Source organism: Afipia clevelandensis ATCC 49720 (assembly GCF_000336555.1).
GTDB classification, from domain to species: domain Bacteria; phylum Pseudomonadota; class Alphaproteobacteria; order Rhizobiales; family Xanthobacteraceae; genus Afipia; species Afipia clevelandensis.
Window position 1 is genome coordinate 1,653,770 of the sequence record NZ_KB375281.1, and the last position, 54,823, is coordinate 1,708,592.

The 54,823-nt window shown below is 62.7% G+C and carries 58 protein-coding genes (2 of these 58 cut by a window edge); 28 read left to right on the plus strand and 30 right to left on the minus strand.

Annotated elements, in window-relative coordinates; translation table 11 throughout:
* From HMPREF9696_RS07765 to HMPREF9696_RS07780, 4 genes are all read left to right on the plus strand, one after another.
* Window positions 1-12, plus strand: partial view of a DUF72 domain-containing protein gene (locus tag HMPREF9696_RS07765; protein ID WP_002712422.1) — the end only. 792 nt of this gene lie to the left of the window's left edge; 12 of the gene's 804 nt are visible here — the last part of the coding sequence; its start codon lies off the left edge, out of view; the stop codon is at window positions 10-12.
* Between the two features lie 37 nt (window positions 13-49).
* Window positions 50-511 (plus strand): DUF488 domain-containing protein, encoded by a 462-nt coding sequence (locus HMPREF9696_RS07770; protein ID WP_002712423.1) that lies wholly within the window; start codon window positions 50-52, stop codon window positions 509-511.
* A 141-nt stretch (window positions 512-652) separates the two neighbouring features.
* Window positions 653-1,411, plus strand: coding sequence for a cellulose biosynthesis protein BcsS (gene bcsS / locus HMPREF9696_RS07775; protein ID WP_002712424.1), 759 nt, complete (start codon window positions 653-655; stop codon window positions 1,409-1,411).
* Window positions 1,412-1,516: 105 nt separating this feature from the next.
* A complete protein-coding gene (locus tag HMPREF9696_RS07780; RefSeq protein ID WP_002712425.1) occupies window positions 1,517-2,797 on the plus strand; it encodes an MFS transporter in 1,281 nt (426 codons plus the stop codon).
* Between the two features lie 5 nt (window positions 2,798-2,802).
* Here the strand turns inward: HMPREF9696_RS07780 and HMPREF9696_RS07785 are convergent, their stop codons facing one another.
* From HMPREF9696_RS07785 to HMPREF9696_RS07850, 14 genes are all read right to left on the minus strand, one after another.
* The gene (locus tag HMPREF9696_RS07785) at window positions 2,803-4,104 is read right to left on the minus strand and encodes an adenylate/guanylate cyclase domain-containing protein (RefSeq protein ID WP_002712426.1); all 1,302 of its coding nucleotides are present in this window, start codon (window positions 4,102-4,104) and stop codon (window positions 2,803-2,805) included.
* A 55-nt stretch (window positions 4,105-4,159) separates the two neighbouring features.
* Window positions 4,160-5,308 (minus strand): ABC transporter permease, encoded by a 1,149-nt coding sequence (locus tag HMPREF9696_RS07790; RefSeq protein ID WP_002712427.1) that lies wholly within the window; start codon window positions 5,306-5,308, stop codon window positions 4,160-4,162.
* Window positions 5,305-6,246, minus strand: coding sequence for an ABC transporter ATP-binding protein (locus HMPREF9696_RS07795; RefSeq protein ID WP_002712428.1), 942 nt, complete (start codon window positions 6,244-6,246; stop codon window positions 5,305-5,307). Before HMPREF9696_RS07795 ends, HMPREF9696_RS07790 begins: the two co-directional genes overlap by 4 nt.
* Window positions 6,243-7,019, minus strand: a complete 777-nt coding sequence (locus HMPREF9696_RS07800) for an HlyD family secretion protein (RefSeq protein WP_002712429.1) — start codon at window positions 7,017-7,019, stop codon at window positions 6,243-6,245. Before HMPREF9696_RS07800 ends, HMPREF9696_RS07795 begins: the two co-directional genes overlap by 4 nt.
* Complete coding sequence (locus HMPREF9696_RS07805) at window positions 7,016-7,756, minus strand: TetR/AcrR family transcriptional regulator (RefSeq protein ID WP_002712430.1); 741 nt, start codon at window positions 7,754-7,756, stop codon at window positions 7,016-7,018. Before HMPREF9696_RS07805 ends, HMPREF9696_RS07800 begins: the two co-directional genes overlap by 4 nt.
* A gap of 121 nt (window positions 7,757-7,877) precedes the next feature.
* The gene (locus HMPREF9696_RS07810) at window positions 7,878-8,264 is read right to left on the minus strand and encodes a DUF4189 domain-containing protein (protein ID WP_002712431.1); all 387 of its coding nucleotides are present in this window, start codon (window positions 8,262-8,264) and stop codon (window positions 7,878-7,880) included.
* 92 nt (window positions 8,265-8,356) lie between these two features.
* A complete protein-coding gene (locus HMPREF9696_RS07815; protein ID WP_002712432.1) occupies window positions 8,357-9,961 on the minus strand; it encodes an NTP transferase domain-containing protein in 1,605 nt (534 codons plus the stop codon).
* Window positions 9,958-10,668, minus strand: coding sequence for an XdhC family protein (locus tag HMPREF9696_RS07820; protein ID WP_002712433.1), 711 nt, complete (start codon window positions 10,666-10,668; stop codon window positions 9,958-9,960). The genes HMPREF9696_RS07815 and HMPREF9696_RS07820 overlap by 4 nt, the downstream gene beginning before the upstream one ends.
* Window positions 10,665-10,994, minus strand: coding sequence for an XdhC family protein (locus tag HMPREF9696_RS07825; protein ID WP_002712434.1), 330 nt, complete (start codon window positions 10,992-10,994; stop codon window positions 10,665-10,667). Before HMPREF9696_RS07825 ends, HMPREF9696_RS07820 begins: the two co-directional genes overlap by 4 nt.
* Before the next feature lie 10 nt (window positions 10,995-11,004).
* On the minus strand, window positions 11,005-12,198 hold the full coding sequence (locus HMPREF9696_RS07830) for a vWA domain-containing protein (protein ID WP_002712435.1): 1,194 nt from the start codon (window positions 12,196-12,198) through the stop codon (window positions 11,005-11,007).
* A 19-nt stretch (window positions 12,199-12,217) separates the two neighbouring features.
* Window positions 12,218-13,126 carry an AAA family ATPase gene (locus HMPREF9696_RS07835; RefSeq protein ID WP_002712436.1) on the minus strand — a complete coding sequence of 303 codons (909 nt, stop codon included), beginning with the start codon at window positions 13,124-13,126 and terminating at the stop codon, window positions 12,218-12,220.
* Between the two features lie 22 nt (window positions 13,127-13,148).
* Window positions 13,149-13,952 (minus strand): FAD binding domain-containing protein, encoded by an 804-nt coding sequence (locus HMPREF9696_RS07840; RefSeq protein WP_002712437.1) that lies wholly within the window; start codon window positions 13,950-13,952, stop codon window positions 13,149-13,151.
* A 24-nt stretch (window positions 13,953-13,976) separates the two neighbouring features.
* Window positions 13,977-14,462 (minus strand): (2Fe-2S)-binding protein, encoded by a 486-nt coding sequence (locus tag HMPREF9696_RS07845; RefSeq protein ID WP_002712438.1) that lies wholly within the window; start codon window positions 14,460-14,462, stop codon window positions 13,977-13,979.
* A gap of 193 nt (window positions 14,463-14,655) precedes the next feature.
* On the minus strand, window positions 14,656-15,105 hold the full coding sequence (locus tag HMPREF9696_RS07850) for an SRPBCC family protein (protein ID WP_002712439.1): 450 nt from the start codon (window positions 15,103-15,105) through the stop codon (window positions 14,656-14,658).
* Between the two features lie 187 nt (window positions 15,106-15,292).
* Between HMPREF9696_RS07850 and HMPREF9696_RS07855 the strand changes: the two genes are divergently transcribed.
* Genes HMPREF9696_RS07855 through HMPREF9696_RS07865 form a run of 3 tightly spaced genes read left to right on the plus strand, consistent with a single transcriptional unit; the run spans window position 15,293 to window position 17,857 of the window.
* Window positions 15,293-16,666, plus strand: coding sequence for a 3-carboxy-cis,cis-muconate cycloisomerase (locus HMPREF9696_RS07855; RefSeq protein WP_002712440.1), 1,374 nt, complete (start codon window positions 15,293-15,295; stop codon window positions 16,664-16,666).
* 1 nt (window position 16,667) lies between these two features.
* Window positions 16,668-17,450 carry a 3-oxoadipate enol-lactonase gene (gene pcaD / locus HMPREF9696_RS07860; RefSeq protein WP_002712441.1) on the plus strand — a complete coding sequence of 261 codons (783 nt, stop codon included), beginning with the start codon at window positions 16,668-16,670 and terminating at the stop codon, window positions 17,448-17,450.
* 8 nt (window positions 17,451-17,458) lie between these two features.
* Window positions 17,459-17,857 (plus strand): carboxymuconolactone decarboxylase family protein, encoded by a 399-nt coding sequence (locus HMPREF9696_RS07865; protein ID WP_002712442.1) that lies wholly within the window; start codon window positions 17,459-17,461, stop codon window positions 17,855-17,857.
* On the opposite strand, the gene HMPREF9696_RS07870 is transcribed toward HMPREF9696_RS07865, so the two are convergent.
* A complete protein-coding gene (locus HMPREF9696_RS07870) occupies window positions 17,824-18,354 on the minus strand; it encodes a hypothetical protein (protein WP_002712443.1) in 531 nt (176 codons plus the stop codon). The two genes, HMPREF9696_RS07865 and HMPREF9696_RS07870, sit on opposite strands and share 34 nt — an antisense overlap.
* Window positions 18,355-18,752: 398 nt before the next feature.
* On the opposite strand from HMPREF9696_RS07870, the gene HMPREF9696_RS07875 reads away from it, so the two are divergent.
* The 6 genes from HMPREF9696_RS07875 to HMPREF9696_RS07900 all read left to right on the plus strand — a co-directional run bounded on the left by HMPREF9696_RS07875 (window position 18,753) and on the right by HMPREF9696_RS07900 (window position 24,166).
* Window positions 18,753-19,667: an ABC transporter permease subunit gene (locus HMPREF9696_RS07875; protein ID WP_002712444.1), complete on the plus strand. Its 915-nt coding sequence runs from the start codon at window positions 18,753-18,755 to the stop codon at window positions 19,665-19,667.
* An 8-nt stretch (window positions 19,668-19,675) separates the two neighbouring features.
* Window positions 19,676-21,013, plus strand: a complete 1,338-nt coding sequence (gene livM / locus HMPREF9696_RS07880) for a high-affinity branched-chain amino acid ABC transporter permease LivM (protein WP_002712445.1) — start codon at window positions 19,676-19,678, stop codon at window positions 21,011-21,013.
* Complete coding sequence (locus HMPREF9696_RS07885; RefSeq protein ID WP_002712446.1) at window positions 21,010-21,849, plus strand: ABC transporter ATP-binding protein; 840 nt, start codon at window positions 21,010-21,012, stop codon at window positions 21,847-21,849. Before livM ends, HMPREF9696_RS07885 begins: the two co-directional genes overlap by 4 nt.
* A complete protein-coding gene (locus tag HMPREF9696_RS07890) occupies window positions 21,846-22,577 on the plus strand; it encodes an ABC transporter ATP-binding protein (RefSeq protein ID WP_002712447.1) in 732 nt (243 codons plus the stop codon). Before HMPREF9696_RS07885 ends, HMPREF9696_RS07890 begins: the two co-directional genes overlap by 4 nt.
* Complete coding sequence (locus HMPREF9696_RS07895) at window positions 22,577-22,936, plus strand: DUF6867 family protein (RefSeq protein ID WP_002712448.1); 360 nt, start codon at window positions 22,577-22,579, stop codon at window positions 22,934-22,936. Before HMPREF9696_RS07890 ends, HMPREF9696_RS07895 begins: the two co-directional genes overlap by 1 nt.
* 114 nt (window positions 22,937-23,050) lie before the next feature.
* The gene (locus tag HMPREF9696_RS07900; protein ID WP_002712449.1) at window positions 23,051-24,166 is read left to right on the plus strand and encodes a branched-chain amino acid ABC transporter substrate-binding protein; all 1,116 of its coding nucleotides are present in this window, start codon (window positions 23,051-23,053) and stop codon (window positions 24,164-24,166) included.
* Window positions 24,167-24,279: 113 nt separating this feature from the next.
* Here HMPREF9696_RS07900 and HMPREF9696_RS07905 read toward each other — a convergent pair whose 3' ends face one another.
* Window positions 24,280-25,014, minus strand: a complete 735-nt coding sequence (locus HMPREF9696_RS07905) for a cytochrome c biogenesis CcdA family protein (RefSeq protein WP_002712450.1) — start codon at window positions 25,012-25,014, stop codon at window positions 24,280-24,282.
* Between the two features lie 93 nt (window positions 25,015-25,107).
* Between HMPREF9696_RS07905 and HMPREF9696_RS07910 the strand changes: the two genes are divergently transcribed.
* Window positions 25,108-26,112, plus strand: a complete 1,005-nt coding sequence (locus HMPREF9696_RS07910; RefSeq protein ID WP_002712451.1) for a P1 family peptidase — start codon at window positions 25,108-25,110, stop codon at window positions 26,110-26,112.
* 181 nt (window positions 26,113-26,293) lie between these two features.
* The gene (locus tag HMPREF9696_RS07915; protein ID WP_002712452.1) at window positions 26,294-26,554 is read left to right on the plus strand and encodes a hypothetical protein; all 261 of its coding nucleotides are present in this window, start codon (window positions 26,294-26,296) and stop codon (window positions 26,552-26,554) included.
* A 106-nt stretch (window positions 26,555-26,660) separates the two neighbouring features.
* Here HMPREF9696_RS07915 and HMPREF9696_RS07920 read toward each other — a convergent pair whose 3' ends face one another.
* A complete protein-coding gene (locus HMPREF9696_RS07920) occupies window positions 26,661-27,839 on the minus strand; it encodes an outer membrane beta-barrel protein (protein ID WP_002712453.1) in 1,179 nt (392 codons plus the stop codon).
* A gap of 115 nt (window positions 27,840-27,954) precedes the next feature.
* Entirely contained in the window at window positions 27,955-28,686 is a 732-nt protein-coding gene (locus HMPREF9696_RS07925) for an EF-hand domain-containing protein (protein WP_002712454.1), read from the minus strand.
* A 272-nt stretch (window positions 28,687-28,958) separates the two neighbouring features.
* Here HMPREF9696_RS07925 and rpe point away from each other — a divergent pair, with 272 nt between their 5' ends.
* The 6 genes from rpe (at window position 28,959) to rpsD (ending at window position 33,754) form a co-directional block, all read left to right on the plus strand.
* Entirely contained in the window at window positions 28,959-29,660 is a 702-nt protein-coding gene (gene rpe, locus HMPREF9696_RS07930; RefSeq protein ID WP_002712455.1) for a ribulose-phosphate 3-epimerase, read from the plus strand.
* Window positions 29,661-29,763: 103 nt separating this feature from the next.
* Window positions 29,764-31,071 (plus strand): adenylosuccinate lyase, encoded by a 1,308-nt coding sequence (gene purB / locus HMPREF9696_RS07935; RefSeq protein ID WP_002712456.1) that lies wholly within the window; start codon window positions 29,764-29,766, stop codon window positions 31,069-31,071.
* A gap of 4 nt (window positions 31,072-31,075) precedes the next feature.
* Window positions 31,076-31,615 carry an MOSC domain-containing protein gene (locus HMPREF9696_RS07940; RefSeq protein ID WP_002712457.1) on the plus strand — a complete coding sequence of 180 codons (540 nt, stop codon included), beginning with the start codon at window positions 31,076-31,078 and terminating at the stop codon, window positions 31,613-31,615.
* 51 nt (window positions 31,616-31,666) lie between these two features.
* Window positions 31,667-32,458, plus strand: a complete 792-nt coding sequence (gene murI / locus HMPREF9696_RS07945) for a glutamate racemase (protein ID WP_040301888.1) — start codon at window positions 31,667-31,669, stop codon at window positions 32,456-32,458.
* 81 nt (window positions 32,459-32,539) lie between these two features.
* Window positions 32,540-32,938, plus strand: a complete 399-nt coding sequence (locus tag HMPREF9696_RS07950) for a cupin domain-containing protein (protein WP_002712459.1) — start codon at window positions 32,540-32,542, stop codon at window positions 32,936-32,938.
* A gap of 198 nt (window positions 32,939-33,136) precedes the next feature.
* Window positions 33,137-33,754 carry a 30S ribosomal protein S4 gene (gene rpsD, locus HMPREF9696_RS07955; protein ID WP_002712460.1) on the plus strand — a complete coding sequence of 206 codons (618 nt, stop codon included), beginning with the start codon at window positions 33,137-33,139 and terminating at the stop codon, window positions 33,752-33,754.
* Between the two features lie 70 nt (window positions 33,755-33,824).
* On the opposite strand, the gene HMPREF9696_RS07960 is transcribed toward rpsD, so the two are convergent.
* Window positions 33,825-34,973 carry a helix-turn-helix transcriptional regulator gene (locus tag HMPREF9696_RS07960; protein ID WP_002712461.1) on the minus strand — a complete coding sequence of 383 codons (1,149 nt, stop codon included), beginning with the start codon at window positions 34,971-34,973 and terminating at the stop codon, window positions 33,825-33,827.
* A gap of 220 nt (window positions 34,974-35,193) precedes the next feature.
* Between HMPREF9696_RS07960 and HMPREF9696_RS07965 the strand changes: the two genes are divergently transcribed.
* Window positions 35,194-39,123 carry an autotransporter outer membrane beta-barrel domain-containing protein gene (locus HMPREF9696_RS07965; protein ID WP_002712462.1) on the plus strand — a complete coding sequence of 1,310 codons (3,930 nt, stop codon included), beginning with the start codon at window positions 35,194-35,196 and terminating at the stop codon, window positions 39,121-39,123.
* Window position 39,124: 1 nt separating this feature from the next.
* Here the strand turns inward: HMPREF9696_RS07965 and HMPREF9696_RS07970 are convergent, their stop codons facing one another.
* On the minus strand, window positions 39,125-40,366 hold the full coding sequence (locus HMPREF9696_RS07970) for a serine hydrolase domain-containing protein (RefSeq protein WP_002712463.1): 1,242 nt from the start codon (window positions 40,364-40,366) through the stop codon (window positions 39,125-39,127).
* A 221-nt stretch (window positions 40,367-40,587) separates the two neighbouring features.
* On the opposite strand from HMPREF9696_RS07970, the gene HMPREF9696_RS07975 reads away from it, so the two are divergent.
* On the plus strand, window positions 40,588-41,655 hold the full coding sequence (locus HMPREF9696_RS07975; protein ID WP_002712464.1) for a threonine aldolase family protein: 1,068 nt from the start codon (window positions 40,588-40,590) through the stop codon (window positions 41,653-41,655).
* Between the two features lies 1 nt (window position 41,656).
* Here the strand turns inward: HMPREF9696_RS07975 and HMPREF9696_RS07980 are convergent, their stop codons facing one another.
* The gene (locus tag HMPREF9696_RS07980) at window positions 41,657-42,946 is read right to left on the minus strand and encodes a serine hydrolase domain-containing protein (RefSeq protein ID WP_002712465.1); all 1,290 of its coding nucleotides are present in this window, start codon (window positions 42,944-42,946) and stop codon (window positions 41,657-41,659) included.
* Window positions 42,947-43,114: 168 nt separating this feature from the next.
* Window positions 43,115-43,450: a Grx4 family monothiol glutaredoxin gene (gene grxD / locus HMPREF9696_RS07985; RefSeq protein ID WP_002712466.1), complete on the minus strand. Its 336-nt coding sequence runs from the start codon at window positions 43,448-43,450 to the stop codon at window positions 43,115-43,117.
* Between the two features lie 309 nt (window positions 43,451-43,759).
* On the opposite strand from grxD, the gene egtB reads away from it, so the two are divergent.
* Both egtB and egtD read left to right on the plus strand, forming a co-directional pair.
* On the plus strand, window positions 43,760-45,019 hold the full coding sequence (egtB, locus tag HMPREF9696_RS07990) for an ergothioneine biosynthesis protein EgtB (protein WP_002712467.1): 1,260 nt from the start codon (window positions 43,760-43,762) through the stop codon (window positions 45,017-45,019).
* A 22-nt stretch (window positions 45,020-45,041) separates the two neighbouring features.
* Window positions 45,042-46,013 carry an L-histidine N(alpha)-methyltransferase gene (gene egtD, locus HMPREF9696_RS07995; RefSeq protein WP_002712468.1) on the plus strand — a complete coding sequence of 324 codons (972 nt, stop codon included), beginning with the start codon at window positions 45,042-45,044 and terminating at the stop codon, window positions 46,011-46,013.
* Here the strand turns inward: egtD and HMPREF9696_RS08000 are convergent.
* Both HMPREF9696_RS08000 and HMPREF9696_RS08005 read right to left on the minus strand, forming a co-directional pair.
* Window positions 46,010-47,182 carry a low temperature requirement protein A gene (locus HMPREF9696_RS08000; protein WP_002712469.1) on the minus strand — a complete coding sequence of 391 codons (1,173 nt, stop codon included), beginning with the start codon at window positions 47,180-47,182 and terminating at the stop codon, window positions 46,010-46,012. The genes egtD and HMPREF9696_RS08000 overlap by 4 nt on opposite strands.
* A 20-nt stretch (window positions 47,183-47,202) precedes the next feature.
* Window positions 47,203-47,439: a BolA family protein gene (locus tag HMPREF9696_RS08005; RefSeq protein WP_002712470.1), complete on the minus strand. Its 237-nt coding sequence runs from the start codon at window positions 47,437-47,439 to the stop codon at window positions 47,203-47,205.
* A gap of 154 nt (window positions 47,440-47,593) precedes the next feature.
* On the opposite strand from HMPREF9696_RS08005, the gene HMPREF9696_RS08010 reads away from it, so the two are divergent.
* The gene (locus HMPREF9696_RS08010; RefSeq protein WP_040301891.1) at window positions 47,594-47,950 is read left to right on the plus strand and encodes a DUF427 domain-containing protein; all 357 of its coding nucleotides are present in this window, start codon (window positions 47,594-47,596) and stop codon (window positions 47,948-47,950) included.
* A gap of 82 nt (window positions 47,951-48,032) precedes the next feature.
* On the opposite strand, the gene purL is transcribed toward HMPREF9696_RS08010, so the two are convergent.
* The gene (gene purL / locus HMPREF9696_RS08015; protein ID WP_002712472.1) at window positions 48,033-50,246 is read right to left on the minus strand and encodes a phosphoribosylformylglycinamidine synthase subunit PurL; all 2,214 of its coding nucleotides are present in this window, start codon (window positions 50,244-50,246) and stop codon (window positions 48,033-48,035) included.
* A gap of 247 nt (window positions 50,247-50,493) precedes the next feature.
* Between purL and HMPREF9696_RS08020 the strand changes: the two genes are divergently transcribed.
* Window positions 50,494-50,946, plus strand: coding sequence for a PaaI family thioesterase (locus HMPREF9696_RS08020; RefSeq protein WP_430642317.1), 453 nt, complete (start codon window positions 50,494-50,496; stop codon window positions 50,944-50,946).
* Window positions 50,947-50,964: 18 nt separating this feature from the next.
* Here the strand turns inward: HMPREF9696_RS08020 and purQ are convergent, their stop codons facing one another.
* The 3 genes from purQ to purC form a co-directional block, all read right to left on the minus strand.
* Window positions 50,965-51,666 (minus strand): phosphoribosylformylglycinamidine synthase subunit PurQ, encoded by a 702-nt coding sequence (gene purQ, locus HMPREF9696_RS08025; RefSeq protein WP_002712474.1) that lies wholly within the window; start codon window positions 51,664-51,666, stop codon window positions 50,965-50,967.
* 12 nt (window positions 51,667-51,678) lie between these two features.
* Complete coding sequence (gene purS, locus HMPREF9696_RS08030; protein ID WP_002712475.1) at window positions 51,679-51,921, minus strand: phosphoribosylformylglycinamidine synthase subunit PurS; 243 nt, start codon at window positions 51,919-51,921, stop codon at window positions 51,679-51,681.
* Between the two features lie 64 nt (window positions 51,922-51,985).
* Window positions 51,986-52,753, minus strand: coding sequence for a phosphoribosylaminoimidazolesuccinocarboxamide synthase (purC, locus tag HMPREF9696_RS08035; RefSeq protein ID WP_009736902.1), 768 nt, complete (start codon window positions 52,751-52,753; stop codon window positions 51,986-51,988).
* A 350-nt stretch (window positions 52,754-53,103) separates the two neighbouring features.
* Here purC and HMPREF9696_RS08040 point away from each other — a divergent pair, with 350 nt between their 5' ends.
* The gene (locus tag HMPREF9696_RS08040) at window positions 53,104-53,421 is read left to right on the plus strand and encodes a DUF1476 domain-containing protein (protein WP_002712477.1); all 318 of its coding nucleotides are present in this window, start codon (window positions 53,104-53,106) and stop codon (window positions 53,419-53,421) included.
* 63 nt (window positions 53,422-53,484) lie between these two features.
* Here HMPREF9696_RS08040 and HMPREF9696_RS08045 read toward each other — a convergent pair whose 3' ends face one another.
* Both HMPREF9696_RS08045 and HMPREF9696_RS08050 read right to left on the minus strand, forming a co-directional pair.
* A complete protein-coding gene (locus HMPREF9696_RS08045) occupies window positions 53,485-53,976 on the minus strand; it encodes a GlcG/HbpS family heme-binding protein (protein WP_002712478.1) in 492 nt (163 codons plus the stop codon).
* 109 nt (window positions 53,977-54,085) lie between these two features.
* Window positions 54,086-54,823 carry the 3' portion of a TrmJ/YjtD family RNA methyltransferase gene (locus tag HMPREF9696_RS08050; RefSeq protein WP_002712479.1) on the minus strand. The gene runs 456 nt beyond the window's last position, so 738 of the gene's 1,194 nt are visible here — the last part of the coding sequence; its start codon lies off the right edge, out of view — the gene reads right to left on this strand; its stop codon occupies window positions 54,086-54,088.

Consider the following 54,823-nt stretch of genomic DNA (forward strand, 5'->3'; position numbering starts at 1 on the left):
CGGGTGAAGTGACCAATCGAGCGTGAGGCGCGCAGCGCCGGGAGACCCCATGGCCAAAGCCAGGAAACTTTTCACCATCGGCTATGAGCAGACGCCGGCGAAAGCTGTGCTCGATGAACTGCAGCACGCCGGGGTCAAGCTGCTGGTCGACGTGCGCGCCATCGCGTCGTCACGCCGGCCCGGCTTCTCCAAAAGCCAGCTCGCGGCGGGCCTCGATGAGCGCGGTATTTCCTACATCCATCTTCGCGGTCTCGGCACGCCGAAGGAAGGCCGCCTCGCGGCGCGCAGCGGAGATATGAAAGCGTTGTCGAAAATCTATCACGCCCACCTCAAGACCCCGCAGGCGCGCGGCGAGATGGACGAACTGGCCGCGCTGGTGATGAAGGCCGGACCGGTCTGCATTCTCTGCTATGAGCGCGACCACAACGTCTGCCACCGCAAGTTCATCGCCGAGATCATCGAGGAGCGCGAGGGCGTGAAAATCGAAGACCTCGTTGCCCCGCAGATCTGAGTTATCCACAGGCCCCCCGCCGTATCTTCCGGACCTGTTCCCGGGGTGTTCGCGGCCCGTTCGCTAGACGAACCTCCCCTTCGGCGTTCTAATTCCTAGGTAGTTTTACGTAAGCATTTCAGTGCGGGGCTTGGGGGCTCCATGCGTTGCGTCGGGAAGGTGTACGCGTTTGGCGTCGCCGTTGCCGCACTGCTTGGCGGCAGCTCCCCCACTATTGCCGATCCCCTCACCGGTCTTTTGCCCGCGGCGAGCCAGCTTAGTGGCGGCGCCTATCCGGAAAAATTTCTCTACTTCAGCGGCTTCGATCTGTGGCGCAGCGGCGGTTCGTTCTATGGCGGCGTGCAATGGGCGCCCGGCGGCCTCGACCAGGATGGCTTCACGCTCAAACTGCTGATTGCCGAAGGCACCTATCGCTATCTCTCGGGAGGCACGGATATTCGCGGCACCGGCCTGCTGGCATCAATTCTTCCCGGCTGGCGGGTGAAGCGCGGAAATTTCGAGATCAAGGTGTTTGCTGGTCTCGATCTGCAGAACCATCGCTTCTCACCGGACGATCCCGGCAACGGCCTGCGAGGAAATCACGCGGGTCTGCGCGTCGGCGCGGACCTGTGGTGGGAGCCGACGCCAACCCTGATGATCGCATCGTCGATCTCGGGATCGACGATCGGCACCAATTTCAGCATTCGCGGCGCTGCCGGCTGGCGTGTTGAGGACCGTTTCTGGGCGGGACCGGAAATCGAAACATCCGGCGATCAGGTCTATCGCCAGTACCGGATCGGCGCCCATATCACCTCGCTGAAATGGTCCGCGTTTGAATGGTCGCTCGGCGCGGGCTATGTTGCGGACAACAGTGATCGTTCCGGTCTTTATGCACGTCTCAGCGTACTGACCCGCCGCTAAAGCCGGACCTCAGCGACCACGAAAGTCTAATGCACCACGGGTTGAACGGTATGACCCGCATCATACTGTAAAAGCCTGCTCCCGATTGTCCGCCAGGAATACGAAATGATTTCCGCATGGGTTTCCGCCCGCCTTGCCGCTCGCGGCATCCACTACGGCTGGATCATGGTCGCCGTGACATTTTTCACGGCGCTCATTAGTTCGGCGTCGGTCGGCGCACCGGGCGTCTTCATCCTGCCGCTGGAAAAGGAATTCGGCTGGAGCACCACGCAGATTTCGTCGGCGCTCTCGATCCGCCTGCTGCTGTTTGGCCTGATGGCCCCCTTCGCCGCCGCGCTGATGGTGCGCTTCGGCTTGCGCAATGTCGTGATGTCGGCGCTCACGATCATAGCCGTCGGCCTGCTTGCCTCGCTGGCGATGACGCAAGCCTGGCATCTGATCGCGCTGTGGGGATTCGTGGTCGGGTTCGGCACCGGCATGACGGCGATGGTGCTAGGCGCAACCGTCGCGACGCGCTGGTTCGTCGCGCATCGCGGACTGGTGGTTGGCATCCTGGCGGCCAGCGTTGCCACCGGACAGCTCATCTTTCTTCCCATCATGGCCTATCTCACCGAGGCTTATGGCTGGCGTGTGGCGCTCGGCACGATGTGCGTGATGCTCGCCCTTGCCGCGCTTAATGCGCTGCTGTTCATGACCGACCGGCCATCGGACCTCGGGCTGCGTCCTGTCGGGGATGACGACACGGCCCCGGCCGCTCCGGCGCCCGCCGCCAACTCGATCGTCGCGGCGGCTTTCTCGGCGCTACGCGATGCCTCGAAGACCCGGGTATTCTGGATTCTGTTCGGCACGTTCTTCATCTGCGGCGCGAGCACGAATGGACTGGTGCAGACTCACCTCATTCCGATGTGCGCGGACTACGGCATTCCGGCAACCACCTCCGCGAGCCTGCTGGCAGCGATGGGCATTTTCGATTTCTTCGGAACCATCATCTCCGGCTGGCTGTCGGACCGCTACAGCAACCGCTGGCTGCTGTTCTGGTATTACGGCCTGCGCGGACTGTCGCTGATCTTCCTGCCGTTCACCGATTTCTCGTTCTATGGACTGTCGCTGTTCGCGGTGTTCTATGGACTCGACTGGATCGCGACGGTGCCGCCCACGGTGAAGCTGACGGCCAAGCATTTCGGGCCGGAGCGCGCCGCCATGGTGTTCGGGTGGATCTTCGTCGGCCATCAGCTTGGCTCGGCCAGCGCAGCGTTCGGCGCGGGCCTCACCCGCACACTGTACGAGACCTATCTTCCGGCGTTCTTCGCGGCCGGAATCCTCTGCCTGATCGCAGCGACGGTGCTGATGCTGGTTCGATCCAATCCGAAAGCGGCAGCCGCATAGCAGACTCAGCCGAGACGCCAGACCGCCATCGGCGTCTCGTAGCCCTTCACCGGCACCTCGCCCAGCGAGACCGCGTCCTTGCACGCATCGCCGAGCGTGTCGCGGACGACGGACGAAATCAGCAATCGCGAGTTGAATTCCTTGTTCAGGGATTCAAGGCGCGAGGCGAAATTCACCGTATCGCCGATCACCGTATATTCCTTGCGGCGGGGCGATCCGACGCTACCGGCGACGACATCGCCGAAATGCAGCCCGATGCCGATGCGAAGCGGCCAGCTATTGCGTTCGTTGTCCCGATCCATGGCCGTCAGCATTTCGCGCGCCGCCGCCACGGCATGTTGGGTTGCGTCCGCGGTTTCAAAAGGTGCACCGAACAGCGCGAGAAACCCGTCACCCATGAACTTGTTCACGATGCCGCCATGACGATCGACGATCTCGACAAGCACGGCGAATGCGCCGTCCAGCCGATCGACCACCTCCTGCGGACTGTGAACCCGTGCTGCTGCCGTAAAGCTCCGGAAGTCGACAAACATCACGGCCACGCGGCGAATATCGCTCGCCGTGCTGGTCCCTTCCGCCATCAGCCGCTCGACCACCTGCGGCGAGACGTGCTGGCCGAACAGGTTGGTCACGCGGTCGCGCGCGGTGGCCGCAATGATGCTCTTCTCGAACTGCCGCCGCAATTGAACACCGACAGCGCCAGCGAGGATGCCGCAGATGAATACGACAAGACTTCGGATGACATGATAGTCAACCGCCGGCGGCGCATCCGGATAATAGAACAGCGCCATGCCCAGCAGTTCGATCGCCGCAACGAAACCAGTGAAAGTGGAAAGCCAGAAATCGAGCCGCAGCGTCGAGAGAATAATGAAGATGAAATAGCACAGCGGCCCGACATACCCGAGACCCTGAACCGAGCCCATATTGTTGATATGGAGCGCCAGGGCGATGGTCGGAATGCTGGTCTCGATGAAGACGCTGGCATAGCGCCGGAACACCGGAAGATCGCCCTCGCGCTGAAGCTGCCGCTTGACCATCGCATGAACGAACAGCTCGAACAGAATAAACGGAACCAGAATCGCATAGAGATAGACCGGCTTGAAATTTCCGTGCCAGAGCTGATTCAGTTGATCAGGTGCGACGACGTAAAACAGCCAAAGAACGACGGTGAAAAGCGCGGTCGTTGCGATCAGCGCCTTGATCCGGAGCAATTCAGTCTGGAGAATTTCCCGCGTCAGCGTCCGCCGGAAGTCTTTCGACACCGTTTCGCTTTCGGTCTTCCCCGTCCACGTCCCAAGCCAGCCCATGCCTGCCCCATCGCGTTGCACGTTGCGTCAAAGGATACAGGATTACAGGCCGCGCTCAATCCAGCGTTCGCCTGAATCGCGTCACCGCGATGGTCATGGCGAACAGTACCAGCACGCACAAAGCAATGGCATCATACTGCAGGTTTTCCAGCGATGCGCCCTTGAGCATGATGGCGCGGACGATCCGGATATAATGGGTGAGCGGCAACGCCTCCCCGATCCACTGCGCCCAGACCGGCATGCCGGCGAACGGAAACATGAAGCCGGACAGCAATATGTTCGGCAGGAAGAACATCATCGACATCTGCATGGCCTGAAGCTGGTTCTGCGCGATGGTCGAGAATGTATAACCGATCGAGAGGTTCGCCGCGATGAACAGCGTCGACAGCACCGCAAGCACACCGATGCTGCCGAGGATCGGCACCCCGAACAGCAGCGTTCCGATGCCGATGATGATCGTCGCCTGCAGGAATCCCACCAGCACATAGGGAATGATCTTGCCGAGCATCACCTCGACCGGCGTGATCGGCATCGCCAGCAGGTTTTCCATCGTGCCGCGCTCGATCTCGCGGGTGACGGACAGTGCCGTGAATATCAGCATGGTCATGGTGAGGATGGTGCCGACCAGACCGGGCACGATGTTGAGCCGGGATTCGGCGGCAGGATTGTAGCGGGCGTGGGCACGGATCTCGAACGGCATCTCTGGCGGATCGCCCACCTGCAGATCATGCGCCAGCGCCGTCTGCACGATCTGCCCCAGCGCTCCGAGCGCCGAGCCGGAGGCGACGGGATCGGTGGCATCCGCCGCCACCAGCAGCGCGGGCCTGTCGCCGCGCCGGACGCCGCGCTCGAAGCCGCGCGGAATTTCGACGCCGAACAGCACCTTGCCTGATTCCAGCAGGCTGTCGAATTCGGCGACGGTGTGAACCTGTTGCGTGAACCGGAAATACGCCGTGTTCTGCAGCGCTTTCAGAATCGAACGTCCGAGGTCGCTGTCTTCCTGCAGCAGCACCGCGGTCGGCAGATGGCGCGGCGTGGTATTGATGGCGTAGCCGAACAGCAGAAGCTGCATGATCGGCAGCATCACGATCATGGCGAAGGACACGCGGTCGCGGCGAAGCTGGAGGAATTCCTTCACCAGCATCGCATAAGTGCGCTGCCAGAAACCGCGCATGCCGCCATTGGTGGTTTCAGTTGCACTCATTGGAAGTTATCCTTGGCGCGGCCCATCAACTCGATGAAGACATCTTCGAGCGACGGTTCGGATTTGTGCCAGACGGTGCCGTTGCCCGATTTGTACGGCGCGATCGCGCGCTCCAGCGCGGCTTCATCGCGGCCGGACACATGCAGGCTGGTCCCGAACGGTGCGACCATATCGATGCCCGGCTGATCAACAAGATCGGTCGCCAGCTTGTTCAGGCCTTCCCCGGTCACCGTGTAGGTGGTCAGCGCCGATTTGGCGATGACCTCTTCCACCGTGCCATGCGCAAGCAGATTGCCATAGGCGATATAGGCGATCTCATGACAGCGCTCCGCCTCGTCCATGTAGTGCGTCGAGACAAGCACGGTCAGCCCCTCCGCCGCGAGCGCATGAATCTCGTTCCAGAACTCGCGGCGAGCTTTCGGATCGACGCCAGCCGTCGGCTCGTCGAGCAGAAGCAGTTGCGGGTTCGGCAAGGTGCATGCGCCGAGCGCCAGCCGCTGCTTCCAGCCGCCGGAGAGTTCACCGGCCAGTTGCTCCTCGCGTCCGGTCAAGCCGATGCGCTTGATCATCTCGCGTGCGGCCTCGCGCGGGTCGTCGACTCCGTACAGCCGCGCAACGAACTCCAGATTCTCGCGCACCGATAAATCCTGATACAGGCTGAAGCGCTGGGTCATGTAGCCGACATGCCGCTTGATCTTGTCGGCATCGCGCCGGATGTCGTAGCCAAGACAGGTCCCCTCACCGCTGTCCGGTGTCAGCAGGCCGCACAGCATGCGAATGGTCGTGGTCTTGCCGGAGCCGTTCGGGCCGAGAAAGCCGTAAATCGAGCCGCGCTTCACCTGCATCGACAGGTCATGCACCACCTGCCGCCCGTTGAACGACTTCGACAGGCCGTGAACCTCGATCGCGATATCGGACGGAGCGGCAGCCGTGCTCATGGCGCGGCCTTGCTGCCGGTGAAGACGCTGACCGGCTGTCCGACACGCAGGCTGTCCGGCTTGTTCGGCCGCGCCTGGATCAGATATACCAGCTTCGAGCGTTCACTGAGACTGTAGATCACCGGCGGGGTGTATTCCGCCATGGTGGCGATGAAATAGACTTTGGCCGTGATGTCGTTGGGGCAGCCGTCGCAGGTCACCCGTACCTCCTCGCCGACTTTCATCTTCGGCAGTTCCGGCTCCGGCACATAGAAGCGGACCTTCATGTTGCCGGGCGGCAGGATCGAAATCACCGGACGCTGCGCGGCGACGGTCTCGCCTTCACGGAAATAGATTTGCTGGATGGTGCCGGCGATTGGCGCCTTCATCCGCCGCCGCTCAAGCCGTGTCTGCGACGTATTCACCCGCGCTTCGGCAACACGCAGATTGGCCAGCGCCGTGTCGTAATTCGCCTGCGTGCCCGAACCTGTCTTGCTCAATGCCGCCGCGCGATCAAACGCCTGCTGCGCGTTGGCCAGTGTCGCGTTGCTCTGGTTCAGATCGGCCTGCTGCAGATCGTCATCGACCGCATAGAGCGGCGCACCGACCTCGACGCGGTCGCCTTCGCGGACACTGAGCTTGACCACACGCCCCTGCTCGTCCGGGCTGACAAAGATCATGTCGGCTTCGACCCACCCCTGATAACCGGGGGGCTTCGACTCCCAGCAACCAGCCAGCGACGCGGCGGCCAATATCAGCACGGCAACCCGCGCGGCTTTTCGCGACGCAATCATGCCGCTCTCCCTTCGATAAAAATCAGATCCAGATGAACACGCAGCATCGCCGCGACATCGAGCGGCGCGAGCTTGCCGAACAGCCCCTGCCAGATCACGGAGACAATCATCGGCGCGACCAGAAGTTGCGGAAACTCCGCCAGCTTCGGATCGCGGATTTCACCGCGCGCGATGCCATAGTCGATCAGCTTGCGCATGCCGCCGATGCCATGGGCGATCACTTCGCGATAATAGAACTCGGCGAGTTGCGGAAAGCGCGTGCCTTCGGAAATGATCATGCGAACGATGTCGGCGCGCCGGGTCCCGATCACCTCGCGCGCGAACGTCTCAGCCAGCGCTTCCATCGCCGCGCGCGCCGAGCTCCCGCCAATTCCGATCGGCGGATTGGAAATGCGCACGGTCAGCGGTCCCAGCGCCGTGCGCACCAGTTCCTGAAACAGCGCGTCCTTGTCCTTGAAGTGAAGGTAGATGGTGCCCTTCGCCACACCCGCGCGCTTCGCGACATCGTCGAGGCGGGTTGCGGCAAAACCCTTGGCTGTAAATTCCTCAAGCCCTGCGGCAACGATGGCTGCGCGCCGCTCGGTGGCGCCCATCGCTCGCTTGGATGGGCGCGATGCTGCAGGCTTGCCGGCGGGTGCGCGCGTCTTCGCGCTCCGTCCGGATACTTTCACGGACGCAGGCGCATCCTCGGATGCGTGCTTCGAGGGCCGGATGTCGATCAGGGGGCGTTTTGTCATGGGAAGAATATGACTGACTGGTCAGTCATATTCAAGTGAAAACTGGATCCTCTATCCCTGATTGATACAAGACATTGATATAATTAGCGAGTTTCTACGAAGGGCGACCTTCCCGGCACGATCAGCCGCGGGCGTCGCAGGCCCAGGCGCGGATCACACATTCCTTGCCGCCGAAGGCGTAGCATTTCTTCATTGCCTCGTTGAGCGCGCTGGAAATGCGCGGAGCCACGGCATAGCCGTGCGCGCCGCAAGGTTTGGTCATGTCGAGCGAGAGCGCGACACAGGCGCGCTTCATCGTGACGGCGGAGCATTCGCCTTTGCACTGCTTGAGCGCGGCGACCCGCGCGCTTTGCTCGGCAGGATAGTCGAAGGCCTGTCCGTAAGCCCCGCACTTGCCGATCGCGAGCGCGCCGGCTGCGTCAGCCGGAACGGCGAAATGGGTGGCAAAAGTTGAAACCAAAGCAACAATGAAAAACGCGCGAAGGCGCGCGACGGTACCGTTCGACAAAATCCCCTCCCCCGAGGTCACTCAATGACACTCTAGGGGCCGGGGCGTTTCAACTTGGTGAACAAACCGGAAAGACGACGACGCCTGAACGATCAGGCGCGGCGCGCATCGGCGAGCATTTCAGGCGTGTCGATATCCAGAAAAGCGCTTTTGCCCTCGACTTCGACCTCCGCAACCGCTTCAGCGTGCTGCGCGATCAGATGCCGCGCGCCGATATCACCGTCGAGTGTCATCAGTTCGGGGAAAAATCTGCGCGACCACAACACCGGATTACCGCGCCGACCGCCCGCGACCGGCACCACGATCAGCGAGCCGCGATCCGGCGCAAAAGCCTCCACCAGCCGGTCAATCAATCTGGCGTCGATCAGCGGCATGTCGCCCAGACACACCACTGCGCCATCGGCGCTTTCAGGCACTGCGCTCACACCCGCTTTCACGGAGGTCGCAAGGCCCTCGGCAAAATCCGGATTGCTCACGAATGTCACGTTGAGACCTTTCAGCGCAGCTTCGACATCGCCGGACTGATGGCCGGTGACGACGATCACCGGCGAGGCTCTTGATGCCAGTGCCTGCTCGGCGACGATCCGCACCAGCGTCTTGCCGTTCAGTTCGGCCAGCAGTTTGTTCGGCCCACCCATGCGGGTCGAACGGCCAGCGGCCAGAACAATCGCCGCGACATTCCTGTTGCCATCCAACTCGATCGGCACACGCGGCTGCGGGCGTGTCACGATCTCCATCAGGAGACCACCGACTCCCATGCCGGTCACATCTGCGCGGGTCACCGGAAGCCTGGCCAGGAGGCGCATCAGAATCCAGTCGAACCCGTTTTCTTTCGGCGAACGCGCGCAGCCGGGCGCGCCGAGAACAGGCCGGTTGTTGACATTGCCGATCAGCATGAGATTTCCGGGATCGACCGGCATGCCGAAATGTTCGACTGCGCCGCCGATACGTTCGATCGCAGCGGGGATCACGTCACGCCGGTCAGCGATCGCGGACGCACCGAATACCAGCACAAGTTCGGCGCCGAGGCCGAGCAATTCGTCAATGGCCGGAGCCAGCGCAGCTTCATCATGAGGAACGCGCCGCTCGGCAATGATGCGAGCGCCCGCCGGTGCGAGGCGCTCTTCGGTCACACGCAACGTCTTGTCGATCACTTTCGGCGCAAGCCCGGGAAGCATGGTGGAGACAACACCGACGCGCTTGATTGTGAACGGGGCAACCCGCATCCTCCCGGCGCTGGCCGCCACCACGGCCGCGTCCCGCAACTTTGCTTCCACACCAAAAGGAATGATCTTGACGGTTGCGATCATTTCTCCGGCAACAACCGGCTTGAATGCCGCGAGCGTTGCAAATGTAATGGCCTCATCGACGCGGTTGATGCGATCGACGGCCTCGCGATCCACGACCAGCACGCCTGCTTCCGCAGCAAACAAATTTGCGCGGCCGGTAAAGGCTCGCTCGACACTGACCCCCTCGCCCGCCACCGCAGCGGCGATGCTGGCGGCCGCTTCGTCTTCTGACACATCGCCCTTATCGAGGCGCGCGACCACGATTTCCTTTACACCCGACCGTTTCAACGCGGCGATTTCATCCGCCCCGATCACGGTGCCTTTCTTGAGAACCAGCGATCCCTGACGGATCGCGTGAACCGTGACGCCGCCAAGGGCATCGTCGGGTTTAACAGGACCGAACTTCATGCCGCCGACTTCGTCTTGAGAGGCGTATCGGCGGGAAGCCGCAGCCTTGCGGTGATCTCGGCCATGATTGCCACCGCGATTTCCGACGGCGAGACCGCGCCGATGTTGAGGCCGATGGGCGCATGAATGCGCGCAAGCGCGGCGTCGCTCGCGCCCTGCGCCTTCAGCCGGTCGAGACGCTTGGCATGCGTTTTCCGCGAACCCAACGCGCCGATGTAGAAACAATCGCGCTCCAGCGCATGCAGCAGCGCCGGATCGTCGATCTTCGGATCATGGGTGAGCGCCACAAAGGCGGTATAGCGGTCGATGTTCAATGGTGGCAGCGCGACGTCCGGCCAGTCCGCGAACAGCGGCACATCCGGAAAGCGCTCAGGCGATGCGAAGGCCGTGCGCGGATCGACCACATAGACATCGTAATCCAGCGATTGCGCCAGCGGCGCGAGCGCTTGGCTGATATGGACCGCACCGATGATGACAAGCCGCGCGGTGGGCGCATAGACATTCAGAAACAGCTTCTTGCCGTCGCTCTCGATCATGCCGCTCTTGCCCATGCGCAGATGCCTGTCGAGATCGTCGCGCAGCGGATCGGCGGCGATGTCCGCCGCCTTGATCAGGCGCTGATCGCCGGTAACAACATCCGTCACTACAATCACGGCGCGGCGCGCCGCGCGCTCGGCGTTCAGTTCAGCCAGCGTGTCCTGTTTCAAGAGTTGCCCACCTTTTCCACGAACACCCGGATGGTGCCGCCGCAGGACAGCCCGACATTCCAGGCGGTCTCATCGGCGACGCCGAACTCCAGCAGCTTCGGCTGGCCGCTTGCGATGACGTCCAGCGCCTCGGTGACCACCGCGCCCTCGACGCATCCGCCTGAGACAGAGCCAAGAAAAGTGCCGTCGTCATTGATGACAAGACTGGAGCCTGCGGGGCGCGGCGCCGAGCCCCAGGTCTCGACCACAGTGGCCAGCGCGACGCCGTGACCGGACTTCATCCAGGTCTCGGCGGCCTTCAGAATGTCTTCGTCGCGGTTGAGCATGGTGCGATCCTCAAGCTGCGGAGCGGGTTTCGATGCGGCGGGGCGGCTGGTCCGAGGACAGCGCCGAAATCAGCCCTTCCATGGACTTCAAGTTATGCACGGGACGGAATTCATCAACATGGGGCAGCATCATTTTGATGCCCTGTGCCTTGGCCTCGAAGCCGTCAAATCGCAGCAACGGGTTCAGCCAGATCAGGCGGCGGCAGGACCGATGCAGCCGGTCCATCTCGAATTCCAGCCGGGAATCCGCTTCGCGCTCGAGGCCGTCCGAGATCAACAGCACGGTCGCGCCCTGCCCGAGCACCCGGCGGCCCCATAGATTGTTGAAGTTATGCAGCGAGGTCGCAATGCGCGTGCCTCCCGCCCAATCCTCCACGCTGTTCGAGCAGGCCGCAAGCGCCTCGTCCGGATCGCGCGCGCGCAAGGCCCGCGTCACATTGGTCAGGCGGGTGCCGAATAAAAACACTGATACGCGCTTGCGCGCGTCGGTGATGGCATGAAGGAATTGCAGGAACAGCCGCGTGTAATCCGTCATCGAGCCGGAAATATCGAGGAGCGCCACGATCGGCGCAGGCTTGTCGATGCGCCCGAGCTTATGGAATTTGACGATCTCTCCGCCGGTCCGCAGGCTGCCGCGCAGCGTGCGCCGCAGGTCGAGGCGTGTCCCTCTTGCGTCGGGCTTGAAACGCCGTGTCCGCAATTCGGCCTGCGGAAGTTTCATATTGGCGATGGCGCGCGTCACCTCGGCGATTTCAGCCGCGCTCATTTGCGCAAAGTCCTTGCGCTGAAGCACCTCACGGTCGGACACCGAGAGCTGAACGTCCTTCTCCTCGATCTCGGGCCCTTCGATATTGCGGCTCTGCGAGAATGCCTCCTGCACACGGCGCGACGCGGGCGGCGGCGGCTTCTGCGCCTCGGGCGGGAGCGGCACGGAGTCGAGCATGCTTTCCATGCCCTCGGCGCGGCGGAAGAACAGATCGAACGCCTGCGCGAAAATCAGCGCATGCTCATGACGTTTGACGAAAATGGATTCGAGCGTGGTGAACAGATCGGCGCGGTTGCCGATGTCGATCAGTTGCATCGCCCTCAAGGCGTCGATCACCGCGCCCGGCCCGATTGGCAACCCGGCCACGCGCAGCGCGCGGGCAAAGCCGATGACATTGTCCGCGATCAGTCCGGTCGCTGGTGTGATGTCATTGGTCATGACACTGTCCGGATTGCGTTCAGGCCGCCGGGTCCTTGACGGCTTCCTTGATGACCTTGTCGAGCGCCGGACCCTGCATGCGTCCGATATCGTCCTGATATTTGAGCAATGCGCCGAGCGTATCGCCCACCACCTGCGGGGTCAGCGAGCGCGCATCGAGTTCGGTCAGCGCGGTGGCCCAGTCGATCGTCTCCGCGACGCCCGGCACCTTGAACAGATCCTGCTCGCGCAGCGCCTGCACGAAACCGACCACCTGCTGCGACAGCTTCGCGCCGATGTTCGGCACCCGCGACTTGACGATGGCCAGTTCGCGCTCGGCGGACGGATAATCGACCCAGTGATACAGACAGCGCCGCTTGAGCGCGTCGTGGATCTCGCGGGTGCGGTTCGAGGTGACGATCACGATTGGCGCTTGCGGCGCTTTCACCGTGCCGAATTCGGGGATTGTCACCTGAAAATCGCTGAGGATTTCGAGCAGATAGGCCTCGAAGGCTTCATCGGCACGGTCGAGTTCGTCGATCAGCAACACCGGGGGACCTGCGACATCCGGCTCCAGCGCCTGCAGCAGCGGACGCTTGATCAGATACTTTTCCGCGAACACGTCGGCGGACAGTTGCTCGCGGTCGGTTTCGCCGCTGGCTTCCGCCAGACGGATGGCGATCATCTGCGCCGCGCTGTTCCACTCGTAAACGGCGGACGCAACATCGAGACCTTCATAGCACTGCAGACGGATCAGCTTGCGCCCGAGCGCGGCGCTCAGAACCTTGGCGATCTCGGTCTTGCCGACACCCGCCTCGCCTTCGAGAAACAGCGGGCGGCCCATCCGCAGCGACAGATAGACGACTGTCGCGAGCGAACGCTCCGCCAGATAGCCACGGCTGGTGAGCAGATCGAGCGTTGCATCGACGGACGCCGGAATCTTGCTCATGAGGTGATGAACTCCAGTCGCGTTACTTTGCCGTGGCGGCGTCAACGGCCCGGCGCGCAAGCACGCCGATCAGATGCGCACGATACTCCGCGCTGCCGTGAATGTCGCTGTTGAGACCGTCGGCGGCAACCGTCAGCCCGTCGAGCGATTTGGCCGAGAACCGCTTCTTCAGCGCTTCCTCGAATTCGGTGACACGGAACACGCCATCTCCGCCTGCGCCGGTGACCGCCACGCGGACATCCGACGGACGCCGCGCAACGAACACGCCGACCAGCGCATAACGCGAGGCCTGATTGCGGAATTTCTGATACGCGGCCTTCTTCGGCAGCGGAAACATCACGCGGGTGATGATCTCGTCCGGCTCGAGCGCAGTGGTGAACAGACCCTGGAAGAATTCTTCCGGCTTGAGCTTGCGCTTGTTGGTGACGATGGTGGCGCCGAGCGCCATCACGGCTGCCGGATAATCCGCCGTCGGATCGTTATTGGCGAGGGAGCCGCCGATGGTGCCCTTGTGGCGCACGGCAGGATCGCCGATCAGACCCGCAAGCTCCGCCAACGCCGGGATCGCTTCGCCGACGATAGCCGAGTTCGCAACTTCGTAATGTGTCGCGGTCGCGCCGATCACAAGGCTGCGGCCCTTCATTTCGATGGTGTTGAGGCCTTCGATATGGCTGAGATCGACCAGATGCGGCGGGCTGGCGAGCCGCTGCTTCATCACCGGCACCAGCGTGTGACCGCCGGCGATCAGCTTGGCGTCTTCGTTCTTGACCAGAAGATTGGCGGCCTGCCGCACAGTCCCCGGACGATAATATTTGAAGTCGTACATGAGATGTCCTTCGGGAGCGCCAGGTTACGCGAGATCGGATTTGGCCATCGCTTTGGCGCCGGCCGCAATCGACAGCACGATATTCTGGTAACCGGTGCAGCGGCACAGATTGCCTTCCAGCTCTTCGCGAATGACTTCGTCGCTGAGGTCATGCCCCTTGCGATGGACGAGGTCGACCGCGGTCATGATCATGCCCGGCGTGCAGAAGCCGCACTGCAATCCATGATGTTCGCGGAACGCTTCCTGCATCGGATGCAGCGGTGCGCCATCCGCAGCCAGGCCCTCGATGGTTGTCACATTGTGACCGTCCGCCATCACGGCCAGCGTGGTGCAGGACTTCACCGCCTTGCCATCGAGATGCACGACACAGGCCCCGCACTGGGATGTGTCGCAACCCACGTGGGTCCCGGTCAGATGAAGATGCTCGCGCAGGAACTGGACGAGGAGCGTACGCGAATCGACTTTTCCTGTCACAGGATTACCGTTCACGATCAGTGAGATCTTGGCCATCAAAACTCTCTTGGTTTCGGCTTGGCGCGACGTGAAACCGCGTTCCGGTACACGGAAGGCGCGGCGCAGAACGCGATTTAAAATGGTTCCAAATTCATAATATGGTCCAATGCGGCAATGGGCAACCTCGCCACACCCTGCTTTCGGACAAGAAGGCTTGATTTGCGCGGGACGCTGATATGCCCAAACGGCCTCAGGCCGTTTTCACCGCGTCGGCGAATTTCGCGAAAAACTCGTCGGCCAGCTTCTTTGCCGCGCCATTGATGAGCCGCTGGCCGAGCTGCGCCAGCTTGCCGCCGATCTGGGCTTCCACATTATAACTCAGCAACGTGCCGCCATCCTTCTCAGCCAGCGCCACGGTCGCTCCGCCCTTGGCGAATCCGGCGACACCGCCCTCGCCTTCGCCGGAAATCCTGTAGCTGTTTGGCGGATCGAAATCGCTCAGGGTGACCTTGCCCTTGAAGCGCGCGGACACCGGCCCGACCTTCATCTTGGCGACCGCCTCAAACTGATTCTCGCCGGCGACATTCAACTCCTCGCAGCCCGGAATGCAGGACTTGAGGACCGCCGGATCGTTGAGCTTCGCCCAGACCACCTCGCGCGAAGCAGGAAGCTGCACCTCACCCGTCATCGTCATTGCCATGTGCATGCCTCCTTCAACCGGTACCGACAGTTCAATTAGGATACAGCGATCGCAAAGGAAAGGGTATCGTGCGGAAGGGAGCGTTGCAAAATCATCGGGCTGCAAGCGTTTGTCGTGTTGCAGTGCTTTCAGTCACAGGTATCGCGCTATTGGCAGGCGCCGGAGCCTTGGATAGGGTCCGCGCATCATGAGTTCGTCCCTGCCGCCCCTGCTCGCGCCGCTGCTGTCGAGCGCCGCCATGCGCACCGTGTGCGATGACGAGGTGTATCTGCAGCATATGCTGGATTTCGAGCACGCCCTTGCGCGCGCGGAAGCCGGTGTCGGCATCATACCCGCCAGCGCCGTGGTCAGCATCGCGAAGGCCTGCCACGCGGAAGGATTCGACCGCGCGGCGCTGGCCGAAGCCGCGGTTCAGTCCGGAAATCTTGCGATCCCGCTGGTAAAAATGCTGACCGCGAAAGTCGCCGCCACCGATCCCGCCGGCGCACGCTATGTCCATTGGGGCGCGACCAGCCAGGATGTGATCGACACCGCGACCATGCTTGGCCTGCGCGCCGCGATCAACGCCCTGCTGACGGACCTCGATCGCGCCATCGCCGGCTTCACCAAGCTGGCGATTGAGCATCGCGACACGGCGGTGGTGGCGCGCACCTGGCTGCAGCACGCCCTGCCGATGCCTTTCGGATTGAAGCTGGCGGAATATGCCGCCGCGCTCGGTCGCTCGCGCGAACGCCTCAAGCGATTGCGCAGCGAAACGCTGGCGCTGCAATTCGGCGGTGCCGCCGGAACGCTCGCGGCCCTCGGCGACAAGGGCCTCAAGGTCGCCGAACAGCTTGCACAGGAGCTGTCGCTCCCGTTGCCCGATGCGCCCTGGCACACCCATCGCGACCGGATTGCGGATGTCGCCTCAAGTCTCGCCATTCTCACAGGCACCTGCGGCAAGATCGCCCGCGATGTGTCGCTGATGATGCAGACCGATGTCGGCGAAGCCTTCGAGCCCGCGGGCGAAGGCCGCGGCGGCTCATCGACCATGCCGCACAAGCGCAATCCCGTGGCCGCGGCACGCGCGCTGGCCGCGGCGACCATGGCGCCCAATCTCGCGGCGACGATCATGGCGGCGCAGGTGCAGGATCATGAGCGCAGCGCTGGGCCATGGCACGCCGAATGGCCGACGCTGCCGACCCTTCAGCTGGTGACGTCCGGCGCGCTCGCCGCCATCGCCGAGATCGCCGAAGGCCTTGAGGTCGATGTGGCGCGCATGCGCGCCAATCTCGACATGACGCAGGGCCTGGTCATGGCGGAAGCCGTCTCCATGGCGCTGGCGGAAAAGGTCGGCAAAAGCGAAGCCCATCATCTTGTCGAGACCGCAAGCCGCAGGGCCATTGAGAGCAAGCTCCATCTACGCAACGTCCTTGCTGAAGACACGCGCGTCACGGCTCACATTTCGGCAGATGAACTGGAAGCGCTGTTCAACCCGATGGCCTATCAGGGCGTCGCACAAACACTGATCGATCGCCTGCTGGCGCCGCTCGGCGGCGCGCAAGAACTTACGGAGAAATAACATGCCGATGATCGACGCCGACGGGTGCCTGCTGAATGTTTCTGTCGAAGGGCGCGACGGCGGGCCGACGATCATGCTGTCGAACTCGCTCGGCGCGACCATGCAGATGTGGGAGCCGCAGATGGCGGCACTCACGAAACTCTATCGCGTGGTACGTTACGACCGGCGGGGTCATGGCAAATCCGGCGTGCCCAAGGGCCCGTATTCGATGGAGCGTTTCGGCAAGGACGTGCTGGCGATTCTCGATGACCTGAACATCGAGAAGATTCACTGGTGCGGTTTGTCCATGGGCGGCATGGTCGGCCAGTGGCTCGGCGCCAATGCACCCGAACGTATCGAGAAGCTCATCCTCGCCAACACATCCTGCTACTATCCCGACCCGACGAACTGGCTGAACCGCATTAAGGCGGTGAAAGAAAGTGGCATCGCTTCCATTGCCGACGCCGTGATCGCGGCATGGCTCACGGCCGATTTCCGCGAACGCGAGCCGCAGATCACCCAGCGCATGAAGGCGATGCTGGTCGCATCCCCCGTGGAAGGCTACATCGCCTGTTGCGAAGCCTTGAGCACACTCGACCAGCGAGATCTGCTACCGCGCATCAAGGCGCCGACGCTGGTCATTGCAGGACGCCATGACATCTCTACACCGGTTGAAGCCAGCGTCTTCATCCGCAGCCACATTCCGAATGCGAGCATGACGCTGCTCGATGCGGCCCACATTTCAAATGTGGAGCAGTCCCACAACTTCACCGAAGCCGTGGTCGGCTTCCTCACCCAACGCTGAGACCGCTCATGGATGACGATCAACACCGAGACCAAGGTACCGCGCAACGGCGCAAGGTTCTCGGCAATGCCTGGGTCGACAAGTCCGCCGCCAGCAGGACGCCATTCAATGCGGACTTTCTCGATCTCATCACGCGCTATGCGTGGGGCGAAATCTGGACGCGCCCGCACTTCGATGAGCGCACGCGCCGCGTCCTCGTCATCGGCACGATGATGGCGCTCGGGCAATGGGATGAATTCCGCCTTCATGTCCGCGCGGCCCTGAGCGAAGGCGGTTTCACGCCGGACGACATCAGGGAAATCCTGCTGCAGCAGGCGATCTATTGCGGTGTCCCTGCCGCCAATCACGCGGTCAAGGAAGCCGCGAACGTGATTCAGGAATTGGGGCTGCCCGACAGCAAGCCGTGATGCGGAACGGCGGTGTCCGCCGCCGCCTCCTTCCGTTCAGCGGCGGGATCGGTGTCGATGATCAGCAGGATCGCGGCACCGATCAGGAGCAATGCCTCGCTGGCGTGAAGCCGCAGCACCGCCATTTCCCCGACCTTCGACGCTGCGATCAGGCACGCCATGCTGATGAATGCGCCGAGCCCGAGCGCGAAAGCCAGCGCTTCATCTGCGCCGCCCTTGTTGCGGATCGCTGCGCGAACAGCCAGCACCAGAAAAACCAGAAAGAACGCCGCCACGATCACCTTGGACAGCGCGAGCAACCACGCAACGCGTATCGTCCCCATCGACGAGAGCGTGGTGAAATCGCTGACATACAGCGCGGTGGCGATATTGGTCCGGTCATAAAAGCCGCGGATCGGCGAAATCCAGATTTTCATCGCCGAGATGCTCCATGACGGGATGAAATAGCTCGCCAGAAGCACGCCATTGAACGTGCTGATCCGCCAATCCTTCGACATGCCGAGCCTGCCCCTGCTTTGCGCCAAAGCCGCAGCCTTTCGGGCGCAGCGGTGATGATCGGCGGAGCTAACGCCGCTCAAAGGCGGCCAGCAATTTAAACCCTTTTTTAACCTTAACGGCGCGCCTGCCCTGTGGACAAGGCATCGCCGGCGCACCGGGGATTCTGCCTCCCGGCCAGCCGGGCTCGCGGCCTGGAGCCGCGCTCTTCCGGATTCAAAGGAACCGGGGGTTCCGATGTCGGCCCTTCGCGGCGTCGCAAACGTCGTGGAAGATTGCCCACGCCCCCTCCGGGTACGGTTGCCGCGCTCAAGTCCCACTGTTAGAAAATGGGACGACGCGACGATCCGGCTGCCGGAGCCTTCGACGTGTCACCCGTTTTGCTCGAACACGGCAGCCCATGGATTATTTCGCCCAGCAGCTCATCAACGGATTGGTGCTCGGCTCGATCTATGGCCTGATCGCGATCGGTTACACGATGGTCTACGGGATCGTGGGCATGATCAATTTCGCCCATGGCGACATTTTCATGATCGGCGGCTTTATCGCCCTCATCACCTTTCTGATACTTGTCTCCATCGGGCTGACCACCGTCCCGGTCATCCTGCTGCTGGTGCTGCTGGTCGCCATGGCGGTCACCGCGCTGTACGGCTGGACCGTCGAGCGGATCGCCTACCGTCCGCTGCGGCAGTCGTTTCGTCTGGCCCCCATGCTGTCCGCCATCGGCATGTCGTTCGTTCTGACCAACTACGCGCAGGTCTCGCAGGGCGCGCGCGTCAAGCCGGTGCCGCCCGTCGTGACCGGCGGACACACGCTGTTCGAGCGCGATGGCTTCGTGGTTCAGCTCTCCAACATCCAGATCATCGTGGTCGTCACCACCGTCGTCCTGCTCGCGATCTTCTCGTGGCTGGTGGCGCGCACCCGGCTCGGCCGTGACATGCGCGCCTGCGAGCAGGATCAGACCATGGCCGCGCTGCTCGGCGTCGATGTCGACCGCACCATCTCGATGACCTTTGTCATCGGCGCTGCGCTCGCTGCCGTCGCGGGCATGATGTATCTGCTCTATTACGGCGTGGTCGATTTCTTCATGGGCTTCGTCGCCGGCATCAAGGCGTTCACTGCCGCCGTCCTTGGCGGCATCGGCTCCCTTCCCGGCGCGATGCTCGGAGGTCTGCTGATCGGCCTGATCGAAACCTTCTGGGCTGCCTACTTCACGTCCGAATACAAGGACGTCGCCGCCTTCTCGATTCTGATCGTTGTCCTCATCTTCCTTCCGACCGGCCTGCTCGGCCGTCCGGAAGTCGAAAAAGTCTGAGAGGCACCGTGGCGCGCGCAACCGATCCCGCCATTCGCGCGCCAAAAGCCGCCGCGGCTCCGCACGGCATGGCCTTCATTCTGAAAAAATCCCTCATCAGCGCCCTTGTGGCGCTGGTTCTGTTTTCGCTGATGATTGGCGTGAGAACCGAAGCAGGCCCGGAAGGCCAGTTGATCTACTGGACGCGGTTCGGCGACCTTGCCGCGATTGTCGCGGCGGTGTTCTTCGGCAGCATCGTTGTCGAACTACTGAGGCAATGGATCGGCCCCACCAGGAGCGTGTCGCTCGTTCCAGAAAGCGCCCGCGCCACGCTCGGAAACCTTGGCCGCTTTATCGCGCCGGCGCTTCTCGTGTTCGCGCTGCTGGTGCCGGTGATGTTTTACAATCAACGCTACATTCTCGATCTCGGCATCCTCGTCCTGACCTATGTCATGCTGGGCTGGGGCCTGAACATCGTGGTCGGTCTCGCCGGTCTGCTCGATCTCGGTTATGTCGCGTTCTACGCTGTCGGCGCCTATTCCTATGCGCTGCTGTCGACCACCTTCGATCTGTCGTTCTGGGTCTGCCTCCCGCTCGCCGGCATCCTCGCCGCCTTCTGGGGCGTGCTGCTCGGCTTCCCCGTGCTGCGCCTGCGCGGTGACTATCTCGCCATTGTCACGCTGGCGTTCGGTGAAATCATCCGCCTTGTTCTGCTCAACTGGCAGAACATCACCGGCGGCCCCAACGGCATCACCGGCATTCCCCGCCCGTCGTTCTTCGGCATTCCGCTGACCAACACCGATGACGGACTTGCCGCCCGGCTCGGAATCGAGTTCTCGACCACACATCGCGTGGTCTTCCTGTTTTATCTGATCCTCGCACTCGCTCTGTTGACCAACTGGGTCACCATCCGCCTGCGCCGCCTGCCCATCGGCCGCGCATGGGAAGCGCTGCGCGAAGACGAAGTCGCGTGCCGCTCGCTCGGCATCAACACCACGACGACCAAGCTGACCGCATTCGCCACCGGCGCGATGTTCGGCGGCTTCGCCGGCGCGTTCTTCGCCACGCGGCAAGGCTTCATCAGCCCGGAATCCTTCACCTTCCACGAGTCCGCGCTGGTGCTGGCCATTGTCGTGCTCGGCGGCATGGGCTCGCAACTCGGCGTTGCGCTTGCCGCGCTCACCATGATCGGCGGCTTTGAGTTGTTTCGCGGCCTCGAACAATTCCGCATGCTGGTGTTCGGCTCGGCCATGGTGCTGCTGATGATCTGGCGGCCGCGCGGCCTGATCGGCCATCGCGCGCCTTCGGTTTATCTGGAAAAGCCCACCGAGATTTCATCCGCCATGGTCAAGGAAGGCCACGGATGAACGCGAGCACAAACGACATTCTCGCCGTCGATCATCTGTCGATGCGCTTTGGCGGCATTGTCGCCGTCAACGACCTGTCGTTCACGGCGAAGCGCGGCGACATCACCGCGCTGATCGGCCCCAACGGCGCGGGCAAGACCACGGTCTTCAACTGCATCACCGGTTTCTACAAACCGACCACCGGCATGATGCGGCTCATTCATGACGATGGCCGCGAATTCCTGCTGGAACGGCTGTTCGACTACCGCATATCCAAGGTCGCGAAGGTCGCGCGCACCTTCCAGAACATCCGGCTGTTCGCCGGCATGACTGCGCTCGAAAACCTGATGGTGGCCCAGCACAATTCGCTGATGCAGGCATCGGGCTATACGTTTCTCGGCCTGATCGGCGCGCCGGGTTTCCGGCAAGCTGAAAAAGACGCCATCGACCGCGCGCGCTACTGGCTTGATCGCATCGGCCTCACCGCCCGCGCCGATGACGCTGCGGGAAATTTGCCCTATGGCGATCAGCGCCGGCTCGAGATCGCGCGCGCGATGTGCTCCGAGCCGGTTCTGCTCTGTCTCGACGAGCCTGCCGCCGGGCTCAATGCGCGCGAGAGCGACGAACTGAGCCAGTTGCTGCGCGCGATCCGCACGGATCACAAAACGTCAGTGCTGCTGATCGAACATGACATGTCGGTGGTGATGGAAATTTCCGACTGCATCTTCGTGCTCGATCATGGCGTGAAGATCGCCGCGGGCACGCCGCAGGAGATCCGCAACGATCCGAAAGTCATCGCCGCCTATCTCGGCGCGGACGAACAGGCCGCCGCCGAGGTCATGGAGGGCGGCACATGAGCGCGCTGCTTTCCATCCGCGGCCTCGTCGCGGCCTATGGCAATATCGAAGCGCTGAAGGGCGTCGATCTCGATATCAATCCGGGCGAGATTGTCGCCCTGATCGGCTCCAACGGCGCGGGCAAGTCCACGCTGATGATGTCCGTATTCGGGCGGCCGCGCGCCCGCGCGGGCATCATCACGTTCGATGGCCGCGACATTACCGGCGAGCCGACGCATCTGGTCGCGCGGCTGCGCATCGCGCAATCTCCCGAGGGACGCCGCATTTTCCCGCGCATGACGGTCGCGGAAAATCTTCGCATGGGCGCCGACGCCGCCAGCGAAAGCACCGAGGCCGAACGCAACGAAGACCTTGAGAAGGTGTTTGCACTGTTCCCGCGCCTGAAAGAGCGGATCGCGCAGCGCGGCGGTACGCTGTCCGGCGGCGAACAGCAAATGCTGGCGATCGGCCGCGCGCTGATGAGCCGCCCGCGTCTCTTGATGCTGGACGAGCCGTCCCTCGGCCTCGCGCCACTGATTGCGCGGCAAATCTTCGACGCCGTCCGCACCCTCAACCGCCGCGATGGCCTGACGGTTCTTATTGTCGAGCAGAACGCCAATCACGCGCTGAAGCTGGCGCATCGTGGCTATGTGATGGTGAACGGGAAGATCACGCTCAGCGGAACCGGCGCGGAACTGCTGGCGCGGCCGGAAATCCGCGCGGCTTACCTAGAGGGAGGCCGCCACTGATGTCCCTTTATGAGAACGAATCCCTTTTCCAGATCCTGTTCGTAACCCTGATCCTCGGCGGCGGCTGCGCGATCATGACCGGGCGCGGCATCGCGCTGACATGGCGCAGCATGACCATGGCCGTCATCGCCATGATTCCGCTCGGCCTTGCGGTCCGTTTCATTCATTTTGCACTGTTCAACGAAACTTTGCTCCAACCGCTGACCTACATCCTTGAAACCGCCCTGTTGATCGCCGCTGCCTGCCTCTCGTTTCAGCGGACCCGGGCGCAGCAGATGGTGCGGCAGTATTACTGGCTGTATGAACCCAGCGGCCCTCTCGGCTGGCGGCTGCGGCAAGATGCGCCAGTCAAGGCCTGAGCACGGCGCAAGATTGCCGATGACTTGGCGGTAAAATCAGCCGACAATATCCGTGATTTGTTCGCCCGGCGGGCCGTCCGGCTGCGCCTTCGAGACCTGCATGAGGATTGCTCTATGAAACCCACCCGTATCCTTGGCCTCGCACTCGGCGCGTCGATTGCCATGTCGACTGCTGCGTTTGCGCAAGACATTTCCGTCGCGGTCGCCGGTCCGATGACGGGCAGCGAATCCGCGTTCGGCCGCCAGATGAAGAACGGCGCCGACCTCGCCGTGGCCGACATCAACGCCGCCGGCGGCGTCAACGGCAAAAAGCTGGCGCTGCAGATCGGCGACGATGCCTGCGATCCAAAGCAGGCCCGCTCGGTCGCCGAAAAGCTCGCAAGCTCCAAGGTCCAGTTCGTCGCCGGCCACTTCTGCTCGTCGTCGTCGATCCCGGCGTCGGAAGCTTATGCCGAAGGCAATGTGCTGCAGATCACTCCGGCCTCGACCAATCCGGTCTTCACCGAGCGCAAGCTGTGGAACGTGCTGCGCGTCTGCGGACGCGACGACCAGCAGGGCACCGTCGCCGCGCAGTACATCCTCAAGGCGTTCGCGGGCAAGAATGTCGCGATCCTCAACGACAAGACGACCTATGGCAAAGGCCTCGCCGACGAGACCAAGAAGGCGCTCAACGCCGGCGGCATGAAGGAAAAGCTGTTCGAGTCCTACAACAAGGGCGACAAGGACTTTAACTCCATCGTCTCGCGCCTGAAGCGCGACAACATCGACCTCGTCTATGTCGGTGGCTATCACCAGGAAGCCGGCCTTATCCTGCGCCAGATGCGCGATCAGGGCATGAAGACGCTGTTGATGGCGGGCGACGCCATGAACGACAAGGAATTCGCCTCGATCACCGGCGCGCTCGCGGAAGGCACCCTGTTCACCTTCGGCCCTGATCCGCGCAACAAGCCGACCGCGAAATCCATTGTCGAGAAGTTCAAGGCCAAGGGCATCGACCCGGAAGGCTACACGCTCTACACCTACGCCGCGTTTCAGATCTGGTCGCAGGCGGTCGCGAAGGCCAAGACCACCGATCCGAAGAAGGTGATGGAAACCATCAAGGGCGGTGAATGGGATACCGTTCTCGGCAAGCTGGCATTCGACGCCAAGGGCGACATCAAGGCGATCGACTATGTCGTCTACCGGTGGGACGCCAAGGGCAACTACGCCGAGATCAACAAGGGATCGTGATCCACCCTCATCCTGAGGAGCCGCGCAGCGGCGTCTCGAAGGATGATGTAGCGAAGCAGCCTCATGGTCCGGGACGCGCAACATGCGCTCCTCACCATGAGGTTTCTTTTTGACTACCCAAAATTCTGCAGCGCCGGGAACGTCTCCAGCAGCCAGATGCTGACATCCGAAATCGCGCCGGTCAGAAACCCGATCCCGACCAGAACCATCAGCACACCCATCACCCGCTCCACGGTGGCGAGATGCTTTTTCATGCGCGCCAGCACCGCCGAAAACCGTTCGACCATGAAGGCTGCGATCAGGAACGGAATGCCGAGTCCGGCAGAATAGACGGCGAGCAGGCCCGCGCCTTTTGCCACCGTCGTTTCCGATGCCGCGACCGAAAGAATGGCCGCTAGGATCGGCCCGATGCATGGCGTCCACCCAAACGCGAACGCCAGACCCATCACATAAGCGCCCCACAGCCCGACGGGCTTGGGGATCGGCAGCCGCCCTTCCCGCATCAGGAAGCCGATGCGCGTGAGGCCGAGGAAATGCAGGCCCATCAGAATGATCGCGATGCCCGCGATAATCGAGAGCTGCGCGGACCACGCGCGAATGAAACCGCCGATCAGGCTGGCGCTGGCGCCGAGCGCCACGAACACCGTTGAAAATCCGAGCACGAACACCAGTGCCGACAGCATCACCGCGCGCTTGGACGCCCGCGGCTCCTCGTCATTGGCGACATGCTCGATGGTCGCCCCGGTCAGATAGATCAGATACGGCGGCACCAGCGGCAACACGCATGGCGACAGAAAGCTGATGATACCAGCGGCGAGCGCAGCGGGGATGGAGACGTCCTGAATCATGCCGCTTATTGCCCTGTTGCCCATATGCTATGCAAGCGCCAGCATGATGGTTCCGCGTGTTGTGATCGGGATGTGACCGGAAAGAAAAGAGACATGAAGAACCTTTTGACCGACATTCCCGGCGTCCGCGTCGGCCATGCCCACGACGCGGCGGTCGCCTCCGGTGTCACCGCCGTGATCTTCGACAAGGCGGCGATCGCCTCTGCCGACGTTCGCGGCGGCGGTCCGGGCATCCGCGATGGCGCGTTGCTCGAACCCGTCAATACGGTCGAGCGCGTCGATGCGATCACGTTGTCGGGCGGTTCCGCTTTCGGCCTGGAAGCCGGCGGCGGCGTGCAGGCGTGGCTGACCGAACAGGGGCGCGGCTTCGCGGTCGGCGGCGCGCTGATTCCGATTGTGCCGGGCGCGGTGCAGTTCGACATGCTGAATGGCGGCAACAAAAAGTGGGATCGGTTTCCGCCCTATCGCGACCTCGGTTACGCGGCGGCTGCCGCAGCCACCAGCGGAACATTCGCGCTTGGCACCGTCGGCGCGGGCTTCGGTGCGACGACTGCCAATTTCAAGGGCGGACTTGGTTCGGCATCCGCCGTCACATCGAGCGGCGTGCGTGTCGCTGCCATCGCGTCGGTCAACGCCGTCGGCAGCGTAACCGTCGGCGATGGTCCATGGTTCTGGGCTGCACCTTTCGAGCAGAACAACGAATTTGGCGGGCGTGGACTGCCGCCCTCCTTCACACCCGACATGCTCGCGATGCGGTTGAAGGGCGGTCCCGCCGCCTCGCCAATCGAGAACACGACGCTCGCCATCGTCGTCACCGATGCGATCCTCACCAAGCCGCAGGTCAAGCGCCTCGCGGTGATCGCGCAGACCGGATTCGCACGCGCGATCTATCCGGTGCATGCGCCGCTCGATGGCGACATCGTGTTCGCCGCAGCAACCTGCGAAAAGCAGATTGATCCGTTGTACGGGCTGACCGAGCTTGGCGCCATCGCGGCCAACGTCACCGCGCGCGCGATTGCGCGCGGCGTCCATGAAGCTGCCGCGTTGCCGTTCGCGGGCGCGTTGCCATCGTGGAAAAAGCGCTTCGGCGGCGAGTGAGAAAAATCGCGCCGACGCGGCTTACGTATTTCCTCGTAAGTAGCCACGCATCATGCTGGCGCAAAATGCAGAAAACCCCTGCCGTTTAAGGTTATCTTTGCGTTTCGATTGCCGGTTCGATTTTCGACAATACGGTCCGCTGCGTGCACATTGTCGTGCATGTAACAGTGGAGAAAACGTCATGAAGAAGATGCTGTGTCTGGCAGTTGTTGCAACCGCCTTCATCAGCGCACCGGCCCTTGCAGGCGGCGGCAAGGGTGTGGGTGTCGGAGCGAACGTGCTCACCGGAAAGGGCGGCGTTATCGGCCTGCTCGATGGGCGCGGCGCTCTGGTCGTGAATGCCGCAGTCACCACCGGCAAAGGTGGCGTTCTCGGAGCCGTTCTCGGCAAGGGCGGAGCGCTCGGCGGTCTGCTCGGAGGCGGCTGCGGCTGCGGGCACTGACGTCTAACTCGCTGTGCGATCGCGGATGAGACCCCCAACCTCCCAAGCCTCATTCGCGCGGCAGCCTGGTCCAGCATCTCCCCCCTGCAAGACCAGGCTGCCACCCCTACCCCTTGGTCACGGCTGACTTGTCTTTCGATGCTTCCTTTGCCTTGTCCGGGGCAAACGGCGAAAACTTCTTGGTGAGAGACGTCGATACGATGACCGCGCTGGCCTTCTCGCCCGAGATAAGCGTGCCCTGTGCGCGCGAGAGATCGAGGCCTAAGGCATAGCCATTGCCGAGATCGTGCGATGCGCCGATGCCGTAGGTCCATGTCTGGGCGCTGAATGGCGAATCCAGATAGTCTGTCGTCGCATATCCCACCCCCGCCGTCAGCGTCAGTTTCGGCTCGACTTGCCAGCGCGCCTTCGCAGTATAGGCCGTGTCGATCGTGATCGGCGAAATCGGAAAAGTGGTTTCACTGGCCCGGCGATAAGCCGCAAGGTCCAGTGTGAACGGCGCAACATGCCAGCTCAGACTGGTATCGAACAGGATAGTGTCGACATTGGTGAAATCGACATCGTGAAACGTGGCACGTAAATTCGAGACCGAGCCGAAGAACGTGATGTCCTTGTCCTGATACTTGGCGAACAAGAACGGCTGCACACGTTCGTTGTCGCGCCGATAGCCGAAGTCATCCAGTTCCTTCTCATACCGCCGGACCGAAAGATTGACTGACGCGCCGATCTCGAACTTGTCACGAACGTAGGCAATGCCGGGAATCAGGGTCCCGCGCAGATAGACCTGCGGCGACGGCAGAAAATCCTGGAAAATCGCATTGGTCTGGTTCAGCGATGAACGCGCGCCTTCGACGGTGGTGAACAGCTTGACCGCGCCGAACTTCACCTCGCCCTTGAGCGACTGGATGAGATCGGATGAGCGGAGATTGTAGGTGTTGGTATCGGCGATGGTTGTGGTCGATGCGATGTTGGCCGCCTCACCGCCATAGGTGCCGCGCAGGATCACCTTCCCCGACAATGAAGGAACGGCGAGCGGGTTGCCGTATTGCGTTGTACTCGCTTCGGCGGCGACGCCATAACTGTAATCCTTCTCCTTGGTGCCCGCCGCGAGCGCCATATCGGTGCCGATGAAGGCGCTGCCGCCGATTCCGGCGCCGGTCGAGAATTGCGGGTTGGTGTCGTATCCGCCGCGCAGCCGCAGCGAGGCGATGAAATCGTCATCCGCGCGGACGCCGCTTGCGCTCAATGCAATCACGCCGGCGCAGACCCCTGACAAAATTCGCACTTCGCACCTCGCACAAACTGACTGTGCGATTAGCGATCCGGCATGGTTAGCGACTGATGAAAATCAGGGATTTCTGCGTAGTGCTACCGATACAGGCGGTATCGGTAGTGAAAGCCTACACCTTCACCGAGACCGACTGTTTGGCGGATGCCGCGAGCGCATCGGCCTGCCGCTGCACCAGCCGCTCAACGAGGTTGTACTGCGTTGACGCGCTTGTCGATGTGCTCGACGAGGCCGGCTGGCTGATGGTGACCTTGGAGCCATCGGCATAGGTCAGTGTGGTGGTGATCGAACCGTCGCTGTTGGTGGTCGAGGTGCTTGAAGCGCCCTGCAGGGCTTCCATCAAGGCATCCGCGCCGCCGCCTGCCCGATGCGCATGGTGATGACCGGCGTCCTTCGGCTTCAGCGCGGTCGCCATTTCGTCGAGATTGACGGAGCCATCGCTGTCGGCGTCCATCTTGTCGAAGACATTGTCGGCGGCGGCGATGTTGGTGCCGCCCGCGCCGAGCTTGTCCTCAAACTCGGCCTTGGTGATCTTGCCGTCGCCGTTGGTGTCGATCTGCGCGAACAGATCCTTGAGCGCGTCCGACGGACTCGCCTTTCCATTCGCATCCTGCGCCGAGAGCAGCGCATTGAATGTCGAGGGCGACAGCGTTCCGGCCTGCGCCGAGCCGGTTGACGTGACGGTCGCCGTGCTGCTGGCGCTGGTGGTCGTGCCCAGATCGAACAGCGAATTCGTTTGTTTGACGCCAGTCTTGGCCGCGCCAGACTTGTCCGGCGTCAGCGACGACAGAATATCCAGCGCGCCGACGGCTGCGGCGCCTATGGCCCCTGCGGCAAAGAACATCACGATACTCCCCAAGGCCGGTGGCACGCGGCCGAGATGATCCCGTCAGATATCCAGCAATTGCCGTGCCGTCTCAAAAACCCAGCAAATACGCGGGTTTCCTCGTCCAAAAGAGAGCGTCCGGCAGGGTAATTTCTGCCTCAACGGCAGGATTTGCCGGGTGGTTGGCATGGTTCCTGTGTACGTCCAGCGCCTCGCGTTGCCCGCGCAGGGACGGCATGTTAGGCGAAGCCAGCGCCCCTCAAACGGTTAGGGCAACACCGGAAGCCGCCATGTCCCAACAGTTCGCATCCCGCCCGCTGGTCATCGCGCCGTCGATCCTGGCGTCAGACTTCGCAAAGCTCGGCGAGGAAGTCCGCTCGGTCGATCAGGCGGGCGCCGACTGGATTCATCTGGACGTGATGGACGGCCACTTCGTGCCGAACATTTCCTACGGTCCGGACGTGATCAAGGCGATGCGCCCCTATTCGAAGAAAATCTTCGACACCCATCTGATGATCGCGCCGTGCGATCCGTATCTCGAAGCCTTCGCCAAGGCCGGCTCGGATATCATCACCGTGCATGCCGAAGCCGGGCCGCATTTGCATCGCTCGCTGCAGGCGATCCGTGCGCTCGGCAAGAAGGCGGGCGTGTCACTCAATCCGGCAACGCCTGCGAGCGCCATCGAATACGTGATCGACATGATCGACCTCGTGCTGGTGATGTCGGTCAATCCGGGCTTCGGCGGGCAGTCGTTCATTCCGGCGGTGCTGGAAAAGATTTCGCAGGTCCGCGCGATGTGCGCCGGCCGCCCCATCGACATCGAAGTGGACGGCGGCGTGACGGCTGACAACGCGGCTAAGGTTGCCGCTGCGGGCGCGAACGCGCTGGTCGCGGGCTCCGCCGTGTTCAAGGGCGGTACGATGGACAGCTACAAGGCCAACATTTCAGCGATCCGCGGCGCGGCGGCGTCCGCGCGCGGCGAGGCGATCTAGCGCCAGAAGCCCTGATTTCTCGGGCAGAAGTGCGTTCCAAGGGTGGTTTCGCCAGTCGCGATCTGCTAAAGCGCGGCGTAATCCCCAACCCTATGAGTTCGCGATGATTCCCCGTTATTCCCGCCCCGAAATGGTTTCCATTTGGGAGCCGCAGACGCGCTTCAAGATCTGGTTTGAGATCGAGGCGCATGCCGCTGACGCGCTGGCCGAACTGGGCGTGATCCCGAAGGACGCGGCGAAAACCATCTGGGCCAAGGCCAAGGATGCGGTCTTCAATGTCGAGCGCATCGACGAGATCGAGCGCGAGACCAAGCACGACGTCATCGCGTTCCTGACCCACCTTGCCGAAATCGTCGGACCGGAAGCGCGCTTCGTCCACCAGGGCATGACCTCGTCGGACGTGCTCGACACCTGTCTCAATGTGCAACTCGCGCGTGCCGCCGACATCCTGATCGCGGACACCGACAAGGTGCTTGCGGCGCTGAAGACCCGCGCCTTCGAGCACAAGATGACGCCGACCATCGGCCGCTCGCACGGCATTCACGCCGAGCCGGTGACCTTCGGTCTCAAGCTGGCTTACGCCTATGCCGAATTCACTCGCGCGAAAGAGCGCCTCATCGCCGCGCGCAAGGAAATCGCAACCTGCGCCATCTCCGGCGCTGTCGGCACCTTCGCGCAGATCGACCCGCGGGTCGAAGCGCATGTGGCGAAGGCGATGGGTCTCACCGTCGAGCCGATCTCCACGCAGGTGATCCCGCGCGATCGCCACGCGATGTTCTTCGCAACGCTCGGCGTTGTCGCTTCCTCCGTGGAACGTCTCGCCACAGAGATCCGCCACATGCAACGAACCGAAGTGCTGGAAGCCGAGGAGTTCTTCTCCGAGGGCCAGAAGGGTTCGTCGGCGATGCCGCACAAGCGCAATCCGGTGCTGACGGAAAACCTCACCGGCCTCGCCCGCATCGTGCGTTCCGCCGTGACGCCCGCGCTGGAAAACGTCGTGCTCTGGCATGAGCGCGATATTTCGCACTCCTCGGTCGAGCGCATGATCGGTCCAGACGCCACGGTGACGCTGGATTTCGCGCTCAACCGCCTCGCAGGCGTGGTCGAAAAGCTGCTGGTCTATCCGGCGAACATGCAGAAGAACCTCGACCGCCTCGGCGGCCTCGTCCATTCGCAGCGTCTCCTGATCGCGCTGACCCAGAAAGGCGCATCGCGCGAGGACGCCTACAAGCTGGTCCAGCGCAACGCCATGCCGGTCTGGCGCGGCGAAGGCGACTTCCAGTCTTTGTTGAAGAAGGACGCCGACGTGAAGAAATATCTGTCTGACAAGGAGATCGAGGAGCAATTTGATCTCGCGTATCACTTCAAGCACGTCGACACGATCTTCAAGCGAGTCTTCGGGGCTTCATGAACTGATGCCTGTCGTCACCGCGGTCAGCCTTCGCAGGGGCCATCATTTCAGCAAGACGGCCTCCCTGAGCATTCGCTTGCTGAAGGGACTCGGCGTCGACGGTGACGCGCATATGGGCGAGACGGTGAAACACCGCTCGCGCGTGGCGAAAGACCCGAGCCTGCCGAACCTGCGTCAGGTCCACCTGATCCATGAAGAGTTGTTCGATGAACTCGCGCCGAAGAGCTTCATCGTCCGTCCGGGCGAGATGGGCGAGAACGTCACCACCCGCGGCATCGACCTGCTGGGCCTTCCCACCGGCGCCCGCCTGCATCTGGGCGACAGCGCCGTGGTCGAGGTCACGGGACTGCGCAATCCCTGCATCCAGATCGACCGCTTCCAGAAAGGCCTGATGGCGGCGACGCTGGACCGCGATGCGAACGGCAACCTGATCCGCAAGGCCGGGGTGATGAGCATCGTGCTGGCCGGCGGCGACGTCCGCCCTGGCGATCCGATCCGGGTGGAGTTGCCGGACGGGCCGCATCGCCCCCTGCTCCCTGTGTAATCGCCCTGATTAAAACAAAGTGGTAACCGCAGATCGGCTATCATGGCCCCCGTGTCCCACGCTCCCACGATCCTGGTTTTCGATTCCGGCCTCGGCGGATTGACCGTTTTCCGCGAGATCGTGAAGTTGCGGCCCGGCGCGCGCTACGCCTATGTCGCTGACGACGCCTATTTCCCCTACGGCCAGCACACCGAGGACGAGATTGTCGCCCGGGTGGTGCCGCTGATCGGCGACCTGATCGCCGAGCACAGGCCCGACCTTGTGGTCATCGCCTGCAACACCGCTTCAACGCTGGTCATGACGCATCTGCGCGAGGCCTACAGCGTGCCGTTCGTCGGCACCGTCCCGGCGATCAAGCCTGCCTGTGCCTCCTCGAAAACCAAGCGCGTCTCGGTGCTCGGCACACGCGGCACGGTGAAACGCGAATACACCAAGAAGCTGATCGCGGACTTTGCCCAAGGCTGCGACGTCACGCTGGTCGGCGCGGAAAACCTCGCCAGCCTCGCGGAAGCCGCCTTGCGCGGCGAGCCGGTGAGCGACGAAGCCATCGCCGCCGAAATCGCGCCCTGCTTCCTCAACGGTGATGCCCGGACGGACACGGTGGTCCTCGCCTGCACCCACTACCCCCTGCTGATCGGCCAGATGCTGACCCTGGCCCCTTGGCGCGTTGACTGGATCGACCCCGCCCCCGCCATCGCGCGGCGGGTAGCTGATCTCCTCGGCCCGGCAAGTGGCAATGGCGAAGGGCCGGAAGCCCGCTTCCTGTTCACATCGGGGCAGTCGCCATCGCCGATTCTCGCCAGAGCGCTGGAGCCGTTCATCCGCGCCAGCGTCGCCAGTTAAGAACGGCCTTCCGCAGATACCGTCCGGCTGTTAGCCTCCCACCCGGTCTGCTCCGGAGAGAGCAGCGAAAGGGAGATACACATGCTCAAGAAGATCATTCTCGGCCTGACCGTGGTGGCATTTGCCGGCATCGGCACAGCCGTGGCCCAGGCACCCGCTCCGGGCGGCATCAAGCGCACCCCGCTGCAGAAGGTCGAGTTCCCCAAGGGCTATAACATCGTCACCGTGATCGCCGAAATCCCGGCCAATACCCTCGCCGGCCGCCATACCCATCCGGGCGTGGATACCGGTTACGTGCTCGAAGGCGATGCCACCCTGATCGTCGAGGGCAAGCCGGATCAGGCGCTCAAGGCGGGCGATTCCTATGCGGTTCCAGCCGGCATCCCCCACGACGTCAAGACCGGGGCTAAGGGATTGAAAATCATGGCCGTTTACGTGGTTGAGGAAGGCAAGCCGGTGGCCACTCCGGCCCCCAAATAAGCGCCGTAATGGTTTGACTTGGCGGCCTTTTCTACCTATGAACACGTTGCTCGCGGGCCGGTTTCGGCCCGCGTTGCGTTTCGCGACCCGCGGTCCTCCCCATCATGCTTATGAGGCGGACCTGTCAGCACCGGGATCCTATCCCGCTGCACAGGAGGGCGCGTTTCCTCAAAACTCAAACTTACGAAAGAGGACGCGATGACTAAGCGTAGTGAGGCGAAGTATAAAATCGATCGCCGTATGGGCCAGAACATCTGGGGCCGCCCGAAGAGCCCCGTCAACAAGCGTGAATACGGCCCCGGCCAGCACGGCCAGCGCCGCAAGGGCAAGCTCTCCGACTTCGGCACGCAGCTCCGCGCCAAGCAGAAGCTGAAGGGCTATTACGCCAACATTTCCGAGCGCCAGTTCTATGCGGTGTACGTCGAGGCGACCCGCCTCAAGGGCGACTCCGGCGAGAACCTGATCGGCCTGCTCGAGCGCCGTCTCGACGCGGTCGTGTACCGCGCCAAGTTCGTCTCCACCATGTTCGCGGCCCGTCAGTTCATCAACCACGGCCACATCAAGGTGAACGGCAAGCGCGTCAACATCGCCAGCTACAAGGTGAAGGTCGGTGACGTCATCGAGGTGAAGGAAGCCTCGAAGCAGCTCGCAATCGTCCTCGAAGCCAACCAGCTCGCCGAGCGCGATACGCCTGACTATCTCGAAGTCGATCATAACAAGCAGATCGCCAAGGTCACGCGCATTCCGGGCCTGTCCGAAGTGCCGTTCCCGGTTCAGATGGAACCGCACCTGATCATCGAATTCTATTCGCGCTGATATCTTCGTCAGCCCGACTACAGAACGGAAAGGCCGCCTGATCGGGCGGCCTTTTTCTTTGCGATGTCCATTATGGCATCGGTTGCACTGGATGCGGATCGGCCAATGCGAAATCCCGCAGCAGGCGAACGGCGATCCGCACCACCTCCGCCTGGGTCTTGGCGCCTGTCCGCGACAGCGCGCTGCGCAGATGGAATCGCGCCGTGTGAATGGTGACGCCTTCGCTCTCTGCAAATGTCTTGAGATCGTGATCGGCCGCCAGCGCTGCGACCAGCCGCGCGGCGCCTTTCGACAACCCAAGTCCCTGCTCCAAAATTTCGGAGGTGTTCGCAGATCCAGAGTCCGGATCATGCACCACCACGATGGCACCGCGGGGCCCGCCGCGCTCCCAGTCGGACTGCACCGCAGACGCCGGAGACGGCGCAACCAGCACAGCATAGTCCCGTCCCTTGGTGCGCGGCACGGACACCACCCCGCCCGAGCCTCCGGCGCCGACGCTGATCAAGAGTGCGTCGAACCGGCGTCGCGCCTCCGTATTGGTAACGAGGGGCTTGCCCATCCGGCCGAGCACGAAGCCGTCGCTCTGCCGTGTGAGAGCATGCATCGCCGCGTTGACGAAGAGCACCTCCCCGTCAGCCGCGAGCAACATCAGACCGGCCTGCAGCCGGTCGAGTGTTGCCTGCAGACCGACATTTCTTGAATCCATCCGAAAGAATGTGCGGCGCAGTTGCAGCGCGCGTGCGATGTGCGGCATGAGCCGCTCGAGATACGCAGCCTCCTCATCGTCGAACGGAGGACGATCGTCCCCGCGCATCAGCGCGATCATCGCGAAATTCCCGTCGTCGGAATAGAGCGGCCCGCCGAGAGTTTCGATCAACCCGATCGGCTTGAAGAACTCAATGTAAAATGGATCGACGGCGCGCTCTTCCGGCGTGAACATTTCGTTCGTGGTCATCGCGCGTCCGGCAGGCAGAGCGAGAAAGCGAGCCGGCGCGGGATCGATCTGGGCATACTTCTCGACATAAAGCTGCAGGCTCTGCTGCAGCGTGCCTGATGTCTCGACAAAACTCGCCGTCGGATCGCGTGCATCAACCATCACCAGCACGGCGCTGCGGCAGCCGAACATGCTCTGGATCAGTCCCAGCGCGAGCGTAAGTTGGCCGCTGTCGGAAACCCCCTGATAAAGGGCATCCAGAAACTTGCCTTCGGCCTCGCTCACGACTCCCCCGTCGCACCGCTGTGGAAAGCTAAAATGGCATACCAATCTAGAGCCAACCCTATTCATTTGAATAGTGCATGACATATCGGATTTTGGCACGGTCCGGCTGTTGTTCTGGGGAAGCGGGGCGGCGGTGGCAAAGTCAGTTGGTGGCGTGCATGGCGCTGGGAAACCCGCGCCGGCGAGACGGTTTCGTTGTGTTCTTCTGGCCTCGACGGCCATGTTCAGCATCACCCCGGCCGAAGCCGCGGACTGGCTTGGCACGGTTTCGGCGGACTGGTTCACGACCGGCAACTGGAATCCGGCGGCTATTCCCGGTTCAGGCACGGCGGTCAACATCAACAATGCCGCCACGCCAAATCCCGCAACGATCAATGCGCCGGGGGCTGTCTCCGGCACGGTGACCCTGGGCAGCACCGCGGGACAGAGCGGGACGCTCAATGTCACCAGCGGCGGCCTCGCCACCACCGGCACCATCTATGTCGGCCTGCTGGGCTCGGGCACGCTCAACATTTCCGGCGGCAGCATCGTTTCGGCGACTGGCCTCGGATCGGTGGCCGACAGCGCGAACTCGTCCGGCACGATCACCGTTTCCGGCGCCGGCACCCAGTTCAATCCGGGACAGCTCTATGTCGCCGCCGATGTGAACACCCTCGGTCAGGTCACGATCCAGAACGGGGCTTCGATCACAACCGGCCAAACGGTCCTCGGCTACTTCTCCTCCACCGCCAACGGCACCCTTACCGTCACCAACGCCACAGCAAGCCTGGGGTCGATGACAATCGGTGAGCGAGGCACCGGTACATTCAATCTGAATGGCGGATCGACCGGTACAAGCGGATCCGTCTCCATTGGAACCAACGCAAGCGGTAACGGCACCGCGAACATCGCCGGAGCCGGAACGACCTGGAGCACCGGCACCACGAACATCGGCACCAGCGGCGCAGGCGCTTTGAACATCTCCAGCGGCGCGAAAGTCACAACGACCAGCTCCTTCACCATCGTTCCCACCGTATCTCTCGGCGGCAGCGCCACCGTGACCGGCGCGGGCTCTCAGTGGGATATTGTGGGCAATTCCGCTGGCTCGTCGCAGGGCGTGGTCGGCCTCGGCAGCAAGGCCAACAGCACAAGTACGCTCACCGTATCGGACGGCGGCAAGGTCACGATCAAGGACGGTGCGACCACGACCAACGGTCAATTCATGCAGCTTCGCATGGGCATCTCGGCCAACTCGACCGGCTCGCTGACTGTCACCGGCACGAATTCATCGTTCACCACGCCTTATGATGTCTATGTCGCCTACAATTCAGGCACGACGGGCAACATCACTGTCAGCAGCGGCGGCGCGCTGAATACCGGCTACACCGTTCTGGGCGCCAGCGGCACCGGCAACGCACTTGTCACGGGCGCCGGATCGGTCTGGACGATTACGGATATGCCGAATGTCCCCGGCTCCCAGCCGCAGGGCCTCGCGATCGGCAGCGCGTCCACCAGCAACGGAACGTTGACCATCGCCGACGGCGGCTCGGTCAACGTCAACTCAACCGGCGGCTCGGTCGTCCTCGGCGGCGCCGCGGGCAGTCAGGGGACGCTGAACATCGGCGCGGCCGCAGCCAGCCCCGCAGCCGCCGCGGGCACGCTCAATGCGACAAGCGTTGTCTTTGCCACCGGCGCAACCGGCACAATCAATTTCAATCACACATCGAACAACTACGTCTTCGCGCCAGGCATTCAAGGCACCGGCCCCGGCACCGTCAACTTTGTTGCCGGCAAGACAATCCTCAGCGGCAATAACACCTACACCGGCACGACCAACATCTCGGCCGGCGCAACAGCGCAGTTCGGCAATGGCGGCACGACCGGCCTCATCTCCGGCAACGTGACAAACAACGGCGCGATGATCGTCAATCTCTCGTCGTCCGCGACCTATGCCGGCGTGATATCCGGCAGCGGCACGTTTGAAAAGGCGGGCAGCAATACACTGAGCCTGACAGGTGCGAATACATTCACCGGAGGCACCACGATCTCGTCCGGCACGCTGAATATCGGCGCAGGCGGCACCACGGGGTCGACTACCGGCAACATCGTCAACAACTCGATCCTTGCCTTCAACCGTTCCAACTCCTTCACCTTCAGCAACCTGATTTCGGGCACCGGCAGCGTCGACAAGATGGGCGCGGGAACGGTCACGCTGGCGGCTGCGAACACCTACACCGGCGGCACCTCCGTCTCGCAGGGCACGTTGCGCCTCGGCGCCAGCAACCGCCTCGCCTCGACCGGCAGCCTCTTTATCTTTGGTGGCGCGACATTCGACCTTGGCGGCTTCAGCCAAACTGTCGGCGCATTCAGCGGCCCCGGCACGGCGGCCATCGGCACCGGCTCGCTGACCTTCGGCAACAATCTCGACCGCACCTTCCAGGGCTTCATCACGGGCAGCGGCAGCTTCATCAAGCAGGGCACCGGCTCGTTCACGATGACCGCCAATAACGCTGCCTATACCGGCACGACCACGGTCAATGACGGCCTTCTCGCGGTCAACGGCAACCTGTCGAACAGCGCCACGATTGTAAACGCTAACGGCACGCTTGGCGGAACGGGCACGGTCGGGCAGACCACCGTGAACGGCACCATCGCTCCCGGCAATTCCATCGGCACGCTGAACGTCAACGGACCCTACGTGCAGAATGCGGGGTCATTCTATAACGTCGAAGTCAACGCCGCAGGCCAGTCGGACCTGATCAATGTCACGGGCACGGCGACCATCAACGGCGGCACGGTTCGTGTCGTCGCGGGAATGGGCGCCTACGATCCCACCACGATCTATACGATCCTGACCTCCTCGGGCGCGCGCACCGGCACCTTTACCGGCGTCACCTCGAACTTCGCATTCCTCGATCCGACGCTGACCTACGATCCCAACAACGTCTACCTGACGCTGGTGCGCAACAGCATCGACTTCGCCAGTGTCGGCATCACGCCGAACCAGATCTCGGCGGGCGGCGGCCTCGCCGCGCTCGGCATGGCCAACCCGATCGTCGCGGCCGCGCTGATGCTGACGCCCGATCAGGCCCGCGCCGCGTTCGACAGCCTGTCGGGCGAAATTCATCCCAGCCTGCATTCGCTGATGCTGGATGAAAGCGCGCTGGTCCGCGACGCGATCCTCGGGCGGCAGCGGCTGGACAGCGCGCAGGGCTGGACCGGCACCTTCGCCACCGGCTTTGCGGACGAAGATGAAGCCGCGCTCGCCTACGCGAAGAAGACGCGCAGGATGAAGGGCGGGCCGAAGTGGCCGGTCAAGGCCCCACCTCCCGTTATCGCGCCGATCTATGGCGCATGGGTGCAGGGCTATGGCAACTGGACCCACCTCAACAGCGACGGGAACGCCGCCACCCTGCGCGCAACCACTGGCGGCGCGATCGGCGGCGTCGACGTCACTCTCAATCACAACTGGCGCTTCGGTGTCGCCGCCGGCGGCGGGCGCAGCGATGCCCGGGTCGATGCACGGGCCTCATCAGGCACCATCGACACCTTTCATATCGCGGCCTATGGCGGCGGGCGCATCAGCGACATCGCCTTCCGCACCGGCGCGTCCTATTCGCACCATGACATCTCGACCACGCGCACCATCGCCTTCCCCGGCTTCGCCGACACCGCCACCGCAAGCTATGGCGCGAGCACGTCGCAGGTCTTCGGTGAAGCCGCTTACAACGTCGTAAAGAGCTGGGTGAATGCCGAAGCGTTCGCGAACCTGGCCTACGTGTCGGTGCGGAGCGACCGCTTCACCGAAACCGGCGGCCCTGCCGCCCTCACTGTGGCGCAGACGACGACGTCTGCGACTTATTCGACCCTCGGCGTTCGCGCGCAGGCGCCGATCCCCGCCATCGGCCCATGGGCCATGACGGCGCGCGGCTCGCTCGGCTGGCAGCATGCCTATGACGGCGCGACCCCCGTCTCGCTGATGGCGTTCGCCACCAGCCCCACGCCGTTCGCGATTGCCGGCGTTCCGATTGCAAGGGATGCGCTTCTGGTCGAGGCAGGACTGGATGCGATGGTCTATCGCAACACCCTGCTCGCACTGCTCTACACCGGACGTATCGCATCCGGCGCCAACGCCCACGCGCTCAAGGCGAACCTCGCCGTCAGGTTCTAGCTTACTTGAGCGCGCCGTAGATCATGCTTTTGAGCGCGGACTGAATTCGTCCGCGCTGCGACGGCGACTGGATCATCAGGATCGCGAACATCTCTTCCTTCGGATCGACAAGGAAGTACGTTCCGCTGCCGCCGCTCCACTCATACTCGCCGACCGTTCCGGCCCAGTGGCTAATGCCGGCATCGGTCCGCACCGCGACGCCGAGACCGAAACCATACCCTGCCCCGGGGAAGTAATACGCCCACGGTTTGATCCCCGCCGCCTCGCCAATGTGATTTGCGGTCATGAAGTCCACGGTCTTGCGCGAAAGGATGCGCTTGCCGTTCAGTTCACCGTGGTTGAGCAGCATCTGGACGAAGCGCGCATAGTCAGCCATCGACGAGACCATGCCGCCACCGCCGGATTCCCATTTGGTGACGACGCGCGGATCGCGGTCGAGCTTGTCCCATTTGGTCTGGAACGGTTCGGCGAACAGTGCCTTGCGCTCCGGTTCGGTGATGAAGAACGTGGTGTTTGTCATGCCCAGCGGATCGAGCAGGTTTTCCTTCTCGAACTGATAGAGCGATTTGCCCGATACCACCTCGATCACCCGCCCGAGCACATCGGTCGCGTGGCCGTAGGTCCAGTATTCGCCGGGCTGGCTGATGAGCGGCAGCTCGGCGATCTTGTCGGCGACCTCAGCATTGGTGAATTTCCCCGACATCAGGTCGGCCTCTTCGTAAGGCTTTTTGACCACGCCGTAGGACAGCGAAGCGTAAGGAATGCCCGCCGACTGCCGCAGCAGATCGTGAATCAGGATCGGCCGCTTCGGCTCGACCAGATTCAGTTCCGGCTTCCCGTCAGGACCGGGCTTCTCCTCGCCCACCTTGATCTTGTAGAAGCCCTTGACGTACTGCCCCACCTCATCGTCGAGCGAGAGCTTGCCCTGCTCCACAAGCATCAGCGCAGCCACCGAGGTGATCGGCTTGGTCATCGAGAACAGCGTGAAGATGGTGTCCGGCGTCATCGGTGCCTTGGTCGCGACATTGCGCACGCCGAAAGATTCGTAATAGGCGGGGCGCCCCTTGCGCTGGATCAGCACAAGGGCGCCGGGGATTTTCTTGGTCGCAACCTCGTTGTTGAAGTATTCGGTGATGCGGGCGAGCCGCTCGCGCGAGAAACCCGCGGCCTCCGGCGCCGTCTTTCCGATGGTACCTGCCGATGCCTGCATGGCGAGACAGCCCGCCAAGGCCACTTGAAACATGGAGATCGCAAGAAAACGAAAGGTCCCGCGCGCAAGACAAGAAAAATGCAAAGCCAGCCTCATACGAAAATCGGATATCGGGCTGCGAGCCTAACGGCTGGCGTCCTCAATGCAATCATCCTTACGGACAGGCCGGTTGAATTCGTGACTTCCATTAGACCGCCGATCCATTTTTGAATAAACCGTGACACGGCGCAAACATGATGCCGCAGGATTTTTCCATGAGAATGACTCCGCCCCCACCCGATCCGAAGCTCCCGCCGGTGCGCATCAACCTGATGTCGGACACCCAGACGCGGCCGACACAGGGCATGCGCGAGGCCATGGCGCGCGCGGACGTCGGCGACGAGCAGATCGGCGATGACCCCACGACCCTCGCACTGTGCGCGCGCGTCGCGGACCTGCTCGGCAAGGACGCCGCGGTATTCCTGCCCTCCGGCACCATGTGCAATTTGGCCGCGACGCTGGTCCATTGCCGTCCGGGCGATGAAATCCTTGCGCATCCCTCTGCCCATGTGCTGACCCGCGAAGGCGGCGCGCATGCCGCGCTCGGCGGATTTCAGATCACGCCGCTTCCCGGCGAGAATGGAATCTTCTCGCCGGAAACATTCCGCGCGGCGATCCAGCCCGCCTCGCGTTATTCGGCGCCGCAGCGCGTCGTCACCGTGGAGCAGACGGCGAATATCGGCGGCGGCACCATCTGGAAGAAGCCGAACCTTGACGCCATCACAGCAATTGCGCGCACGCAAGGCCTCATCACGCATATGGACGGAGCACGGCTGATGAATGCCTGCGTCGCCACCGGCATTTCGGCGCGGGATATGGCTGAGGGCTGGGACTCGGTCTGGATCGACTTCAGCAAGGGGCTCGGCGCGCCGATCGGCGCGGTCATCGCGGGCACGGACGATTTCATCGACGAAGTCTGGCGCTGGAAACAACGGCTCGGCGGCGCGATGCGCCAGAGCGGCATTTGCGCGGCAGCATGTCTCTATGCGCTCGATCATCATGTTGAGCGGCTCGCGGACGACCACGCCAATGCCCGCGCACTCGCACGCGGGCTCGCGCAAATTCCCGGCATCGCCGTCAACCAGCCCGAAACCAACCTGATCTTCTTCGATCCGTCAGGCACCGGCGTCACCACGAACCGCATGATCGGCGAACTGCGCGCACGCGGCATCCTGACCGGGGCGCTGGACCATCGCATCCGTGCCTGCACCCATCTCGATGTCACAGAGGCGATGATCGACGAGACGGTCTCGGCAATCCGGGAGATCGCAGCAAGGGCCTGATCTAGTCCGCTTCCAGCGCGTCGTACACCATCGCCTTCAGCGCGGGCTGGATACGGCCGCGCTCGGATGGCGACTGCATCATCAGGATGACATACATGTCCTGCGCACGATCCACCCAGAAATAGGTGCCGCCCGCGCCATCCCATTTGATTTCACCGAGCGAGCCCGGTGGTGGCGGCGTGGCATTCCCCGGCTCGGTGCGGACACCGAAACCCAGCCCGTACCCGAAGCCGTCGCCGGGGAAGTAGTAGGCGCCGCGCTTCACGCCCGTTGCCGGCGCGATATGATTGGCGGTCATGGTCGCAAATGTTTCCGGCTTGAGGTATCGCTTGCCATCAAGCTCGCCGCCATTGAGCAGCATCTGCGTCAGCCGGCTATAATCTCCGATGGTCGTGAGCAATCCGCTGGTCCCCGGCTCCCATTTATAGGATTTACGGGGATCGCGGGAATTCCCGGTCCTGAAATTGCTGTCGGCTGGCAGCGGCTCGGCGATGCGGCGATACTGCGAGGGGTCGGCAACGTAGTACGAGGTATCCTTCATGCCGAGCGGATCGAACAGCCGCTCCTTCTCGAAGGCATAGAGAGACTTTCCGGAAATCACTTCGATCACGCGGGCGAGCACATCCATCGAGTGGCCGTAGTCCCACAATGTGCCGGGCTGTTCGGCCAATGGCAGGCGCGCGATCTTCTCGGCCACCGCGGCGTTGTCGGTCCCCTCGGCATAGATATCGGCGTTCTTGTAGGCGGTGCGCACAAGGCTATTGCCATAGAAGCCATAGGGAATGCCGGCTGACTGCCGCATCAGATCCTCGATCGTAACCGGGCGCTCCAGCGGCACCAGCTTGAGCGTGGAATCGCCGTTCTCCGCCTTGATCTCCACGCCGACCTTGGAGTCGGCGAATGCCGGAATGTATTTGGACACCGGGTCGTCCAGCTTCAGCTTGCCATCGTCCACCAGCAGCATCGCCGCAACGCTCGTGACCGGCTTGGTCATCGAGAAAATCCGGAAGATCGCTGCCGGCGTCATCGGCTCGCCGGTGGTCACATCGGTCTTGCCGAAGGACTTGAAATAGGCCTGCTTGCCATGGCGGTGGATCAGAACGATCGCACCGGCGATCTTGCCGTTCGTGACCTCGGCGTTGAAAAAGTCGGTGATGCGCTCCAGCCGTTGCGGAGACAGAACGGCTTTCGGCGGATAGACCCGCATCGCGCCTTCAGCGCTTACCGCGCTTGCCATGGCCACGGCGATCAGCGCCGGAAGCAAAACCCGCATGCCCGACGATCTCATCATGTCGGCTCCTCCACTCGCCGCAAGATACAACAGACAAGCCCGTGGTTCAGCGCCATGAACATAAAAATTCCTCCCAGGTTCACTCCGGTGAAAATCCGGACCTGGGAGGAATCAATTCATTACGCAAGCCATCGGGCCACGCGGCCCGATGAGCCACAGCGAAATGCCTCAGCCCGCGGGCTGCTGAACGGCGACGCCCTTGTCGGCGAACAACTGCTGCAGTTCGCCGGCCTGGAACATCTCGCGGATAATGTCGCAGCCGCCGACGAACTCGCCCTTCACATAGAGCTGTGGAATGGTCGGCCAGTTTGAATAGATCTTGATGCCGTCGCGCAGCTCGCCCGACTCGAGGACGTTCAGGCCCTTGTAGGCGATGCCGACGTGATCGAGGATCTGGACCACCTGGCCCGAGAACCCGCACTGCGGAAACTGCGGCGTGCCCTTCATGAACAGCACGACGTCGTTGGACTTCACTTCATTGTCGATGAATTGTTCGATGCTCATGTCGCGTCCTTGGAAATCCTGGGCCTGCGGCGGGGCCGGGACTCTCCCAACTGCCTGCCGTTCTTGCCATATATGTAGCCCGGAACGGGTCCGCATCCCAATCAAATCGCGGAAAAGGTGCCATGCAACCCCCGAAACCGGCAAAACCGGACCTACCATCGCTGGTGACCGAAACAATCGCCCCCTCCGCAGCGTATGGATTTCATAGCCGGCGATGCCTTTTATCCTGCGCGCGCCGCCCTATTTAGAGCATCCGTACTGCGGAACCGATCCCGAGAAGCATCGTTCTCCCCTCAACCGGAGATTCTTGTGACGAAACCAGCCTCCCAGCCAGACGCCCGCGTCCCGAGTCCCTCCGCGTTCAATCCCGAATCCCGAGACCAGCAGGCCGCGAGGTTGCTGAAAGCCTTTCAAGCCGTCCGCGACGAGACCGAGCGGCGGGCCGCCCCGCTGTCCCCCGAGGACCAGTTGATCCAGTCCATGCCCGACGCCAGCCCCGCCAAGTGGCACCGGGCGCACGTCACCTGGTTCTGGGAGCAATTCCTGCTCGGCGAAAACGTCCCGGGCTACAAGCCTTACCATCCGGACTACGCCTACCTGTTCAACTCCTATTACGTCAGCGCCGGGCCGCGTCACGCCCGCGCCCAGCGAGGCCACCTCACCCGCCCCGGCGCGGATGAGGTGACGGCCTATCGCAAGCATGTCGATGCCGCAGTTGCGGCATTTTTCGCTTCGGCTGACGCCATGACTCTCGAGAAGGTCGAACCGCTGATCGAGGTCGGGCTGAACCATGAGCAGCAGCATCAGGAATTGATGCTGACCGACATCCTGCATGCCTTCGCCCAGAACCCGATCCCGCCAGCCTATCAGCCCGGCTGGCGGTTTCCCGCGTCGACCCGCACGGGCGACGCATGGGTGACACTGATGGAAGGCATCCACACCATCGGCCACACCGACAATTCATTCCACTTCGATAACGAGGAGCCGGCGCACCGCGCATTGGTCGGCCCGGTGAGACTGGCCCGCAATCTCGTTACCAACGCAGAATGGCTCGCCTTTATGCAGGACGGCGGCTACCGGAAAGCCACCCTCTGGCTGATGGACGGCTTCGCCAACGCCGAGCGCGAGGGCTGGGAGGCGCCCGGCCACTGGCGCAAGATCGACGATGAATGGCAAGTCATGACGCTGGGCGGCCTGCAGCCGATCGACCCGTCCGCGCCCGTCTCTCATGTCAGCTACTACGAGGCCGACGCCTTCGCGCGCTGGAGCGGCAAGCATTTGCCCACCGAGATGGAATGGGAGGTCGCCGCCCGCGCCGGCCATCTGAACGACGCTTTCGGCATCGTCTGGCAGTGGACCCGCAGTTCGTATTCACCCTACCCCGGCTATCGCGCCATTGAGGGCGCACTCGGCGAATACAACGGCAAGTTCATGGTCAATCAGCTTGTGCTGCGCGGCTCCTCGCTCGCGACACCGGACAATCACAGCCGCGTCACCTATCGCAACTTCTTCTATCCGCACCATCGCTGGCAGTTCACCGGGCTGCGGCTCGCCGACTACGCCGATTGAACCCTGAACCTAAGAGATCGTCATGAATGTGCATGTCAACGCACGGGCCAAAGGTCCGGCTTCCGGCCAGGTGGATCATTCGTTCGCGCAGGACGTGATCGCGGGGTTGTCGCAGCGGCCCAAGAAGCTGTCGCCGAAATACTTCTACGACGAGACTGGTTCAAAGCTGTTCGAGCAGATCACGCTGCTGCCGGAATACTACCCGACCCGCACCGAGTTGCGTATTCTGCGCGATCGCGGCGAGGATATTGCGGCGGCCATTCCGCCGGACGCGGCGCTGGTGGAATTCGGTGCCGGCGCGACCACGAAAGTGCGTCTGCTGCTGCAGGAATGCTCGTTCAAGGCCTACGTGCCGGTGGACATTTCCGGCGATTTCCTCAACGGGCAGGCCAGCGCCCTGCGGACGGATTTTCCCGATCTTGCGGTTTACCCCGTAACTGCCGACTTCACCAAGCCGTTCGCGTTGCCCGAAGAAGTGAAGGACATGCCGAAGGTCGGCTTCTTCCCGGGATCGACCATCGGCAATTTCGATCCGCATGAAGCCAGCGCCTTCCTGCGCAGCGCGCGCGCCATTCTCGGCGATGGCGCGACCATGATCGTCGGTGTCGATCTGGAGAAGGACGAGCGTGTCCTTTATGACGCCTACAACGATGCGGCGGGCGTGACCGGCCGATTCAACCTCAATGTGCTGGCGCGAATCAACCGTGAACTCGGCGGCGATGTCGATCTCAGCGGATTCGAGCACAGCGCGATCTACAACCGGGATCGCCACCGCATCGAGATGCACCTCATCAGCCGCAAGCCGCAGACCGTCCGGGTGATGGATCACACCGCGACGTTCCGGATGGGCGAAACGATCCACACCGAGAGCAGCTACAAGTACAGCATCGAGCGGTTCGCCGCGCTTGCGCGCAACTCGGGATGGGCTCCCCGCGCATCGTGGACCGATCCCGACGGGATGTTCTCCGTGCACGCCCTTGTGGCGAACGCCTAGGCCTCGGCCGACGATCCCAGCGAGATCGCTTCCCACGCCGCGACGATCAGCATGACGATCGTCGTCGCCGTTGACAGCATCAACGGCGACAGCGAGTGCGCGAACGGGATCAGCACGATCAACAGACCGATGCCGGCCAGATGTGAAAGCTGGAAAATTCCCCGGATGCTGCGCTTGAACAGGATGGTGCCGATCAGGAACAACAACGGCCCGCCAATCATGCTGAGGATGGTCTTGGCGTCGGCGTGCCCGTCCGGATGCGCCAATAGAAGCTCGTCGCCCACTGCGGACACCACAATGCCCGCGACAATCGGCAGGTGCAGATAGGTGTAGGCGAGACGCGCCAGGCGTCCGGTCTCCTCGGAATGTGAAATCTGCTCGGCTCCCGCCTCGGCGCCGATGTGGAAATACACCCACCACATTGCGATGCTGCCGATCAGCGCGACAACGAAGCCAGCAATGGTTGGCGCAGTCCATGCGGCTGACGCGAACGTCGCGCCGGTCACCACAATGGATTCACCGAGCGCGATGATGATGAACAGCCCGCACCGCTCGGCCATGTGGCCGCCTTCGACATCCCAGTCCGCATAGGGCGTCGCGCCAAGACCCGGAAACCAGAACCGGAACAGCGGTCCGCAGTATTCGATCACCACAGCGACGATCCACAGCATCAGCCTGGTCTGGCCATCCGCAAGTCCGCCCGCGATCCAGAACACGCCGCTGCAAGCCAGCCAGCAGGTGATGCGCAGCAAATTCATCCGCCAGCCGGGCTGCGATCTGGGGATCGAACAGTAGGTATAGAACGACCGGCCGACCTGCATGACCACGAAGGCCACCGCAAACGCGAGCCCCCGGCTTTCAAAGGCCTTGGGAATGGAGGTCGAGAGCAGCAGTCCGGCGATCATCAGGCCGAACAGCATCACGCGGACAGGCGTGCGCTCCGGATCGAGCCAGTTGGTGATCCAGGAGGTGTAAATCCAGACCCACCACACCGCCAGGAACAGGATCGTGGTCTGCAGAATGCCGAGCGGCGTGAAATGCGCCAGCAGCGTATGGGAAATCTGTGTGATGGCGAAAACGAACACGAGGTCGAAGAACAATTCGACATAAGTCACGCGATGATGCTGGTGCGGTGCCCGTGTCCGCAGCAGGCTTCCGTTTCCCGACACCCTGCCCCCGCTCTGTCCGCTCAGGATTCTGGAACGCCGGTCTGCAGCGCCAGCGCGTGCAGGACGCCGCCCATCTGACCCTTCAGCGACTGGTAGACGATCTGGTGCTGCTGGACCCGTGACTTGCCGCGAAATGCCTCCGAAATGACGGTGGCGGCGTAGTGATCACCATCACCGGCGAGATCGCGGATTTCCACCTTCGCGTCGGGCAACGCAGCCTTGATCATCGTTTCGATGTCCCGCGCGTCCATAGGCATGTCGTTGAATCTCCTCGTGTTGAGCCATTCCCGGCTCACGGAATGCACGAAATATGCCTGATTCTATCCCGTGCAACCCGCGCCGTCACGCGAGCATTGCGCCGCATCACCCCTATATTGTGACTTCAACAGGAGTTTCGTTATGAACGTTCGCATGAAAATCCCGGACCCGGACCACCCGATCACCATCGCTCCGAACCCGAAACGGGTCCGGGTCAGCGCCAATGGCGAAGTCGTCGCCGAAACCAGCCATGCCCTGACACTCCGGGAGGCAAACTATCGGCCAGTCCAGTACATCCCGCGCGAAGACGCGAACCCTGCCCTGCTGAAGCGGACCGACCACAGCACCTATTGTCCCTACAAGGGCGATGCGAGCTATTTCAGCATCGTCTCCGGCGGCAGGACGCTGGACAACGCGATCTGGACCTACGAGACGCCCTATGACGCGGTGAAGGAGATCGCCGGGCATCTGGCGTTCTATCCCGACAAGGTGACCATCGAGGAGATTTGAGGACACCGTCTCATCAGCCGGTTCGTCATGGCCGGGCGTCGTCCCGGCTATGACGGAAAATCTCAAAAGACAGCGGCGGCGCTCAGTTCTTTCCCGCCATGTAGGCTGGCAGCCAGTTCTCGTGACCCGCCTTGAGCGACGCAATCGCCACCGGCGTTTCGCCTTCGATCGCGATGGTCTCGCCGCCGGTCTTGCCGATCACATGGCACGGCACGCCTACTGCCTTGAGCTTGCTCAACACCGGCAGCAGATGTTCTTCCTGCACGGTCACGACATAGCGGGCCTGATCCTCGCCGAACCAATGCGCGTGCGGGACAATCTCGTCCGGCGGCGCATCAAGGATCGCGCCGATGCCGCTGGCCATCGCCATTTCTGTGAGCGCCACCAGCAGGCCGCCATCGGAGACGTCATGTACAGCCGTTGCCGTGCCGCCCTTGATCATGCCGCGCACCACGTCGCCGTTGCGCTTCTCGATGGCGAGATCGACCGGGGGCGGCGCGCCTTCTTCCTTGCCGCAGATGTCACGCAGATAGACCGACTGGCCGAGCCAGCCCTGCGTGTCGCCGATCAGCAGGATCGCTTCATTTTCGGCCTTGAAGGCGAGCGTCGCGGATTTGGTAAAATCGTCGAGCAGGCCCACGCCGCCGATGGACGGCGTCGGCAGAATGCCGCGTCCGTTGGTTTCGTTGTAGAGCGAGACGTTGCCCGACACGACCGGGAAATCCAATGTGCGGCAGGCTTCCGCAATGCCCTTCAGGCAGCCGACGAACTGGCCCATGATTTCGGGCCGCTCCGGATTGCCGAAATTGAGATTGTCGGTGATAGCGAGCGGCTTGCCGCCCACCGCCGTGATGTTGCGCCATGCCTCGGCCACCGCCTGCTTGCCGCCCTCGAACGGATCGGCCTCGCAATAGCGCGGCGTGACATCGCAGGTCAGCGCGAGGCCCTTCGGCCCCTCCAGAACGCGCACCACCGCCGCATCGCCGCCGGGGCGCTGCAGGGTGTTGCCGCCAATTACATGATCGTACTGCTCCCACACCCAGCGCTTCGAGCACAGTTCCGGCGTCGCGATCAGCTTTGACAGAGCTTCGGTGATCGACACCGGCGCCTTGACGTCGCGCGCATGGATCACCGGCAGTTGCGGCGACGGCACATGCGGCCGGTCATAGAGCGGCGCTTCCGATTCCAGTTCCTTGATCGGCAGATCGGCCATCACATCGCCGCCGTGCTTGACCACGAAACGCTGCGTCGGCGTGGTGTAGCCGACGATGGCGAAGTCCAGCCCCCACTTCTTGAAGATCGCTTCGGCCTGCTTTTCTTTCTCGGGCTTGAGCACCATCAGCATGCGCTCTTGTGACTCCGAGAGCATCATCTCGTAGGCGCTCATGCCGGTTTCGCGCGTCGGCACTGAATCCAGATGCAGTTCGACGCCCAGATCGCCCTTCGCGCCCATCTCGACGGCCGAGCATGTGAGACCCGCCGCGCCCATGTCCTGAATCGCGATCACGCAATCCGCCTCCATGATTTCGAGGCAGGCTTCCAGCAGCAGCTTTTCCGCGAACGGATCGCCGACCTGCACGGTCGGGCGCTTTTCCTCGCTGTCGTCGTCGAACTCCGCCGAGGCCATGGTCGCGCCGTGAATGCCGTCGCGGCCGGTTTTCGAGCCGAGATAGACGATCGGCATGTTCACGCCGCTTGCTGCTGCGTAGAAAATCTTGTCGCTTTCGGCGAGACCCACAGCCATGGCGTTGACGAGGATGTTGCCGTCATAGCGCGTGTGGAAACGGGTCTGGCCGCCGACGGTCGGAACACCAAAAGAGTTGCCGTAGCCACCGACGCCCGCGACCACGCCGGACACAAGATGGCGCGTCTTCGGATGCTTCGGGTCACCGAAACTCAGGGCGTTGAGGCAGGCGATGGGGCGCGCGCCCATGGTGAAGACGTCCCGCAGGATGCCGCCGACGCCGGTGGTCGCGCCCTGATACGGCTCGATGTAGCTCGGATGGTTGTGGCTCTCCATTTTGAAGACCACGGCAAGCCCGTCGCCAATGTCGATCACGCCTGCGTTCTCGCCCGGCCCTTGGATCACCCACGGCGCCTTGGTCGGCAGGCCGCGCAGATGGATGCGCGAAGACTTGTAGGAGCAATGCTCGTTCCACATTGCCGAGAAGATGCCGAGTTCCGTAAATGTCGGTACGCGCCCGATCAGCTTCAGAATGCGCTCGTACTCGTCCGGCTTGAGGCCGTGCTGGGCGACGAGTTCGGGGGTGATCTGGGGTTCGTTCCTGATCGTCAAGGCGACGTCGCTCCGGCTGAAAATGCGGTCTGATCCCCACGGGGTCCCGGGGGTCTAATGAGGCGGAATAGGCTTGAGGCTTGATTCCGGGCTTCTTTGTGCACGCTGGTGTCCGGTCCGGCAAGCATCAGATAGGCAGAAATCCCGTGCAAAAAAGGCCCGTTGCAGGCCTGCCCCGGGAGGCTCTAAGAGAGGCCTCCACAAGGCCCTTTGGCCCGCTTTTGAAGGATTCCGGCTCTTGGACGAGATGACGCAGAAGACCCCACGCCCCCGCCCTGACCTGCTGATCGCCACCGAGGGCGAGTTCGCCGGGTGGCGGACCTGGAGCCGCGACAGCTTCGAATCCAACAACGGGCCGTTCTGGCACCGCTTCGAGGAGGACGGGAGTGTCCGCTGCGCCTTCCGGGTCGAGAAGAAGCATCTCAACGGCATGCGCAACGTCCACGGCGGGTGCTACATGACCTTCGCAGACTACTGCCTGTTCGCCTTTGCCTCGCGCGAGCTTGAGGCGCCCGCCGTCACGGTATCCTTCGCCTGCGAATTTCTCGACGCCGCCAAGGAAGGTGAGTTGATCGTCGCGACCGGCGGCATCACCCGCGCCGGTGGCTCGCTGATCTTCCTGCGCGGCACACTCCACAGCGGCGACCGGCCGTTGTTCACGTTTTCCGGCACGATCAAGCGGATGAAGAAGAAGGCGTGAGCGCCGGCGCGGCGTGACTCAGGCCGCGCTTTCAAGATGCGCGACGAGACCCGCGAACAGTCCGCGCCCGTCGGTGTTGCCCATGATGTCTTCGACGTGATTTTCCGGATGCGGCATCATGCCGAGCACGTTTCCCTTGTCGCTGACAATGCCCGCGATCGACGCCGCCGCGCCGTTGATGTTGTGCGTATCGCCGACTTCGCCCGACGCGCTGCAATAGCGATAGAGCACGCGCCCCTCGCCTTCGAGGCGGCGGATGGTCTCCTCATCGGCGGCATAGTTGCCCTCGCCATGCGCCACCGGCACGCGGATCACCTGCCCGGCATTGTAGCCGCGGGTGAACGGTGTGTCGGAGCGCTCGACGCGCACATGCACGTCCCGGCAAATGAACTTGAGCTGCGCATTGCGCATCAAGACGCCCGGCAGCAGGCCCGACTCGCACAGAATCTGAAAACCGTTGCAGACGCCGAGCACGAGGCCACCGGCGGCGGCATGGGCACGAACCGCATCCATGATGGGCGCACGCGCGGCAATCGCGCCGCAGCGCAGGTAGTCGCCGTAGGAAAAACCGCCCGGCAGCACAACGAGGTCGGTGCCCTTCGGCAGGGCGGTGTCGGCGTGCCACACCATAGCCGCGTCGTTGCCCGACGCGAGCTTGAGCGCGCGCGCCATGTCGCGCTCGCGATTGATGCCGGGGAAGACGAGAACGGCTGATTTCATGGAGCGCGTAACCTAGCCCGAAATCTCGACGCGATAATTCTCGATCACCGTATTCGCCAGCAGCCTGTCGGCGGCTTCCTTGAGCGCGGCTTCGGCCTTGGCCTTGTCCGCGCCAGCGAGTTCGATGTCGAACACCTTGCCCTGCCGCACGCTGGCAATGCCATCGACGCCGAGCGATTTCAGCGCGCCTTCGATGGCCTTGCCCTGCGGATCGAGAATGCCGTTCTTCAGCGTAACCGTAACGCGTGCCTTCATCGAAGATTCTCTAATTGGAGCATGATCTGATCGGAAAACCGGTTTCCACTTTTCCGGATCATGCTCAGCTCTTCACAAGCACCGGGCCAGAGCCCGCGGGACGATCGTTGTCGATCAGGATGCCGAGACGCTTGGCGACTTCGGTATAGGCCTCGACCAGGCCGCCGAGGTCGCGGCGGAAACGGTCCTTGTCCATCTTCTCGTTCGACTTGATGTCCCACAGCCGGCACGAATCCGGCGAGATTTCATCGGCGACGATGATGCGCATCATGTCGTTCTCGAACAGGCGGCCGCATTCCATCTTGAAGTCCACAAGACGGATGCCAACGCCGAGAAACAGGCCGGTGAGGAAGTCGTTGACGCGAATGGCCAGCGCCATCATGTCGTCGATCTCCTGCGGGGTGGCCCAGCCGAACGCGGTGATGTGCTCTTCGGAGACCATCGGATCGCCGAGTTGGTCGTTCTTGTAATAGAATTCGATGATCGAGCGCGGGAGCTGGGTGCCTTCCTCGATGCCGAGGCGCTGCGACAGCGAACCGGCGGCAACGTTGCGCACGACGACTTCGAGCGGCACGATCTCGACCTCGCGGATCAACTGCTCGCGCATGTTGAGACGCTTGATGAAATGCGTCGGCACGCCGATGTCGTTCAGATGCTGGAAGACGTATTCCGAGATCCGGTTGTTGAGGACACCTTTGCCCTCGATGATCTGGTGTTTCTTGGCATTGAACGCGGTGGCGTCGTCCTTGAAATGCTGGATCAGGGTTCCAGGCTCAGGCCCTTCGTAAAGGGTCTTGCCCTTGCCTTCGTAAATGCGACGCCGACGGCTCATAGGGATGTACCGTGTTCTGTTGAAGTCCATGAATGGGATGCTCCGGGTGATTTACGCGACCCGCGGCGGAGCTGCCGCGAAGTCCGGAATCGTGAAACAAACCGCGAACCGGACTCATCGGCAACCTACCCGATTGAACCGGCCGATACAACGCAACGCAGCGCGTATTCCCGCAAAAGTCAGCGCCGTTTTGCGCTGGAAATCCTCAAGAATTCCCGTTTCGGGTCATTTGGCTCGCCATCGCCGCCTCCTGCGACCTCTGGGCCGTTGCCTAGCGGGGGCCGGACCCCCTATATGCAGGGTCCCGCCGCCATCCCGGCATGACCAATTCAGCCTTACGGAACAGATATATGTCCACTTTCGACAAGCGCGAGGAAGGTTTCGAGAAGAAATTTGCCCTCGACGAGGAAACGAAATTCAAGGCGGAAGCCCGCCGGAACAAGCTGCTGGGCCTGTGGGCCGCCGAAAAGCTGGGCAAGACCGGTGACGATGCCGCCGCCTATGCCAAGGAAGTGGTCGCTGCCGATTTCGAGGAAGCCGGGGATACGGACGTCCTGCGCAAGGTCGCGGGTGACCTCGCCTCCAAGGGCGTTTCCGAACTCGATATCCGCAAGAAAATGGACGAACTGGTCGCGGTCGCCGTCGCGCAGGTCAAGGCCGGCCAGTAATTTCCGGAAAGTCAGAAACGCCGCGCGACCGGATCGCGCGGCGTTTTGTTTTGCGCAAATTGATTATTTCAGTGCGTCCTGCACCTTCGCAACGCCCGCGAGGACGCAGACCTCGTCCTTGTCGCCGCCGGGCGCACCGGATGCGCCGACCGCACCGATGGTCTCGTTGCCGACCTTGATTGGCACCGCGCCGCCCGCGCCGACCACGCCCGGAATCTGCCGCAGATACGCCGTCTCGGGCTTTTCCGTCAGCTTCTGGAATTCCAGCGATGTCTGGTTGCGGGTGCGGGCGGTGTAGGCCTTCAACCGGCTGAACTCCATGGTGTGCGGGCTGGTGCCATCGCCGCGGACCTGCGCAAACACATTGCCAGCCTTGTCGACCACAGTGACGGAGACCTTGTAACCGTCCTTCGCGCACTGCTCCATCGTGCCCTGGACGATGGCCATGGCCATCGCGGTCGATACATTCTTGTCCATCACCGGCGCCTGGGCGTGAGCAGAACCTGCGGCGAGAATGGCAGCCGTGGTGAATGCCGCAAAAGCGACTGAACGCATGTTGAAACCTCCCTTTGAAAATTTTCTGGTTTGCGCGTTGATAACAACCCCTCCTGTCGCGCCTTAGTCCCGCAACAGAACAAGATTCGTTATTGCACGAGCGAAGGGATCAGCCGATTGCCGCAAGCCGGTCGAGTTGCGCAGCGAGATCGGCTTCGACGTCCGCCGAATCGATCAGGCAGATGCGATAGCCGCGCTCTTTCAGCCATTCGTCTCGCGCCGCGCGATCCCGCCCAACGGTTTCAGTATCGGCTGCGCTGACAAGTTCGATGGCAATGCGCTTGGTGAAAGACACGAAATCCGGAATATGCCGCCCCACCGGCGTCTGCCGCTTGAAGTGGGACGCGAAACGGCGGTCCGTGGTCAGTGCCTTCCACAGCATGCGTTCGGCATCGGTCGGATTCCGCCGCAACAGCCGCGCCAGTCCCCGTACCGTGCCGCCGCTGTCGGACGGCGCACGGCCGTCGGACTGTTCGGCCAGCAGCGCGCGCAGCCGGGTCGCCTCGTTGCCATCCAGAACGCCGCCCTTGGCCGGCCCCTTGCGGCCTTCCGCGATGGCCATCACCACGCCGTGCAGCGTGTGCATGTCCTGCTTGGTCGGCTCCATCCGGGTGAAGATGTTGCGCATATTGACCAGCATCACGTCGCGCTTTTCCGGCGGCCGCAGGAATTCCACCTTGTCGAGTTCGTTCACGAGATTGTCGAAGAACGCCTGCATCTGATGGCTGGACGCGCGCTCGGAACGCTCCGGCATGGCGAATGGCAGCGCATTGGACGTCGCCAGCTTGAACCACTCGTAGCCCATCAGCAGCACAGCCTGCGCAAGGTTCAGCGAGGCAAAGCCGGG

What these genes read in the sequence shown, in the direction of transcription:
- HMPREF9696_RS07970 (WP_002712463.1), bottom strand. Translation starts at nt 40,366, where the DNA reads ATGTTTCAAGTGGCCTTGGCGGGCTGTCTCGCCATGCAGGCATCGGCA.
- HMPREF9696_RS07785 (WP_002712426.1), bottom strand. Translation starts at nt 4,104, where the DNA reads ATGGGCTGGCTTGGGACGTGGACGGGGAAGACCGAAAGCGAAACGGTG.
- HMPREF9696_RS07795 (WP_002712428.1), bottom strand. Translation starts at nt 6,246, where the DNA reads ATGAGCACGGCTGCCGCTCCGTCCGATATCGCGATCGAGGTTCACGGC.
- HMPREF9696_RS07875 (WP_002712444.1), top strand. Translation starts at nt 18,753, where the DNA reads ATGGATTATTTCGCCCAGCAGCTCATCAACGGATTGGTGCTCGGCTCG.
- HMPREF9696_RS07780 (WP_002712425.1), top strand. Translation starts at nt 1,517, where the DNA reads ATGATTTCCGCATGGGTTTCCGCCCGCCTTGCCGCTCGCGGCATCCAC.
- pcaD (WP_002712441.1), top strand. Translation starts at nt 16,668, where the DNA reads ATGCCGATGATCGACGCCGACGGGTGCCTGCTGAATGTTTCTGTCGAA.
- HMPREF9696_RS07910 (WP_002712451.1), top strand. Translation starts at nt 25,108, where the DNA reads ATGAAGAACCTTTTGACCGACATTCCCGGCGTCCGCGTCGGCCATGCC.
- HMPREF9696_RS07870 (WP_002712443.1), bottom strand. Translation starts at nt 18,354, where the DNA reads ATGTCGAAGGATTGGCGGATCAGCACGTTCAATGGCGTGCTTCTGGCG.
- HMPREF9696_RS07975 (WP_002712464.1), top strand. Translation starts at nt 40,588, where the DNA reads ATGAGAATGACTCCGCCCCCACCCGATCCGAAGCTCCCGCCGGTGCGC.
- purB (WP_002712456.1), top strand. Translation starts at nt 29,764, where the DNA reads ATGATTCCCCGTTATTCCCGCCCCGAAATGGTTTCCATTTGGGAGCCG.
- HMPREF9696_RS07885 (WP_002712446.1), top strand. Translation starts at nt 21,010, where the DNA reads ATGAACGCGAGCACAAACGACATTCTCGCCGTCGATCATCTGTCGATG.
- HMPREF9696_RS08020 (WP_430642317.1), top strand. Translation starts at nt 50,494, where the DNA reads ATGACGCAGAAGACCCCACGCCCCCGCCCTGACCTGCTGATCGCCACC.
- HMPREF9696_RS07825 (WP_002712434.1), bottom strand. Translation starts at nt 10,994, where the DNA reads ATGCTCAACCGCGACGAAGACATTCTGAAGGCCGCCGAGACCTGGATG.
- HMPREF9696_RS07800 (WP_002712429.1), bottom strand. Translation starts at nt 7,019, where the DNA reads ATGATTGCGTCGCGAAAAGCCGCGCGGGTTGCCGTGCTGATATTGGCC.
- HMPREF9696_RS07965 (WP_002712462.1), top strand. Translation starts at nt 35,194, where the DNA reads ATGTTCAGCATCACCCCGGCCGAAGCCGCGGACTGGCTTGGCACGGTT.
- HMPREF9696_RS07865 (WP_002712442.1), top strand. Translation starts at nt 17,459, where the DNA reads ATGGATGACGATCAACACCGAGACCAAGGTACCGCGCAACGGCGCAAG.
- HMPREF9696_RS07835 (WP_002712436.1), bottom strand. Translation starts at nt 13,126, where the DNA reads ATGAGCAAGATTCCGGCGTCCGTCGATGCAACGCTCGATCTGCTCACC.
- HMPREF9696_RS07805 (WP_002712430.1), bottom strand. Translation starts at nt 7,756, where the DNA reads ATGACAAAACGCCCCCTGATCGACATCCGGCCCTCGAAGCACGCATCC.
- HMPREF9696_RS07905 (WP_002712450.1), bottom strand. Translation starts at nt 25,014, where the DNA reads ATGATTCAGGACGTCTCCATCCCCGCTGCGCTCGCCGCTGGTATCATC.
- purC (WP_009736902.1), bottom strand. Translation starts at nt 52,753, where the DNA reads ATGAGCCGTCGGCGTCGCATTTACGAAGGCAAGGGCAAGACCCTTTAC.
- purS (WP_002712475.1), bottom strand. Translation starts at nt 51,921, where the DNA reads ATGAAGGCACGCGTTACGGTTACGCTGAAGAACGGCATTCTCGATCCG.
- HMPREF9696_RS07830 (WP_002712435.1), bottom strand. Translation starts at nt 12,198, where the DNA reads ATGACCAATGACATCACACCAGCGACCGGACTGATCGCGGACAATGTC.
- rpsD (WP_002712460.1), top strand. Translation starts at nt 33,137, where the DNA reads ATGACTAAGCGTAGTGAGGCGAAGTATAAAATCGATCGCCGTATGGGC.
- HMPREF9696_RS07840 (WP_002712437.1), bottom strand. Translation starts at nt 13,952, where the DNA reads ATGTACGACTTCAAATATTATCGTCCGGGGACTGTGCGGCAGGCCGCC.
- bcsS (WP_002712424.1), top strand. Translation starts at nt 653, where the DNA reads ATGCGTTGCGTCGGGAAGGTGTACGCGTTTGGCGTCGCCGTTGCCGCA.
- HMPREF9696_RS08040 (WP_002712477.1), top strand. Translation starts at nt 53,104, where the DNA reads ATGTCCACTTTCGACAAGCGCGAGGAAGGTTTCGAGAAGAAATTTGCC.
- HMPREF9696_RS07850 (WP_002712439.1), bottom strand. Translation starts at nt 15,105, where the DNA reads ATGGCAATGACGATGACGGGTGAGGTGCAGCTTCCTGCTTCGCGCGAG.
- HMPREF9696_RS07845 (WP_002712438.1), bottom strand. Translation starts at nt 14,462, where the DNA reads ATGGCCAAGATCTCACTGATCGTGAACGGTAATCCTGTGACAGGAAAA.
- HMPREF9696_RS08010 (WP_040301891.1), top strand. Translation starts at nt 47,594, where the DNA reads ATGAAAATCCCGGACCCGGACCACCCGATCACCATCGCTCCGAACCCG.
- HMPREF9696_RS07940 (WP_002712457.1), top strand. Translation starts at nt 31,076, where the DNA reads ATGCCTGTCGTCACCGCGGTCAGCCTTCGCAGGGGCCATCATTTCAGC.
- HMPREF9696_RS07915 (WP_002712452.1), top strand. Translation starts at nt 26,294, where the DNA reads ATGAAGAAGATGCTGTGTCTGGCAGTTGTTGCAACCGCCTTCATCAGC.
- HMPREF9696_RS07895 (WP_002712448.1), top strand. Translation starts at nt 22,577, where the DNA reads ATGTCCCTTTATGAGAACGAATCCCTTTTCCAGATCCTGTTCGTAACC.
- HMPREF9696_RS07980 (WP_002712465.1), bottom strand. Translation starts at nt 42,946, where the DNA reads ATGATGAGATCGTCGGGCATGCGGGTTTTGCTTCCGGCGCTGATCGCC.
- HMPREF9696_RS08005 (WP_002712470.1), bottom strand. Translation starts at nt 47,439, where the DNA reads ATGCCTATGGACGCGCGGGACATCGAAACGATGATCAAGGCTGCGTTG.
- HMPREF9696_RS07890 (WP_002712447.1), top strand. Translation starts at nt 21,846, where the DNA reads ATGAGCGCGCTGCTTTCCATCCGCGGCCTCGTCGCGGCCTATGGCAAT.
- rpe (WP_002712455.1), top strand. Translation starts at nt 28,959, where the DNA reads ATGTCCCAACAGTTCGCATCCCGCCCGCTGGTCATCGCGCCGTCGATC.
- purQ (WP_002712474.1), bottom strand. Translation starts at nt 51,666, where the DNA reads ATGAAATCAGCCGTTCTCGTCTTCCCCGGCATCAATCGCGAGCGCGAC.
- grxD (WP_002712466.1), bottom strand. Translation starts at nt 43,450, where the DNA reads ATGAGCATCGAACAATTCATCGACAATGAAGTGAAGTCCAACGACGTC.
- HMPREF9696_RS07925 (WP_002712454.1), bottom strand. Translation starts at nt 28,686, where the DNA reads ATGTTCTTTGCCGCAGGGGCCATAGGCGCCGCAGCCGTCGGCGCGCTG.
- HMPREF9696_RS08045 (WP_002712478.1), bottom strand. Translation starts at nt 53,976, where the DNA reads ATGCGTTCAGTCGCTTTTGCGGCATTCACCACGGCTGCCATTCTCGCC.
- HMPREF9696_RS07950 (WP_002712459.1), top strand. Translation starts at nt 32,540, where the DNA reads ATGCTCAAGAAGATCATTCTCGGCCTGACCGTGGTGGCATTTGCCGGC.
- HMPREF9696_RS07790 (WP_002712427.1), bottom strand. Translation starts at nt 5,308, where the DNA reads ATGAGTGCAACTGAAACCACCAATGGCGGCATGCGCGGTTTCTGGCAG.
- egtD (WP_002712468.1), top strand. Translation starts at nt 45,042, where the DNA reads ATGAATGTGCATGTCAACGCACGGGCCAAAGGTCCGGCTTCCGGCCAG.
- HMPREF9696_RS07855 (WP_002712440.1), top strand. Translation starts at nt 15,293, where the DNA reads ATGAGTTCGTCCCTGCCGCCCCTGCTCGCGCCGCTGCTGTCGAGCGCC.
- HMPREF9696_RS07900 (WP_002712449.1), top strand. Translation starts at nt 23,051, where the DNA reads ATGAAACCCACCCGTATCCTTGGCCTCGCACTCGGCGCGTCGATTGCC.
- HMPREF9696_RS07815 (WP_002712432.1), bottom strand. Translation starts at nt 9,961, where the DNA reads ATGAAGTTCGGTCCTGTTAAACCCGACGATGCCCTTGGCGGCGTCACG.
- HMPREF9696_RS07770 (WP_002712423.1), top strand. Translation starts at nt 50, where the DNA reads ATGGCCAAAGCCAGGAAACTTTTCACCATCGGCTATGAGCAGACGCCG.